The sequence below is a fragment of the Chryseobacterium sp. HNCC26DJ241 genome (assembly GCF_057180505.1).
The window spans coordinates 1-57,671 of record NZ_JBXUGL010000013.1 but is presented as its reverse complement, the minus strand read 5'-3'; the positions used below and the strand labels follow the sequence as shown (position 1 = coordinate 57,671).

General features: G+C 32.1%; 47 protein-coding genes and 1 tRNA gene (1 of these 48 running past the window's edge). 12 read left to right on the top strand and 36 right to left on the bottom strand.

What is annotated here, in order from left to right; genetic code table 11:
• The 6 genes from AC2A1C_RS08235 to AC2A1C_RS08210 form a co-directional block, all read right to left on the bottom strand.
• Positions 1-1,432, bottom strand: partial view of a hypothetical protein gene (locus tag AC2A1C_RS08235; RefSeq protein ID WP_484025155.1) — the 5' portion only. 1,358 nt of this gene lie to the left of the window's left edge; only the first 1,432 of its 2,790 coding nucleotides appear in the window; it begins with the start codon at positions 1,430-1,432; the stop codon falls past the left edge of the window.
• Positions 1,433-1,589: 157 nt separating this feature from the next.
• Complete coding sequence (locus AC2A1C_RS08230; protein ID WP_484025153.1) at positions 1,590-4,019, bottom strand: alpha-ketoacid dehydrogenase subunit alpha/beta; 2,430 nt, start codon at positions 4,017-4,019, stop codon at positions 1,590-1,592.
• 436 nt (positions 4,020-4,455) lie between these two features.
• Positions 4,456-5,331, bottom strand: coding sequence for a YitT family protein (locus tag AC2A1C_RS08225; protein ID WP_484025151.1), 876 nt, complete (start codon positions 5,329-5,331; stop codon positions 4,456-4,458).
• 8 nt (positions 5,332-5,339) lie between these two features.
• Positions 5,340-5,918 (bottom strand): HD domain-containing protein, encoded by a 579-nt coding sequence (locus AC2A1C_RS08220; RefSeq protein ID WP_484025149.1) that lies wholly within the window; start codon positions 5,916-5,918, stop codon positions 5,340-5,342.
• 17 nt (positions 5,919-5,935) lie between these two features.
• Positions 5,936-7,921 carry an adenylate/guanylate cyclase domain-containing protein gene (locus tag AC2A1C_RS08215; protein ID WP_484025147.1) on the bottom strand — a complete coding sequence of 662 codons (1,986 nt, stop codon included), beginning with the start codon at positions 7,919-7,921 and terminating at the stop codon, positions 5,936-5,938.
• 7 nt (positions 7,922-7,928) lie between these two features.
• Entirely contained in the window at positions 7,929-10,262 is a 2,334-nt protein-coding gene (locus AC2A1C_RS08210; protein WP_484025145.1) for an adenylate/guanylate cyclase domain-containing protein, read from the bottom strand.
• 397 nt (positions 10,263-10,659) lie between these two features.
• Here AC2A1C_RS08210 and AC2A1C_RS08205 point away from each other — a divergent pair, with 397 nt between their 5' ends.
• A complete protein-coding gene (locus AC2A1C_RS08205; protein WP_484025143.1) occupies positions 10,660-10,953 on the top strand; it encodes a winged helix-turn-helix transcriptional regulator in 294 nt (97 codons plus the stop codon).
• Positions 10,954-11,026: 73 nt separating this feature from the next.
• Here the strand turns inward: AC2A1C_RS08205 and AC2A1C_RS08200 are convergent, their stop codons facing one another.
• From AC2A1C_RS08200 to queA, 5 genes are all read right to left on the bottom strand, one after another.
• Positions 11,027-12,004 (bottom strand): polyprenyl synthetase family protein, encoded by a 978-nt coding sequence (locus AC2A1C_RS08200; protein WP_484025141.1) that lies wholly within the window; start codon positions 12,002-12,004, stop codon positions 11,027-11,029.
• A gap of 63 nt (positions 12,005-12,067) precedes the next feature.
• On the bottom strand, positions 12,068-12,940 hold the full coding sequence (locus AC2A1C_RS08195) for a hypothetical protein (protein WP_484025140.1): 873 nt from the start codon (positions 12,938-12,940) through the stop codon (positions 12,068-12,070).
• A 124-nt stretch (positions 12,941-13,064) separates the two neighbouring features.
• On the bottom strand, positions 13,065-13,979 hold the full coding sequence (locus AC2A1C_RS08190) for a sterol desaturase family protein (RefSeq protein WP_484025138.1): 915 nt from the start codon (positions 13,977-13,979) through the stop codon (positions 13,065-13,067).
• Positions 13,980-14,003: 24 nt separating this feature from the next.
• Positions 14,004-15,038 (bottom strand): dual-specificity RNA methyltransferase RlmN, encoded by a 1,035-nt coding sequence (gene rlmN / locus AC2A1C_RS08185; protein ID WP_484025136.1) that lies wholly within the window; start codon positions 15,036-15,038, stop codon positions 14,004-14,006.
• Between the two features lie 80 nt (positions 15,039-15,118).
• Positions 15,119-16,168, bottom strand: coding sequence for a tRNA preQ1(34) S-adenosylmethionine ribosyltransferase-isomerase QueA (gene queA, locus AC2A1C_RS08180; RefSeq protein ID WP_484025134.1), 1,050 nt, complete (start codon positions 16,166-16,168; stop codon positions 15,119-15,121).
• Positions 16,169-16,355: 187 nt separating this feature from the next.
• Here queA and AC2A1C_RS08175 point away from each other — a divergent pair, with 187 nt between their 5' ends.
• Both AC2A1C_RS08175 and AC2A1C_RS08170 read left to right on the top strand, forming a co-directional pair.
• Positions 16,356-17,048 (top strand): AIM24 family protein, encoded by a 693-nt coding sequence (locus tag AC2A1C_RS08175; protein WP_484025132.1) that lies wholly within the window; start codon positions 16,356-16,358, stop codon positions 17,046-17,048.
• A gap of 133 nt (positions 17,049-17,181) precedes the next feature.
• The gene (locus AC2A1C_RS08170; RefSeq protein ID WP_484025130.1) at positions 17,182-17,376 is read left to right on the top strand and encodes a hypothetical protein; all 195 of its coding nucleotides are present in this window, start codon (positions 17,182-17,184) and stop codon (positions 17,374-17,376) included.
• A 72-nt stretch (positions 17,377-17,448) separates the two neighbouring features.
• On the opposite strand, the gene AC2A1C_RS08165 is transcribed toward AC2A1C_RS08170, so the two are convergent.
• The 5 genes from AC2A1C_RS08165 to AC2A1C_RS08145 are packed head-to-tail and all read right to left on the bottom strand — an operon-like array spanning position 17,449 to position 21,267.
• Positions 17,449-17,937: a DNA-deoxyinosine glycosylase gene (locus AC2A1C_RS08165; protein ID WP_484025128.1), complete on the bottom strand. Its 489-nt coding sequence runs from the start codon at positions 17,935-17,937 to the stop codon at positions 17,449-17,451.
• Between the two features lie 7 nt (positions 17,938-17,944).
• Positions 17,945-18,496, bottom strand: a complete 552-nt coding sequence (locus tag AC2A1C_RS08160) for a hypothetical protein (protein ID WP_484025126.1) — start codon at positions 18,494-18,496, stop codon at positions 17,945-17,947.
• A gap of 13 nt (positions 18,497-18,509) precedes the next feature.
• Entirely contained in the window at positions 18,510-20,504 is a 1,995-nt protein-coding gene (locus tag AC2A1C_RS08155; RefSeq protein WP_484025124.1) for a S9 family peptidase, read from the bottom strand.
• A 17-nt stretch (positions 20,505-20,521) separates the two neighbouring features.
• Entirely contained in the window at positions 20,522-20,920 is a 399-nt protein-coding gene (locus AC2A1C_RS08150) for a hypothetical protein (RefSeq protein WP_484025122.1), read from the bottom strand.
• Positions 20,917-21,267, bottom strand: coding sequence for a phage holin family protein (locus AC2A1C_RS08145; protein ID WP_484025120.1), 351 nt, complete (start codon positions 21,265-21,267; stop codon positions 20,917-20,919). The genes AC2A1C_RS08150 and AC2A1C_RS08145 overlap by 4 nt, the downstream gene beginning before the upstream one ends.
• 159 nt (positions 21,268-21,426) lie before the next feature.
• On the opposite strand from AC2A1C_RS08145, the gene AC2A1C_RS08140 reads away from it, so the two are divergent.
• Positions 21,427-21,729, top strand: a complete 303-nt coding sequence (locus AC2A1C_RS08140; RefSeq protein WP_484025119.1) for a Ku protein — start codon at positions 21,427-21,429, stop codon at positions 21,727-21,729.
• Between the two features lie 10 nt (positions 21,730-21,739).
• Here the strand turns inward: AC2A1C_RS08140 and AC2A1C_RS08135 are convergent, their stop codons facing one another.
• The 7 genes from AC2A1C_RS08135 to AC2A1C_RS08105 all read right to left on the bottom strand — a co-directional run bounded on the left by AC2A1C_RS08135 (position 21,740) and on the right by AC2A1C_RS08105 (position 32,260).
• Positions 21,740-22,600 (bottom strand): SDR family oxidoreductase, encoded by an 861-nt coding sequence (locus AC2A1C_RS08135; protein ID WP_484025117.1) that lies wholly within the window; start codon positions 22,598-22,600, stop codon positions 21,740-21,742.
• 36 nt (positions 22,601-22,636) lie between these two features.
• Complete coding sequence (locus tag AC2A1C_RS08130; RefSeq protein ID WP_484025115.1) at positions 22,637-23,047, bottom strand: cytochrome C; 411 nt, start codon at positions 23,045-23,047, stop codon at positions 22,637-22,639.
• A gap of 271 nt (positions 23,048-23,318) precedes the next feature.
• Positions 23,319-24,311 carry a cbb3-type cytochrome c oxidase subunit II gene (locus AC2A1C_RS08125; RefSeq protein ID WP_484025113.1) on the bottom strand — a complete coding sequence of 331 codons (993 nt, stop codon included), beginning with the start codon at positions 24,309-24,311 and terminating at the stop codon, positions 23,319-23,321.
• A gap of 65 nt (positions 24,312-24,376) precedes the next feature.
• Complete coding sequence (locus AC2A1C_RS08120; protein ID WP_484025111.1) at positions 24,377-26,128, bottom strand: cbb3-type cytochrome c oxidase subunit I; 1,752 nt, start codon at positions 26,126-26,128, stop codon at positions 24,377-24,379.
• Positions 26,129-26,401: 273 nt separating this feature from the next.
• Positions 26,402-26,776, bottom strand: a complete 375-nt coding sequence (locus tag AC2A1C_RS08115) for a hypothetical protein (RefSeq protein ID WP_484025109.1) — start codon at positions 26,774-26,776, stop codon at positions 26,402-26,404.
• Between the two features lie 103 nt (positions 26,777-26,879).
• The gene (locus AC2A1C_RS08110) at positions 26,880-27,350 is read right to left on the bottom strand and encodes an Lrp/AsnC family transcriptional regulator (RefSeq protein ID WP_484025107.1); all 471 of its coding nucleotides are present in this window, start codon (positions 27,348-27,350) and stop codon (positions 26,880-26,882) included.
• Positions 27,351-27,487: 137 nt separating this feature from the next.
• Positions 27,488-32,260: a translocation/assembly module TamB domain-containing protein gene (locus tag AC2A1C_RS08105; protein ID WP_484025105.1), complete on the bottom strand. Its 4,773-nt coding sequence runs from the start codon at positions 32,258-32,260 to the stop codon at positions 27,488-27,490.
• A gap of 4 nt (positions 32,261-32,264) precedes the next feature.
• On the opposite strand from AC2A1C_RS08105, the gene tsaD reads away from it, so the two are divergent.
• The 3 genes from tsaD (at position 32,265) to AC2A1C_RS08090 (ending at position 34,531) form a co-directional block, all read left to right on the top strand.
• The gene (tsaD, locus tag AC2A1C_RS08100) at positions 32,265-33,287 is read left to right on the top strand and encodes a tRNA (adenosine(37)-N6)-threonylcarbamoyltransferase complex transferase subunit TsaD (protein WP_484025103.1); all 1,023 of its coding nucleotides are present in this window, start codon (positions 32,265-32,267) and stop codon (positions 33,285-33,287) included.
• 138 nt (positions 33,288-33,425) lie between these two features.
• A complete protein-coding gene (locus tag AC2A1C_RS08095; RefSeq protein WP_484025101.1) occupies positions 33,426-33,788 on the top strand; it encodes a four helix bundle protein in 363 nt (120 codons plus the stop codon).
• 41 nt (positions 33,789-33,829) lie between these two features.
• A complete protein-coding gene (locus AC2A1C_RS08090; RefSeq protein WP_484025099.1) occupies positions 33,830-34,531 on the top strand; it encodes an RsmE family RNA methyltransferase in 702 nt (233 codons plus the stop codon).
• Between the two features lie 39 nt (positions 34,532-34,570).
• Here AC2A1C_RS08090 and AC2A1C_RS08085 read toward each other — a convergent pair whose 3' ends face one another.
• Positions 34,571-36,424 (bottom strand): zinc-dependent metalloprotease, encoded by a 1,854-nt coding sequence (locus AC2A1C_RS08085; RefSeq protein WP_484025097.1) that lies wholly within the window; start codon positions 36,422-36,424, stop codon positions 34,571-34,573.
• 111 nt (positions 36,425-36,535) lie between these two features.
• Complete coding sequence (locus AC2A1C_RS08080) at positions 36,536-37,213, bottom strand: TrmH family RNA methyltransferase (protein ID WP_484025095.1); 678 nt, start codon at positions 37,211-37,213, stop codon at positions 36,536-36,538.
• Between the two features lie 240 nt (positions 37,214-37,453).
• Between AC2A1C_RS08080 and AC2A1C_RS08075 the strand changes: the two genes are divergently transcribed.
• Both AC2A1C_RS08075 and AC2A1C_RS08070 read left to right on the top strand, forming a co-directional pair.
• Complete coding sequence (locus tag AC2A1C_RS08075; RefSeq protein ID WP_484025094.1) at positions 37,454-38,473, top strand: asparaginase; 1,020 nt, start codon at positions 37,454-37,456, stop codon at positions 38,471-38,473.
• Positions 38,474-38,533: 60 nt separating this feature from the next.
• Positions 38,534-38,620 (top strand) — tRNA-Ser (locus AC2A1C_RS08070).
• A gap of 273 nt (positions 38,621-38,893) precedes the next feature.
• Here AC2A1C_RS08070 and AC2A1C_RS08065 read toward each other — a convergent pair.
• From AC2A1C_RS08065 to AC2A1C_RS08045, 5 genes are all read right to left on the bottom strand, one after another.
• Positions 38,894-40,192: a TolC family protein gene (locus tag AC2A1C_RS08065; RefSeq protein WP_484025092.1), complete on the bottom strand. Its 1,299-nt coding sequence runs from the start codon at positions 40,190-40,192 to the stop codon at positions 38,894-38,896.
• A 78-nt stretch (positions 40,193-40,270) separates the two neighbouring features.
• A complete protein-coding gene (locus tag AC2A1C_RS08060; protein ID WP_484025185.1) occupies positions 40,271-42,691 on the bottom strand; it encodes an ABC transporter permease in 2,421 nt (806 codons plus the stop codon).
• Between the two features lie 103 nt (positions 42,692-42,794).
• The gene (locus AC2A1C_RS08055; protein WP_484025091.1) at positions 42,795-45,209 is read right to left on the bottom strand and encodes an ABC transporter permease; all 2,415 of its coding nucleotides are present in this window, start codon (positions 45,207-45,209) and stop codon (positions 42,795-42,797) included.
• A gap of 92 nt (positions 45,210-45,301) precedes the next feature.
• Positions 45,302-46,024, bottom strand: a complete 723-nt coding sequence (locus AC2A1C_RS08050; RefSeq protein WP_484025089.1) for an ABC transporter ATP-binding protein — start codon at positions 46,022-46,024, stop codon at positions 45,302-45,304.
• Positions 46,025-46,081: 57 nt separating this feature from the next.
• The gene (locus AC2A1C_RS08045) at positions 46,082-47,320 is read right to left on the bottom strand and encodes an efflux RND transporter periplasmic adaptor subunit (RefSeq protein ID WP_484025087.1); all 1,239 of its coding nucleotides are present in this window, start codon (positions 47,318-47,320) and stop codon (positions 46,082-46,084) included.
• Between the two features lie 162 nt (positions 47,321-47,482).
• On the opposite strand from AC2A1C_RS08045, the gene AC2A1C_RS08040 reads away from it, so the two are divergent.
• The 3 genes from AC2A1C_RS08040 to AC2A1C_RS08030 are packed head-to-tail and all read left to right on the top strand — an operon-like array spanning position 47,483 to position 51,205.
• Positions 47,483-48,523 (top strand): PDDEXK nuclease domain-containing protein, encoded by a 1,041-nt coding sequence (locus AC2A1C_RS08040; protein WP_484025085.1) that lies wholly within the window; start codon positions 47,483-47,485, stop codon positions 48,521-48,523.
• 16 nt (positions 48,524-48,539) lie between these two features.
• The gene (locus AC2A1C_RS08035; RefSeq protein ID WP_484025083.1) at positions 48,540-49,883 is read left to right on the top strand and encodes a sigma-54-dependent transcriptional regulator; all 1,344 of its coding nucleotides are present in this window, start codon (positions 48,540-48,542) and stop codon (positions 49,881-49,883) included.
• A gap of 2 nt (positions 49,884-49,885) precedes the next feature.
• The gene (locus tag AC2A1C_RS08030; RefSeq protein WP_484025081.1) at positions 49,886-51,205 is read left to right on the top strand and encodes a sensor histidine kinase; all 1,320 of its coding nucleotides are present in this window, start codon (positions 49,886-49,888) and stop codon (positions 51,203-51,205) included.
• 223 nt (positions 51,206-51,428) lie between these two features.
• Here the strand turns inward: AC2A1C_RS08030 and AC2A1C_RS08025 are convergent, their stop codons facing one another.
• The 6 genes from AC2A1C_RS08025 to AC2A1C_RS08000 form a co-directional block, all read right to left on the bottom strand.
• The gene (locus AC2A1C_RS08025) at positions 51,429-51,737 is read right to left on the bottom strand and encodes a hypothetical protein (RefSeq protein WP_484025079.1); all 309 of its coding nucleotides are present in this window, start codon (positions 51,735-51,737) and stop codon (positions 51,429-51,431) included.
• A 56-nt stretch (positions 51,738-51,793) separates the two neighbouring features.
• Positions 51,794-53,077, bottom strand: a complete 1,284-nt coding sequence (locus tag AC2A1C_RS08020) for a WG repeat-containing protein (RefSeq protein WP_484025077.1) — start codon at positions 53,075-53,077, stop codon at positions 51,794-51,796.
• A 107-nt stretch (positions 53,078-53,184) separates the two neighbouring features.
• Positions 53,185-54,387, bottom strand: a complete 1,203-nt coding sequence (locus AC2A1C_RS08015; RefSeq protein WP_484025075.1) for a zinc metalloprotease — start codon at positions 54,385-54,387, stop codon at positions 53,185-53,187.
• Positions 54,387-56,240 carry a prenyltransferase/squalene oxidase repeat-containing protein gene (locus tag AC2A1C_RS08010; protein ID WP_484025073.1) on the bottom strand — a complete coding sequence of 618 codons (1,854 nt, stop codon included), beginning with the start codon at positions 56,238-56,240 and terminating at the stop codon, positions 54,387-54,389. Before AC2A1C_RS08010 ends, AC2A1C_RS08015 begins: the two co-directional genes overlap by 1 nt.
• A complete protein-coding gene (locus tag AC2A1C_RS08005; RefSeq protein WP_484025071.1) occupies positions 56,230-57,390 on the bottom strand; it encodes a hypothetical protein in 1,161 nt (386 codons plus the stop codon). The genes AC2A1C_RS08010 and AC2A1C_RS08005 overlap by 11 nt, the downstream gene beginning before the upstream one ends.
• A gap of 17 nt (positions 57,391-57,407) precedes the next feature.
• Positions 57,408-57,671 (bottom strand): hypothetical protein (locus tag AC2A1C_RS08000; protein WP_484025069.1); only part of this gene is annotated, 264 nt, incomplete at its 5' end.

Sequence of the window (57,671 nt, the reverse complement as noted above, 5' to 3'; positions counted from 1 at the left end):
TACTGTTCCGACTTTCCCGAATTATATATTTTGCAAAGAAATAATTCTTGAATTCATAATTTCCTAATTCATAGTTTAATGTTGCATCTGCTGATTTATTTTCTACATTTTGATTCCGAGAAGTATCAATTCCTGATGAAAAAAAAGCTGTAGTCGGTAGATAAAAATCATGATTATAGGTCGTATTTTTTTCATAATTTCCAGAAAAAGAAAGTTTTAAATCTTGCCAAAATCTTTTTTCCAAATTCAATGAAAAAATATTCTGTCGAGATCTTGCATTGAATTTTTGACCGTCGTCTAAAAGAAAGTAAGGATTATCATTAAAAGCATTAAAACTTCGCTGGTTTCCATTGCTTAATGTTTTATTCTGAATATTATTAAAAGAAATAGGAGTAAGTAACGAACTTTGATAGATCCTATTGAAATACGCTATTCTATTGGTATTGGTAGCATTCGCATCATAAAAATTATAATTGGCACTTATTTTAAAATCTCTGAAATTAAAAATAAGAGTAGAACTTAATTGATTATTTCTGGAAAATTCATTTCCAAAAAAAAGAGGCTCTTTGGTATGTCCAAATTTCAGGCGAATCTCACTGACGTTATTACCATCAAGTCTTAAAGCTGAATTTAAGCTCAAGAAATTAGAAAATTTAATAAGAGGTTTTATGATCGTATTATCATAAGATTTAGCAGAAGTTACAGCGTTTTCAATTGAGACAAGATTTCCGTTGACATCATATTCATTAGATATTCCGTTGAAACCAAGTGTAGAAATTTCAGGACCAAAACTAAAAATCTCTCCGGTATTAGGACCTTTCCAAATGAGATTACCATTTTCCGAACGACCCTGAACAAAAAGATTTTGAAGTTTTGGAATGCCATTTTGCATTTTTACTTCCGACATCGTTGTAAAATTTCCGTTAATACTTAAAATTTTATTTTTAAGAGCTTTAATCAATACAAGGCTATCATTTTTAATTTCAATTTTCTTAACTCCATAACTATAATAGGAATAGTTGGAATTTTTCGTAGTTATTTTAGCCTTTTCATGGAAATCAAAGGGATTTTTTAAAGAATCAATATGTTTTATTTTTTCAGTATATTCCTTATTTATAATTGGTTGTGCCATATCGTACTCCGTCCTTTTTGTCAGAATATTTTTTAATTCATAAAGTTCATAGTTCATCACTACTCTGATGTTATTTCCTCCATTCCAAACAAGTGTATCATAGGCTTTAGCTTCAATTATTGCATAGCCCTCGCTATCAGTATATTCAATAATTCCGGAAGTTTTATTGGTGACTGCAAGTTGGTTTTGCGGATGCTTTTTATCATTGAAAAAATATCCTTCGTAATACAACTGAGAATCCTGTGCAAAAAAATTTGCATGAAACAATACGAAAAAATAAAGGGTAAAAATATACTTCATATAAATCCGACTCTTATACTAATGATGCTGATACTATAAAAATGGTTGGAAAATCAGAAAAATTAACATTGTGCATTGTAAATTTATAAATAATTTTCAAATAAAAATCGCTGAATTTCCTTTAAATTCAGCGATTAAAAATATCTATAGTACAAATTTATATCCTCGGAAATTTTCCCGGATTGCTTTCATTAAAAATTTCATACACCCTTTCCACAATATCATCCACCGAAGGTTTGCTGAAGTAATCTCCGTCACTTGCATAAGCAGGTCTGTGATTTTTTGCAGAAATTGTCACCGGATCAGAGTCTAAATATCTGAATGCTTTTTGCTTTTCTAAAATTTGCTGAAGAATGAAAGCTGAAGTTCCGCCTTCTACATCTTCGTCTATTACCACTAATCGGTTGGTTTTCTTTACACTTTCGGCTATTTCATTCGATAAATCAAATGGAATCAAAGATTGGATATCAATCACTTCTGCAGAAATTCCTAATTTTTCCAATTCATTTGCAGCTTCGGTTACAACTTTCCAAGTAGAACCATAGGTTACTAATGTGATATCCGTTCCTTGCTTCGTTACTTCAATTTTTCCAACAGGAACGGTGAATTCACCCAAATTATCAGGCTGCTTTTCTTTCAATCTGTATCCGTTCAGACATTCTACAATCACTGCCGGTTCGTCACTTTGAAGCATCGTGTTATAAAATCCTGCTGCTTTTGTAAGATCTCTCGGAACCAAAATGTTAATCCCTTTTGATAAATTTAAAATTCCTGCCATTGGAGAACCGGAATGCCAAATTCCTTCCAATCTGTGTCCACGAGTTCTGATAATTACCGGAGCTTTTTGTCCACCTTTTGTTCTGTACTGAACGGTAGCCAAATCATCACTCATTCCCTGCAAACAATACAAAATATAATCAAGATATTGAATTTCTGCAATTGGTCGCAAACCTCTCATAGCCATACCAATTCCTTGTCCGAGAATGGTAGCCTCCCGAATTCCCGTATCAGCAATACGAACTTCCCCATATTTTTCCTGCATTCCTTCTAATCCCTGATTGACATCGCCGATATTTCCGGCATCTTCTCCGAAAACCAGAGTTTCAGGATATTTTTCAAAAATTTTGTCAAAATTATTCCGAACTACCACCCTTCCGTCTACTTCTTCGGAATATTCGGAATAGATTGGTTTTACTTCTTTTACATTAGTTGCCTTCCATTGGGATTCAGAATACAAATGAGAAGAGTAATGATCTTTTTCTATTTCTGAAATTTCGTTGTACACAGATTTAAGCGCCTGTCTTTCGGAAGAATGATTACCTCTTGTCAAAAGAAGAGCTTTTCTTACCAAATGAAACACATCTCTTTTAGAAACGGAAATAATCGAATTGAAATGACTAATTGCATTCTGAATTTCAGAATTTTGAGATTTGAGGCTTTCTACAAAAGGAAGCACTTTATTTTTCAAATCCGAAATGGTTTTCTGATAGGCTTCCCAAGCTTTCTTTTGTCCTTCTTTTACTGTTCTTTTGGCTTCTGTATCAATAGCTTCCAATTGTTCTTTAGGAGCAAGAATTTCTTCTTTACCCTCCATTTCCACAGTGTAATTTAGAATCCATTCTTTCAATTTTTCCAAACCATCAAAATCTGTCTCAAAACCCAATCTGTCATGTGTTTTATATCTTTCATGCGATCCGGAAGTGGAATGACCTTGCGGTTGTGTAACTTCCACAACGTGTACTACAACAGGAATACTTTCGTGCCTTGCAAAATGTTCAGCCTTTGCATAAGCGTCCAATAAAGCCGGATAATCCCAAGCTTTCACCTGAATAATTTCACAACCTTGATTTTCTCCTTCGTTTCTCTGAAAACCGGAAAGCATTTCAGAAATATCCACCTTTGCTCTTTGATTGTGTGTAGGAACCGAAATTCCGTATCCATCATCCCAAATCGAAATAATCATCGGAACCTGTAAAGCACAAGCAGCATTCAAAGTTTCCCAAAAATGTCCTTCTGCAGTGGAAGCATCGCCAATAGTTCCAAAAGCTACTTCGTTTCCGTTATTTGAAAATTTTTCCGAACCTTCAAATTTTACCGATTTAAAAATTTTGGAAGCATGAGCCAAACCTAACAATCTTGGCATTTGTCCCGCAGTTGGTGAAATATCGGATGAAATATTTTTAATTTTTGTTAAATCTTTCCAGCTTCCGTCTTCATTCAAACTTCTGGTTGCAAAATGCCCATTCATTTGTCTTCCTGCTGAAGCAGGTTCGCGTTCTACACTTGTGTCAGCATATAATTGTGCAAAAAAACTTTCGATAGAAAGTGCACCAACAGCCATTGCAAAGGTCTGATCTCTATAATATCCGGAACGCCAATCTCCATCTCTGAAAACCTTTGACATTGCCAATTGCGGAAGCTCTTTTCCGTCTCCGAAAATTCCGAATTTGGCTTTTCCTGTAAGCACTTCCCTTCTTCCTAAATAGGACATTTCCCGGGAAATACGAGCCAGTTTATAATCTTCAATAATGCTTTTTCTGAAGTCTTCAAAAGAAATTTGCTGGGTTTCGATATAGGTTTCCTGCATTGCAATTCTGATTTTTACAAATATAATAATTTTAGGAACTGTAAATTTTAAAAAATTATAGAAAATTAATTTTAATCAAAAAAAATTAAAAAATTGATAATTAGTATCAATGCTATAATTTTAACTCTAACGAATAAAACTAATGAAGGAAAAACCATCTTATATTTTTAAGTGCATCCCGCAATATGATTGATTCTATCTGATAATTATCACTTCTCTCAGAATCACAGAAACAGCATAAGAAATATATATTGATAATCTTTCGGGAATTGCAAGTATACACTTGATTATAAGCTGTTTTCTTCCATTTTTAGCTACTCAGTTTTATCATGTGAAATCAGAAAAAAAATACGAAAAAATTGCGGATTATCCATTTATCGCTGCATTAATTCCATCTGATTTCGGATTTCGAAAATGTACTACTTAAAAAAATGTATTAATGCTTCACAATTTCCTTTACAATTCCACCTTGTGGTTCACGAACGGTTTGGGTAAAGATAAATGCTTTCGGATCTATGGTTTTTACAATATTTTGCAATCTGCGGACTTCTAAACGAGTCACAATCGTGAAAATAATATCTACATCTGCACTTTGTTCAAAGGTTTCTTTCATAAAACCTCTTTCACCTTTGTAAACGGTAATTCCTCTATTTAAAGTAAGAACCAAAGCCTTCTTAATTTCTTCACTATTTCCCGAAACAATAGTCACTCCGGTGTACGCTTCTATTCCTTCAATCACATATTTTGTGATTTGGCTCGCAATAATGTAGGTAAGAATTGCATATAAAGCAGTTTCTACTTTTAAAAATAATGCCGCAATGATGAAGATAATCATATTCATCCCAAGAATAATTTCAGTAATGCTAAAACTACTTTTCTTAAACGTCATCAATGCTAAAACTTCCATTCCGTCAAAAGTTCCGCCGCCTCTCATACACAAACCAATACCAATTCCCATGAAAAATCCTCCGAACATTGCTACCAATAATTTGTCATGGGTAAGTTCAGGAAAATTGACGAAATGCATGATTAAAGCAATTAAAATAATCGTTACCATACTTCTAATTGCGAAAAATTTCCCTACTTTGAAATAAGCTAAAATAATGAAAGGAATATTCAATAATATTAAAAGCAGTCCTAAATTGATGTGCTTTACTTCGTGAATCAAAAGTGAAACACCGGTAACACCACCATCCAAAAAATGATTAGGAACCAGAAAACTTTTCAGGGCAAAACTTGCCGAAATAACTCCTAAAACCAAATAAATAATATCTGATAATGTAAATAATGAACCTTGTGATTTCGAACTCATAGTATAAATTACTTTAATTTAGATTTTATAATTTCTAAATTTTCTTGTTTTTTTTGATTTCTGCTTTTAATTGCAGTTTGGGTAAAGAAATGATGGTTTTCCAAAAATTTTTCTTGCAAGAGATTCCAATCCCGTTCGGAGTTTACGATTCCAAACATCGTAAGCTCATCGAACAATTTATCGCCAATAGTAAAAAAATCGTCTCTTCCCAAATAATCCAAATCGGCATCTGCTAAAATTTCTTCCAAATGATTTTTAGGCGATTGCGGAATTTTAGTAGCCATTATCATTCCTTTTATTTTGTCGATTTGAGTTTGAGTGTAGCCATAATCCAACAAATATTCTTGGGCAATTTCGCAGGATTTTTCTTCGTGATCTTTGGCTCCATACAAAAATCCGGTATCATGAAATAATGCTGCCGTTTTCAGAAGCATTAGATTCTCTTCATCTACACCTTCGGATTTTGCAATTTTTTCTACAGAATCTATAACATCTTTTACGTGCATCACACTGTGATAAGAAAGATGCTCCGGAAGATTTTCCTGAAGATTCTTTAAGATGATTTTTTTTATTTTATCGTATTCCATATTTTAAAATTAGGAAATTATTGAATGTTAATGATGTCTTTTGCAAAATACATATCCAGCTCGCCTTTTCCTTTCACTTCTATTTTTCCTCTGTATTCGCAGTCAATTTTTTCTTTTACCAATTGATAGGTAGAATCTGAGATGTTTACTTTTCCTTTTTGACTGTTTTGTTCCATTCTGGCAGCAGTATTCACTGTATCTCCCCAAATATCGTAGGCAAATTTTTTCACGCCGACAATCCCTGCAATCAGCGACCCCGAATTTACACCAATTCTGATATCTAAAGTATCCGGATTATATGTTTTTCTGTTTTCAATAAATTTAATGATGTCTAAAGCTGCCAAAACCGTTTGATAAGCGTGATCCGGATTTTGGTGTGGTAAACCGCAAACTGCCATATATGCATCTCCAATGGTTTTTATTTTTTCTAAACCGTGTTTTTCCATAATCATATCGAATGCAGTGAAACAATCATTCAGTTCTTTCAGCATTCTTTCAGCGCCCATTTTTTCAGAATTTTGGGTAAAACTCACAAAATCAGTAAACAAAACCGAAACTTCATCATAATATTTGGCTTCAGAACTCCCATTTTCTTTTAATTCTTCGGCTACTTCTTGAGGTAAAATATTGAGCAAAAGATTTTCGGTTTTTTGTTTTTCAACTTGTAATTCTTGTGTTCGTTCATCTACTTGTTTTTCAAGCAAATCGTTTTGATTTTGAAGAATTTGTTGCTTTTCTTGCTCTTGCTGAAGGTTGATTTCAGACAAACGATTTACTTCATCTAATTGTTTTTGCAAACTAAAATTAGTAGCACCAAATTGCCAAGCCAAATACGCCGAAATGGAAAGCGGAAAACTTATTATAACAATAATGGATAGTAAAGTTTTGTCTAATTTGTATCCTTCTAAACCAAAATTAAAAAGGGAAGATAAAACCAATATGATGATATAGCCTAAAAATGTGAGTAGACCACCACCTACAATATAGGCCTCTTTTTGCTTTCTTATAAAAGCACGAACAATAAGAAAAAACGATTCTATTATTACATAAAATAAAGAGAATGTAATAATTGCAATGGAAATTTTATTATTAAAATAATACAAAGCTAAAGCCGATAAATTGAGAACTGCAAAAATTTTGAATCTTAATTTTCGTCTTGCAAATATTACATTTACAAAACCCGAAAGAGAGATGGTAAATATGGTAAGTGCTAAAAACGTTTTAAAAACATTTTCATTGATAAGTTCAGGATCATCTAATTTTTTTAAATCGATAATAATGTAAGCCAAATAACTTATAGAAGCATTATACAACGAAAAGAAAAGATTGTATATTGCTTTTCTGTAAAATAAAAAAAGTAAAAGATGGATAAATGCCAAAGCCAAGAAAAAGCCAGTGATAAGCATTGCATATTGATAGAATTTTTCTTCCTTCTTTAAAACATCGTTGTAATATTGGTCTGCAGCTATTAATTTTAGAGTAAATAAATTGGTGGAAAAATGTATTATATCAGTAAGTTTAGACAAAGGGAAAGAATGATACCTAATTGCCAAAACGTGAGTTTCCGTATCTCCAAAAGAGATAAGAATAGGTTCATTTTTTTTGATCGCATATTTTGTTACTTTATTATTAGAAAATTCGCCTAATTGATTTATTTTTTTTCCGTCCAAAAATATTTCACAAGCACCTAATTGATCTATATCTACTTGAATAGGTTTATTAAGAAGTGTACTGTCAATTTTTATATAACTTCTCAAATAAAAGACATTAGCTTTAATATGCTTTCCAATTATATCTATTTCAAATTTTTTCCAGTCAGAATCATTATAGTTGGGTAAAACAGAAGCATTATCTTTTGTTTCTTTATAAATCCAAACAACTCCATTATCTTCATTTTTAAGACTGATAATCTGCGGCTTATCTTTAGAATATTGCGCAAACACCAAAACTTGAAAAAGAAAGAATGCAGCAAAAAGAATTTTATTTAAAATTAATTTCATCATTTTTTCATTAATTTTTATTTACAAAATACATATCCAATGCTCCTTTTCCTTTCACTTCTATCTTTCCACGATGTTCGCATTGGAAATTGTTTTTTACCAATTCATACGTAGAACCAGAAATATTGAGCTTTCCTTTTTGACTGTTTTGCTCCATTCTTGATGCTGTATTTACGGTGTCTCCCCAAATATCATAAGCAAATTTCTTCACGCCCACAATTCCCGCAATTACGGCTCCGGAATGAATTCCGATTCTAATATCCAAAGTGTTCGGATTATTGGCTTTTCTTTTTTGAATATAATCAATAATTTCCAAACCTGCATTCACTGCATTTTCGGCATGTTTTTCATTGGAAACCGGAAGTCCACTCACTGCAAGATATGCATCACCAATAGTTTTTATTTTTTCCAAACCATATTTTTCCATGATTTTATCAAATTCGGTAAAACAGATATTGAGTTCATTCAAAACTTCCTGAACGCCAATTTTTTCTGAATTTTGGGTAAAATTTACAAAATCTGTAAACAAAACCGAAACTTCATCATAATGTTTGGCACTGGTTTTTCCTTTTTCTTTCAGCTCGTCAGCAACTTCTTGCGGAAGAATATTGAGTAATAGATCTTCAGACTTTTTCTTTTCTTCAGCTATTTTTTTGTTGTCTTTACGTTTTTGGTTGTAAAAATACCCTGCAAAACCAAGCAATAAAAGTGATAAACCAGCACCAATTGCCCACATATTTTTTTGAGTTTTAGAACTTTCTAATTCTGCTCTGGAAATAGCATCTTTTTTTTCTTGATTAATTTTGGATAGTTTTTTTTCCTGAATATATTCTAGTTCTGCTGCTTTTTTTTGTTGAGCATACGCAACTTCTATTTCTCTGCGTTTTATATCTTCTTCTAAAAGCAATCTTTTCTTTTCGGCTTCGGTTTTGGCGGCAGCTTGTTTTTTCTCGTATTCAAATTTTAAGGCTTTGAGTTCGAGTTCTTTTTGTAGTTGAAGTCTTTTGGTTTCTTCCTGAAGTTTTATTCTCGCTCTTTCGTTGGCAACTTCGGTTTGAGATTCAAGATCAGAAAGATTTCTCATTTTTTCTAAACCGTAGGTTTCTTCATTCTTATCCTTTGCTTTTTTTAGGTAAAATAGAGATTTTTCATAATCTCCTAATTTTTCATAAGACTCCTGAAGAACATTATAGTTTTGAATAAAAACCTCAGAAGGTACAAAAGTTTTTAAATTTGAAAAATAATCTAAAATCTCAGATTGTTCTTTTGTAAGTTTTTGTAATTCTGCCTTTTTTATTTCATTATTTTTAAAATCAACCTCTTCATTTAATACTGTTTTTAAATCTATCAATCCTTTTTGGTGTAAGAAATAATAATACATGTAATCTTTCTCACTACTTAATTTCAAGGCTTTATCAATATAAAATTTTGCTTTTGCATATTCTTTTTGCTTATAACTAAGGTCAGAAAGAAAATAATAACCAAATTTTAAATTCTCATTCAATTTATGTTTTTCAAAATAGTTTTTCGCTTCTTCTAAATAAATACCTGCTTTTTCATATTGTTTGGTTTCTGTGTAAATGTCTCCCAAATACATTTTAGAATTGGCTATTTTCAGTTCATCTTTGCTTTTATTAGCAAGCTGTAAACATTCTTGTAAATAGTACTCGGCTTTTTTAAAATCTTTATTTTGCAAATAAAAGTTTCCGGCTAAAAAATATGCTGCGTCTAAATGTTTAGGAAAATTAGTTTTGGTAAATTCTATATAAGTGTTTAATGATTTATAGCCTTCTACAGGATTCTCTTGAATAAAATTGTTTTGAAATAATCTTTCATAAGCTACCAATACAAATTCTCTATTCTTAATTTTATTTTGATTGTAAAGATTTAATATTTGTTGGCAATAATCATTTGCCGCTTTATTGTTCTTTTTTACGGAATTGATGGTAGCTAAAAAATAATATGCAATAGCTCTTTTTTCATAATTTTCGGTTTTGTTAAGGTATTTTTCTGCTTCTGTTAGATACTTTTCACTATTTACAATATCCATTTTTTGCATCAAAAGGCTTCCAATAAATAAATTAGACCTTCCAATTTGTTCGGTATTATTTAGTTTTTGATAAATTGGTAGTCCCAGTTTTGAGTATACTAAAGCACTATCTATATTTTTATTATCAGAATATGTATTTCCTAATTCATTGTAAATTTTAGCTTTTTCTGCATCATTTTTCGCTAAAGCCAATTTGCTTTTCAGCTCTAAAATTTCTTTGGATTCTTGGGCATTTACTAAAAAAGAACCAAAAAACAGAGCTATTAGTATAATAGAAAATTGTTTACTTTTCAAAATATGGTTTTTCAATGATTGACAAAAATAGCAAAAGTTTCAGCTTTATTGCATTGGATCCACTGAAAATATTGTTTTCAAAAGAATCTTATATTAAAGAAATTGTTTAAATTTTTCTAAGCTGGATATAGCAAAATACTAAAGATAATATTAATCATAATAAGAAAAGCTCTCCCGCTTCACAGCGAAAGAGCCAACAGAAATGATGAAAAAAAATTTATTTAGCTTGAAAAAAAATTGTCAGATTAATATACATTTCATAACTTAGCATAAGTTTATGATGTTTTCATCTAAACTATAGATGCCAAATATTATATTAATTGCTTCTATTTTTTAGTAAATTTAGGTTAAAAAAAAACACAAACAAAGAAGTCAAAAAAAATTGACTACAAAAAAAATGGAAAATTCAGGAATCTGCCCAGCACAATCACTTTTAAAGTTACTTTCAGGAAAATGTAAACCTGAAATATTTCGTTTAGCTATACGTTCAGAATTACGCTTCAGCACACTGTTGCGTGATATTGAAGGATCCAATAAGCAATCATTGTCTATTGCTCTTAAAGAATTGGAAGAAGTAGATCTACTGCAAAAAGTAGTGATCAAAGAAAAACCTTTGCATATTGAATATTATTTGACAGAGAAAGGAAAATCCCTTATTCCGGTTTTTGAGCAATTAGAAGGATTGGTATAATTTCGTTATGAAATAACGATTCGTCTTGTTATGAAAATTTCCCGGCTCTGATTTTGAATTATCCGGAAAGTTTTTAGAATTTTCTTTCAATGACGTAGTCCAACATTAGATAAAGAGAATGTTTGGATGGTGAATCGGGAAATTCATTGAGAATATTTTTTGCTTTCTGCTGAAAATCTTTCATTACGGTAATAGCATAATCTAAACCGCCGGAACTTTTAACAAAATTAATAAGTTCCTTTACACGTTTTGGATCATTATTATAACGCTTTATTGTATTGAAATAATATTTTCTGTCTTTTTCATTTGCCATTTTTAAGGTATGAATCAAAGGCAGAGTCATTTTTTGTTCTTTAATATCAATTCCTACCGGTTTTCCGATAACGTTTGAACTTAAATAATCAAATAAATCGTCTTTAATTTGGAAAGCCATTCCTGTAAAAGTTCCGAAGTCTTGCATTTTTTTAGCAAGAGCTTCATCAGCGTTATTGGATAAAACACCTATTTCACAACAAGCCGCAATTAAGGTAGCGGTTTTTTGACGAATAATTTCATAATAAACATCTTCCGTAATATCCAGTTTTCTGGCTTTCTCTAATTGAAGAAGCTCACCTTCAGACATTTCTCTTATGGTTCTGGAAATCACGGATAGCAAATCGTAATCTTTATGATCGGTAGACAGTAAAACGGATTTCGACAAAAGATAATCTCCCACCAAAACGGCAATTTTGTTTTTCCAAAGTGCATTGATTGAGAAGAAATTTCTGCGTTTAAAACTTTCATCCACCACATCATCATGTACCAAAGTTGCGGTATGAATGAGCTCTATCATGGAAGCTCCTCGATAGGTTTTCTCATTTACTTCACCTATAAGTTTTGCACAAAGAAAAACAAACATAGGACGCATCTGTTTCCCTTTTGTAGTAACAATAAAACGGGTAACCTTATCCAGAAGTGGAACTTTGCTTTGCATGGATTCATAAAACTTTTGTTCAAAAAGTTTCATTTCTTCATTTATGGGACGCTTGATATCTTCTACAATATTTGGCAAAACAAGTATTAATTAAGTTTCGCAAATATAAAGCATTTCCACAACAAAAAAGAAAATTGAAAATCAGAATTTATTCTTTGGTACAAAATAAAAACTTTGCTTTTTGATTCCAAGAGGAGATTTAAAGGCTTCCCCGGAAATATAAATTCCTTCTTCATTCACCGAGATTCCCTCAATTTGTCCCACAGAAAATGCATTTCCGAGAAAATATTTTGCAGGACTTTTTGAAAAGAAAATACCTGGTTCAGATTCGTCAAAAACTTCAAGATATACTTCTGCACCTTTGGTATAACCAATCAGATACAGTTTTTTATCAAAATAAGAAGCATCGGTAATTACAAAATCGGTCTTGAAGGATTCTATTTTTTGAGCAGACTGATTTTCTAAAATTTCAGGATCGATAATATAATGAGTAGTCGATTTTGAAGCCCATTCTTTGGTAAAAACATGAAGTTTTCCGTTTAGAAAAATCATAGCTTCTGCATCAAAATCAGTGTTGAGATTTTTAGGTGCAAAATCGTTCTGTTCCGGATAATAAAAAGAAATGGTTTGTATAGAATCCAATTTTAAGGAATCATTCCGGAAAGGAATTTTGTACATTTTCAAATCCTTTCGTGTTCCGGCATTATTTCCAAAATCTCCAATATAAAAGTTTTTTCCGTCATTTACTAGAGCTTCCCAGTCTATATTCTTTAATCCTGTCTGCAAAATTTTCAGAATTTTTCCGGAGTTCTTGTCAATTTCAAAGATTTCAGAAGTATTACCGCTATCATTAAAGGTGTACAATTTTCCATCAAAAAAATCTAATCCTGATGTTTCCTCTATTTTATCATCCAAATACGCTATCCTGTGTTTTCTAATTCTAAGGAAATCCGTTTGCTGAGCAAAAATAGAAATGGAATTGAAAAAGATAAAAAATAAAATTACGGTTCTCATTAGTTAAAAAATAGCTAATCTATAAACGAAAAATACCATTGAAATTATTCTACAAAATGTAAACGAAGAACTTGTTATTCATTTTATAAGAACCAATTGAAACAGCTTTTAAATAAGATAAAATTTACTTCTTCCTATTTTTCTTTTGCCAATATTCTTTTTGATATTGCTTTACCGTTTTTCCGGTTCCATCATGTCTCCATCCGGGAGAATTGAAAAGATAATTGAATCTATCTAAAATCCTTAATTTTGGCTGCATCATGTCATTCCATATTTTTCGCCATTCGTATAAAACAGTGGTTATATATCCTTCATCCGGCATTTTTGGATAAATTCCAAATTTCACGGGTACTTTATCGTCTTCCGCTTCAAATGTTCCGAAAATTTTATCCCAAAAAATAAATACTGTCCCCATATTTTTATCAAGATACTTGATGTTACAAGCATGATGAACACGGTGATGAGAAGGCGTTACCAAAATATACTCCAAAAATCCCATTCTTTTCACTGTTTGCGTATGTACCCAAGTTCCGTAAACCTGCCCTATTGCATAGCAAACCAAAATATGCCACGGATTGAAACCTAAAAGTGCTAAAGGCGAAAACATAATGTAACGATAGATCGGCTCAAAAACTGAACTTCTGAAACCTGTCGTAATATTGAAATATTCCGAATTGTGATGGGTAATGTGTACCGCCCAAAAAAACCGGGAACGATGACTAAGCAAATGTATGAGATAATAGGCAAGATCCGTGAATACAAAACACGCAATCCAATAATACCATGTCCAAGTATCAAACGTAAACAATTTGTACTGAAACACAAAAAACATCACTGCAAGGTACATCGCTTTGGAAAGCAAATCTATCCCGAAATTGAGCAATGCCAAATAAATATTCATTAAGATATCTTTGCCGTTGTACAGCTTTTCTTTATTAAAATTGCTGTAAATCATCTCTCCCAAAATTACAACAATATGAAAAGGTATAGCTAACTGATAAATATTTGCAAGGCCGTTTTCTCCTAAAAATTCTTTCATTTTTTAGTTTTTTGTCATTCAGATTTATTCCGCACTTTTGTTTGCCAATTGTCCACAAGCTGCATCAATGTCTCCTCCTCTACTTTTTCTTACCATTACCGTAATTCCTGCTTTTTCCAATTCATGGACGTATTTTTCTTCGGCTTTTATACTTCTATGGTCAAATTTACCTTCACCGATCGGATTGTACTGAATTAAGTTTACTTTACTCGGAACTTGTCTGCAATATTTTATCAATGCTTTGATATCTTCATCACCATCATTAATTCCTTTCCAGACACAATATTCAAAAGTAATGACAGAACCCGTTTTCTGATACCAATATTTCAAAGATTCCATAATATCTGTCAATGGAAATTTTTCTGAAAAAGGCATAATTTCATTACGCTTATGTTCAATAGCAGAATGCAGAGAAAGTGCAAGTTTCACTTTTAGATTTTCATCTGCGAGCATATTAATCATTTTCGGAATTCCAGATGTAGAAACAGTGATTCTTCTTGGCGACATTCCCAAACCTTCCGGTTTAGTAATTTTCCGAATGGCTTCCACTACATTTTTATAGTTCATCATTGGTTCACCCATTCCCATAAAAACAATGTTGGAAAGCGGCCTGTCAAAATATAATTTGCTTTGTCTGTCGATAAGCGCAACCTGATCTACAATTTCCGCCACTTCCAGATTCCGCATTCTTTTGAGCTTTGCTGTTGCACAAAATTCACAATTCAAAGAACATCCCACTTGTGAAGAAACACAGGCTGTAGTTCTTGTTTCGGTAGGAATTAATACGGATTCTACCATCAAACCATCATGAAGTTTTACTCCATTTTTGATAGTTCCGTCAGAAGATTTTTGTAAAAGATCGACAGCAATCGGATTAATGATAAAATCTCTGGAAAGATTTTCTCTCAAATTTTTTGAAAGATTCGTCATTTCTTCAAACGAATGAAGATTTTTACTCCAAAGCCAATCGTAAACTTGCTTCGCACGAAAAGGTTTTTCACCAATAGTTTCGAAGTAGTCTTTGAGTTGGTCGAGGTTTAAAGTTCTGATATCTTTCATAATTTTGGTTGATCGTTGATAGTCGATAGTTGTCAGAAAATAAGAAACTATCAACTGACAACTAAAAACCAACAACTAATTTAGAGAATCAACATTGCGTCTCCGTAAGAATAGAATTTATATTTTTCTTTGATTGCTTCTTCATAAGCATGCATCACAAAATCTCTTCCTGCAAATGCTGCAATCATCATAATCAAGGTAGATTTCGGGGTATGAAAATTGGTAATCATTGCATTGGCTACACCAAAATCATGAGGAGGATAAATAAATTTATTGGTCCATCCTTGGAAAGGTCCTATTTTTTTATTTGAAGAAACAGACGTTTCAAGTGCTCTCATTGTGGTGGTTCCTACAGCACAGATTCTGCGTTTTTCTTCAACTGCTGCATTTATAATTGCTGCATTTTTTTCATCAATAATTACCTCTTCGCTTTCCATTTTATGTTTAGAAAGATCTTCCACTTCGATAGGATTGAAAGTTCCCAAACCAACATGAAGTGTGATTTCTGCAAAATCAATTCCTTTGATTTCCATACGCTTCATCAAATGTTTTGAAAAGTGCAAACCAGCAGTAGGAGCAGCAACAGCACCTTCTACTTTTGCATAAATGGTTTGATATCTTTCTGCATCTTCCGGTTCTACTTCCCTTTTAATATATTTTGGAAGTGGAGTTTCTCCAAGCTCCTTCAGTTTTGCACGGAATTCTTCATAGCTTCCGTCGTACAAAAATCGTAATGTTCTTCCTCTGGAAGTAGTATTATCTATTACTTCCGCTACCAAAGATTCGTCTTCAGTAAAGAATAATTTGTTCCCGATTCTTATTTTTCTTGCAGGATCTACCAGAACGTCCCAAACACGGGTTTCTTTGTCCAATTCTCTTAAAAGGAATACTTCTATTTTAGCACCGGTTTTTTCTTTATTTCCATATAAACGTGCAGGAAAAACTTTCGTGTTATTGAAAATAAATAAATCTTTTTCGTCGAAATAATCTATTACATCTTTGAAAAGACGATGTTCAATAGTTTCGGTTTTACGATTAAGTACCATTAAACGTGCCTCATCTCTTTGTTCTGAAGGATGTTCCGCCAAAAGTTCCGTAGGCAGATTGAAATTGAAATCAGATGTTTTCATTTTTTTAAATTACGGTTTAAAAATTAATACAAATTACAACTTGTAATTTTCAGCGTGCAAATATACAACAATGAAAACCCCTTTGTCAAGTTTTTATAGCTTTACTATATTCAGCAAATTTTATTTTCTTTTTTTTAATATTTAACCAAAAAAAATAACTATTTTGGTTACCTAAAAAAAACAAATTATGAGCAAGTATTCTTTAGATGCCTTTGTAAGTGAGACAAAGGAAAATTCCCAAGAAAGAGATTATTTTGAATTGGAAAAACCCCAATTATTGGAAATCAATCTCAACAATCAAACTGTATGGACAAAAGCCGGAAGTATGGTAGGCTATGTTGGAAGCATCAATTTTGAAAGACAAGGCATGCTTTCCGGAGGTTTAGGAAATTTACTAAAAAAAGCAATCAGCGGTGAAGGTTCTAAGCTAATGAAAGCTGAAGGAACCGGAAGGTTGTATGTGGCAGATGCAGGAAAAAAAGTTCGTGTACTTTATTTAAACAATGAGGCTGTTTGTGTGAATGGTAATGATATTTTAGCTCACGAACAAAGTGTGAAAAGTGACATCACTATGCTGAAAAGTATTGCCGGAGTAATGTCAGGAGGTTTGTTTCAGGTAAAACTTTCAGGAACTGGACATATTGCGATTACTACTCATGGCGATCCTTTAACTTTGATGGTAACTCCTGATAATCCTGTTTTTACAGATCCTAATGCAACAGTAGCTTGGTCTGGAAATTTAAGCCCAGAACTGAAAACGAATGTTTCGCTAAAAAGCCTTATTGGAAGAGGTAGCGGAGAAGAATTCCAGATGAAGTTTTCAGGAAACGGATGGGTTTTGATACAGCCTTATGAAGAAATATACGTTGTACAAAAATAATTGATAAATAAAAAGCATTTATAACACGCCAAAATATATAATTCACTATTTTAATAAATTCTTTTTTAAATAAAATGAAAAATACTTCAATTTATTTTTATATTTTGGATTAATAAAACTAAATTTTTACAAAATGGAACAGAAAAAATCATTTTTACAAAAGTTTAAAAACAAATCTATTACAAAAGCTAAAAGTCTTGTTGTAACAGGAGGAGGAGACTCTGCTTCTACTACCAATTCTACTACTTCTACTTCAACAAATTCTTTAGGAGTCGGATATTATTCAGTATTGGTTGAAAAAGGTATATTATGTGAAAAACCAAAATAATTGTATAGTATTTACTAAAAAGAAAGCAAGAACGGTTTCGTTTTTGCTTTTTTTAGTAGGAAAGTATAAAGTTCATTTCACAAATTGTAAAATCTTTCTCCAGTCTTCGAGCTTTCTCTCAAAGAAAACAGTATGAAGTGGACTCGTAGAGGGCAACAAAAATATGGGAAGCTTGAAGTTTTTCCCTAAAATTTTCTGTAGGCTTTTATAGGATTTCCCACCATTACAAAAAATTACTTCAATATTCGGATGCTTTTCTAAAAGTTCTGCAATCTGGTTGGTTTCTTCATTTCTAATCTCCGAGTCCAGACTTCCTTTTCTTTCACAAGAATCTATAACGTCCCAAAGTGCAATTTTACTTTTCTTTAAAACAGAAATTTTTTCCGAATAATCTTCCGTAAATTCTTCATTGAGTAATTCAAATATAATTTTCCAAAATTTGTTTTGCGGATGAGCATAATATTGTTGCTTCTCCAAAGATTTCACTCCCGGAATGGAACCTAAAATCAGTATTTTGGAACTTTCATCAATAATAGGTGGAAAAGAACGGATTCTTTTCATTTCAAATCTAATTTTTGTCCAATTTGTTCCAATATTCTAAAATTTCTTCTTTTACTGCTTCTGGAAGAGTTTTAAAATTTTCAGAATAAGTATCTTTTTCATAATTATCCGTAGCATCGGAAGTGATCTCATAAATCTGATCTCCTTTGGAAAATAAAAGATGTACAGACTTCTGTTTAAAATCATAATCATTGAAAGAGTAAATGAACAATGCATCTACACTTTTGTCTTTATCATAATCTGCAAATGCCTTTCTGGAACCCCACGAACTGATAATTCCGTCGTAGCTGAGTTCCTTCTTAATTTTCAATTTCCATTGGTTTCCTTCTTTAACAAACCTTTGAAAATACATTTTATCCTGTTTTGCTCCTTTTTCAATTTTAGAAAAAATGAAAACATTTTCTTCATGATCAGGAGAATAGGCTTCATCTACCTGAATAATTCTCGTTCCCTGATATGGAAAATTCGAGTAAGAATCAGGGTGTCTTGTCACAGTTCCGACTTGGGAATAAAACAATAGTGATCCAAAAATAGACGGAAATAAAAACAACTTTTTCATCATTATATATTTTTTATAAAGTTTCTTTCAGCCATTCAAAAAATTCACGTTGCCAAACTAAACCGTTTTGCGGATGTAGAACCCAGTGATTTTCATTCGGGAAATATAAAAATTTGGTTTTAAGACCTCTTAATTTTGCAGCCTGAAAAGCCTCCTGTCCTTGTTCATAAGGAACTCTGTAATCAATTCCACCTTGAATTACCATAATCGGTTTGTTCCATTTTTCTACAAAATTACTTGGATTGAATTCTGTATAGGCTTTTGGAGTCGGTTTATCAAAAGGTGAACCTAAATCCCAATTTGCAAACCATAATTCTTCCGTAGTTAAAGCCCAAGATTTCATATCAAAAAGTCCGTCATGTGCAATAAACGTTTTGAATCTGTTTTCATGAATTCCTGCCAACATAAATACACTGTAACCACCATAACTTGCTCCAACTGCTGCCATTCTGCTTCCATCAACATAAGGTTGAGATTTTGCAAAATCTGTAGCAGCCAGATAATCTTTCATTACTTGACCACCCCAATCTTTAGAAATATCTTCGTTCCATTTTGTTCCCCAACCCGGCATTCCACGACGATTTGGTGCAACTACAATATAACCGTTTGCCGCCATCAATCCAAAATTCCATCTTGTGCTGAAAAATTGTGTCAATGCAGATTGCGGACCACCTTGACAATATAAAAGTGTTGGATATTTTTTGTTTGGGTCAAAATTCGGTGGATAGTGAAACCACACTCCCATTTCTTTTCCGTCGGTAGTTTTTACCATTTTCAGTTCGGATTTTCCGGGAGTTAAATTTGCATAAGTATCTTTATTTACTTCTGTTATTTGCTTTAAACTTCCGTTTTTAAGATCGACTGAAAAAAGATCCGCATTGTGATTGATGTCCGTTTTCGTAACCAACAATGAATTTTTATTCAAAGCGAAAATTTCATTTACATCAAAATCGCCTTTTGTGAGCTGTTGAATTTTTGAAGTTTTAGGATCCAAAGAAAACAATTGTTTCGTCCCTTTGAAAGCCGAAGTAAAATAAATGATTTTGGAATCGGCTGTCCAGAAAACATCTCCGGTTACGCTTTCGTCCCAATTTTTGGTAAGATTGGTAACGTTTCCGGAATTCCAATCCAAGATTTTCAGATCATTTTTATCCGCTTCATAACCGTCTCTTTCCATACTTTGCCAAAGAAGAGATTTTCCATCCGGACTGAATTTCGGATTTACATCATATCCTTTGTTGATTTCTGTTAAATTTTTAACCGTTCCCAAAACCAAATCATACGCAAAAATATCGGTATTGGTAGATTTTGCATATTCTGCACCACTTAAAGGTTTGGTTACGTACAATAATTTGGAAGAATCCGGACTCCAGATAAAATCTTCACTTCCACCGGAAGGTCTTTGTGGAGAATCCCACGTTTTTCCTTCCAGTAAATCTTTAGCTTTGTCTACATTTTCAGAAACATTTGCTACAAAAACATGGTTGTATTTTCCTTCATTGAAATAATCCCAATGTCTGTGATTCAAGTCTGTATAAATTTGGGCTGTAGTTTTCGGAACATCAGAATATTTATCCTTTCCCATTAGTTTTTCCACTAAAACCTGCTTACTGAAAGCAATTTTTTTTCCATCAGGAGAAATAACTATATTATCAACTTCACCAATGGTATAGAAATCCGACCATGTTTTACCTCCATCTTTTGAAAGATAAATCTTGTCTCCTTCCTGAGCATAAATTCCGTTTTTATCCCACTGAATAAGAGATTTTTTACCTAAATCAATTTTTGAGGAAATTCCGTTCAGTATATTTAATGTGAAATTTTCGCTTTTGGTTTTTTCGGTCTTTAAATCTACCTGACCAACTTTATAAATTAGAGAAGACTGATCCGGTGAAACTGCCTGAACTCCTAATTTTTTCAGAGTCCACATAATTTCCGGCGTCATTACTTGTTGTGCATTCATTAGAAATGGTGCTGTAATAGCAATTATTGTATGTTTTAGTTTCATTTATTAGAATTATATAATTATTTTTTTCGTTTTTTTTCTGAAGTCACCTTTTTAATTTCTGAAAGATTGGAATAAATCCAGTCTTCTATCTGAATGATAAAATGATTTCTCCTCAAAATCATTCTGCAAAGGTAAATTACACCACCAAAAACAACAGCAAGAATCAATGAAAATATCCCAAAACTTGTGGCAATGCTCCATCTTTGTTCTTCATTCAAAACCAAATGAAATTGCCTCGAAACCCAATCCAAAAAGATCTTAAAATGTAAAAAACTTTCCAGAAAAAGTCCGATTCCCAAAACCAAAAAGAAAACCGCCAAAATACAGGATATTACAAATAAAAAACCTACTACAAAAGTATTGGCCGAAACAGACGGCTGATTGTCCAAGAGAGTTTGTAATTCTTTAATTCTCATTTGTCGTCGTCACTTGTAAAAATACCATTCAATAAAGATGTAATAACGGATAAAGCAATACTGAAAATCAGAGCCCACCAAAATCCGTCAATCTTCATTCCGTCTACAAAATAATCTGCAATAAGAACCGTGATCGCATTGATCACCAAAAGAAACAATCCTAAAGTAAGAATAGTTAAAGGAAATCCAAAAAATTTCAGAATCGGCTTAACAATTAGATTTACAATTCCTAAAACAACCGCAAAAATAAGAGCCGTAATAAAATCTTCAATATGAACACCATTCAAAATTTTTGGTAAAAGATAGGCTACAAAAGCAGTAATCAGAAGCCGGATAATTAAATTCATAGTTGCAATATTTTGGTCAAATGTAGCAAATTTAAAGATATTCAAAATCAAAAGTTCGGTAAGAAATTAATTCCTACCTACTATTCCAAATTATATAAACTCAAAAACAAAATTTATAAAGAAACATGCAAGTTTCTAAGCTAATTTTAAACAAAAAATATGAGAGCTATCTGGAGCGGTGCTATTGGTTTTGGACTTGTCAATATTCCCATAAAATTATATTCTGCAAGCAATTCCGGCACTTTGGACTTAGATATGCTGGATAAAAAAGATCTGAGCAATATTAAATTTAAAAGAGTGAATGAAAATACCGGAAAAGAATTAGCATGGGAAAACATTGTAAAAGGTTACAAAATTGAAGACAAATACATTTTGCTCACGGATGAAGATTTTGAAGCAGCAAGTCCTGAAAAATCTAAGGTATTAATACAATTGAAGGCAATTGAAAATCTTGAAAAGTAAAAACTGATAATCAACCATTTATAATTTCACCTCCATTAGGATGCAAGACCTGACCTGTAATGGAAGATGCATCATCACTTGCAAGAAACAAAAAACAGCTGGCTACTTCATTGGGTTCTCCTGCTCTTCCCATTGGTGTATTACTTCCAAATTCTGAAATTTCTTTTTTCGTGAACGTAGAGGCAATAAGAGGTGTCCAAATTGGTCCCGGTGCAACTGCATTCACACGGATTCCTTTTTTTATCAAATTGGAAGAAAGACTTCTTGTAAATGAAAGTATTGCCCCTTTTGTTGCTGCATAATCCATCAAATGATCGCTTCCTCGATATGCAGTAACGGAAATCGTGTTGATAATGGAGCTATTTTTTTTCAAATACGGAACAGCAAATTTTGTGAGCCAGAAAACGGAATAAAAATTTGTTTCAAAAGTAGTTATCAATTGCTCCGTACTAATATCAAGAATACTTTTGGCTTCCCAGTGCGTTCCTGCATTGTTGATGAGAATATCTATTTTGCCAAAATATTTTATCGTTTGCTCAATAATTTTTTTACAATTCTTTTCTTTACTGATGTCACTTTTTATGAGCATACATTTTACATCAAAATTTTCTACCTCTTTTTTTGTATTTTTTGCATCACTAATCTCGCTAAGATAAGGTATTACAACATCCGCTCCTTCTTGTGCAAAAAGCAGAGCAATGGCTTTTCCTATCCCACTGTCTCCACCTGTAATAATAGCTACTTTATTTTGCAGTTTTCGTTCTTTTTGCTTTTTAGGTAAAGAATCGGGTTTTGGCATTAGTTTATCTTCATTGCCTGGTTTGGTTTGCTTTTGCAATGGACGTATTTGTTTTCGGTCTTGATTATCCATATTTCGCATATTTATGATTCTAAAATTGGAATTGGATTATTGCAGAAGATGCGCACTTGTTATTTCATAATACACTGCCCAACCTGCAAAAAGAATAATAATGATCCAAATCCAAATAGGAATGGTTTGTGGCGTTTCGCTGCCGTTGATAATAAAACTCTTTTGATTACCCTTGTCATAGGCATTAATCATTAATGGTAAAACACCATCTACAACATCCTGATTTTTTAGACCTTCAACACTTATAGAAGGACCATTAGCAACAGTAAAATTTATTTTCCTTATACCTTCTTTTCCTAAAGGAGATTTGCTTACAATTTTCAGGACATGTTCTCCATCGGTAAGTTTTCCAGTATCGAAATCAAAAACAATAGGCGTTTCTAATTCTGCAATGGGATGCTGTTCGTCATCTATAAAAAGAAGCACCTTACTTTTATCTTTAGTCATGACATTTAAAATTTAAAAATGGAATATTTAATATGCTTTTTATCTTTTTCTCCGGGGCTAATTAAAAGTTTAACAGAGACTATTAATGAAATTATCATTATCAACGAAACCACTCCCACAATAAGCCAGTCCCAATTATTTTCAGGTCCTATTCCGTGAGTAATATTACGGGTAATTTTCGGCTGTTGAAGTTTGCAGGCGTCACACGCGAAAACAAGATCTGCTATCAATAACAAGACAAAAATTATACTATTTTTAAAACTGATTTTCATCATTGTTTTATTTTATCCATTATTTTTTTTACTTCTTCAGGAGTTACTTTTTTAGCATTATTCCCCCAACTTGTTCTTTCGTGATTCATAATTGCAGCTACATCTTCAGGAGTAAAATTTGCGTTGGTTCCGACAGGAGGCATGGTTGCAAATTCAGGTCTCGGATCGTAACCTTTCATAATAATAGTGATGTATAATTCTAAATTATCTCCTGTAACCACCGGACTGCCCTTCAATGGAGGAAAAGCTCCTGGTACTCCTTCTCCGCTTGCTTGATGACAAGATGCGCAATTAGCTGTAAAAAGTTCAGCTCCATTTGGTAGATTTGCAGCTCCTGTTGATGATTTTTTTTCTTCTTTTTTATATAAAAATTTCGGAATGATGGTTTTATCTTCATAATCTACTTGTTTCAAAGATTTTAAATAGGCAACTAACACTAATGCTTTTTCTGTTGCCACAATTTTTTTGAATTTATTTTTAAGAAATTTTTCCGGAACTTTTACTTCCACATCGCCTTTTTGCAATTCGTCTTTTTCCTCAAAAAGCCATTTGTAAGAAGGCATTATAGATTGCTCTACTGTAGCTCTAGGATTATACAAATGCAATAAATGCCATTCTTCACTTGGTTGCCTTTCGCCAATATTGGTAAGATCCGGACCTGTTCTTTCAGTTCCCATCAATGTGGCAGTATTTCTCCAAAAATCGGTTCTTCTGTTTGCTGCAAAATCTGCAGCTACGCTTGGTCTTTTCCCAAAAATATTATCCATATCTACATTTCTTACCTGTTGCGTATGACAGGCTACACAACCGTTTTCTATATAAACAAGTTTACCGGCTCTTTCCACATTCGTTAATATTTTTGCCTGTTTTGGTAAAGGTTTATTGATTTTCTGATTTTCAATGGCCGGTAAAATAGCAATATTCACCGTCAGGAAAAGGAAAAGAAAAAAAGCTGCTCCAAAAAGCGTTTTATGATTATTAAAAAATTCCATTTCATGTAGGTATTTATTGTTTTTTCAAAAATTAATAGAGAATCACTTCACCGATTATAATAATTTCATTCTGTGTTAAATTCTGTATTCTGGAGTCGTTTTTTAGCTTTCAAAATTTCTGCGGGAGTTCTTGGAATTATAATTTCTTCTTCCTTACTCACCATTTTATAGAAATTATACGCAAATATCAGATGAGAAATCCACATCATTGTTCCACCGATTGCTCTCCAAAGCCAGAAAGGAACCATTTTTGCCACACCTTCTATAAAGGTTTTTTTATCCATCCACATCAACCCTTTTTCTGTAGCTCCGATCATTAAAGATGTAACATAAAATAACAACCCGATAAGAGCCATCCAAAAATGAATTCCTACCCATATTTTAGGAGGTTCTTTTCCTGTAAGCCTCGGAACGAGAGTATAGATAAATGCCCAAAGCATAAAAGTGATAATTCCATACATGGTAAGATGCGAATGAGCTACGGTAAAATCGGTAAAATGCCACAGTAAATTGGTATATCTAAAGGCTTCAACTATCCCCTGAAAAGAACCTGTAAAATAAAAAATAATAGAAATAAAATAAAAAGGAAGTGTATAACTTGTCTTTAGCTGATACCAAGCTCCGTTAAACGTGAAAAGAAAATTGGTAGTTCCTGCTATTAATGGAATAAGCATTCCTACACTTGAGACAATAGCAGCAGTCTGCATCCACCAAGGAATTGCACTGAAAATAAAATGATGAGTTCCTATTAAAGTATAAAATAAAATTTGCGTCCAAAATGCCAAAATACCCAAACTATAAGAATAAATAGGCTTATTAAGCTGCTGCGGAAGAAAATAGTACATCAAACCCAAATTCATAAACATAAACCACATCCCAACAGCCTGATGCATATAAAACCCCTGAATAATGGTTTCTCCGAGCCCGTTTTGCCAAAAAGGAACATATCCTACAAAAGCAATTAGTAAAATATACATCATTGCAGAAACTATGTACCAATTAGAAATATATATTTCCTTCGAAATTCTTTTAGCAATAGTTCTAAAAAAATTATTAAGAGAAATTGCCACTCCAATTCCGAACAATAGCATTATTGGCCAAATATATTCTCTGTACTCACCTCCTCCATTATTAATTCCCGCCATTATAGAAATTGTGCCAAAAAAAACTGCTGCATTCATTAAAATAAGTGAATAATAGCCGTGCTTTATATTAAAAAGTTCGATATTACTCACTCGAGGAATTACATAATACGAAAGACCAACCATCGCTATTGAAGACCATCCCCAAAAAACAATGTTGGTATGAACCGGTCTTAATCTTCCGAAACTCAGCCAACTTGTATGATCTACATCTGGTGCTACAAATTTTATCCCTAAATATTCTCCAACAGAAGTACCAATTATTAGCCAAAATGTTGCACAACCTATAAAATATAAGATTAATTTGCTAAGCTCGGGAGAAACATATTGCTGTAAAGGAACACTCTTTTTTATGGGAAATACCCGAAGTTCCTCTACATCATTTACATTACCTATTATTCCTTTTTCGTCAGATACAGGAAGATTTCCGGAAAGCTCATTTTCAGGAAGCTGAAAAGCAAGTTCTTTTTCTCTTTTTTCAAAACCTGAAACTTCTTCTTTAGAAAGATTTTTTATTTTTTTATTGAATTTTAATAATTCTTTTCGTGCCAATATTTTATTATACACAGACCATAATCTTAAAATGGCAATTACCAAAGCAGCAATAACGGGAAGTACAATAAGTAGTAAAGTAATCTGAATACCAGATTCGCCAAATAAAGAAAGAATTTCCATAACAAATATATTATGGATGAAAAACAAATAAAAAATCTCACTAAAAATCCACAAAATCCGTAGAAATCTCTACAAATATGTGTAGTATTTCACTCTTTGGAAAAGAAAACAATAAGCATTCCTAAAGTGTAAGGAATCGTGATTGTGTAAATATTGGCGACTTTAATGTAAAATTCTGAAAAATAATATCCAAAATCTGTAGGATTTTAAATTTTTCTTATCAAAAGCATTTTGACAAATTATTGTTTTACAGACTTATATATTAGCAAAAAATCATTTGAAAACTTCCCATCTCGGAATAATAACCAATAACCCAGCAGCAAAATAAACAAACAATAGATTAAGGTCTGATAAAAGTGTAGTGGAAAGATAAAAACTGTGAAGCAAAAAATGAAGCAAAACCAAAAATGGAAAAACAATAGCTCCAACTTTTTTATAGAAATAGATAAGAACCACCGAGAAAAAGATAAGAAAATCAACAGAAAAAATAATCCATAAAAATTCCTTCGGAACTCCTGTATCTTCATGTTGTGATAAATGAGCAAGATCCGTATTTACGCTCAGAAAAAAGACAATCAGCATCAAAATCAAAGCAAAATAAAAAGTCCAAGTCCTTTTCATTCCATTTTCATGGTCGGTTTGTTTCATATAATCACAAATTTGTGTTCAAAATTATTTAAAAACTTGTCAGAAAATAAAAAAACTTTTGAAAATTTTCAAAAGTTTTTTTTTTTATTATTTGTCAAATGCATTAGATGGAAACAGCATTAATCAGGCGGTTTTTATCGCTAAGAAATTCTTCCATAGAGATCATACTTTCTGTTCTCATTACATCCTGAATATCATCAATTTGATAGATTATTCTTTTAGCATCATCTGTATTTTTAGCTTTTACTTTACAGAAAATATTATATTTTCCTGAAATTACGGAAGCCTCTATTACATTTGGAATAGTAGAAAGCTCTTTTAATACTTCTTGTGTTCTGTTAGATTTTGTCAAAAGGATTCCTATAAATGCTGTAAAATGATAATCCAATTTAGCATAATCAATATTAAGAGAAGAACCTAAAATAATTCCTGCATCTTCCATTTTTTTCACTCTTACATGTATAGTTCCTGCAGAAACATCCATTTGTTTAGCAATTTCCGTAAAAGGCATTCTGGTGTTTTCTACAAGGAAGTCCAGAATCTTTTTGTCAATTTCGTCTAGTTGATAGTTCATTTTTCGTTGAAGTTAGATTATAAATTTGTTAAAAATTCCTAAGTATTATTGCAAATTTACAAAAAAATAACAAAATTAAAAAATGATTGGAAAAATTAACAATTTTTAACGGTATCAAAAATTTTAATAAAAATTTACTATTTTACTGTATCATTTATAACAGAATCTTTTTTTATTTCAGAATTTTTAGCTTTTGATTTTTTATTTTTTTCTTTTCTTTTAAAGATTGTATTAAAACTTTTGCTATACACCACCCCCATTCCATAGCTTTGGTTAGCACTTGCACTTCCTGTTTGGGTTCCGGTGGACATACCTATATTAGAGGGTTTAGAATATACTCGGAAAATACGTGTTCCGTCATTTTTTTTAGACCAATCATACTCGATAGTTCCTTCTCCGGAAAGATAATTTTGATTGGTATTTTCAGTTTTGGAGATTGGAATTCCAAGTCCTGTTTTTACGGTTATTCTTGGAGAAAGAGCAAAACTTACACTTGCATTAGCTCTGTCTGATGTATTGGAAGCTTCGTTTCCTTTCAGATAATTCAAATCTATCTGAAATTCATTACTAATGGTATTAAGAACAGAGCCTAACTGCTTGAAAAGCATATTATAACCTGATGTTTCCAGAGTACTTCCTACGTTGATGTTAAAATTAGAATTACTGACATTAAAGCTGTTAAGCACCAAAACAGATCCAAACTGAATCACTTTTTCATCTTCATTGGACATTTTTTCAACCAAAGCATCTCTCACTTGGCTGGAAACATCTTGTGCCTTGATACCGAGTTCTACTTTTGGATTATTCAATTTTTGGGTAATATTTGTAGTCAGCAAAACATTTATAGGTGGTAGACTTCCCATATTCAGATATTGTCCAGCATTTGTTACAGTTCTCAAATAATATGCATTAATACCCAAATCCGGAGTCATGGCATCTCCGTCCCATCGAATATTGCTGCCTCTTGCAATTTGAAATTTTCGTTCAAGTATGGCTTTAGAAATGAAAGTTCCGTTATCTACAATATAATTCCCGCTCATAAAAATATTTCCGGCTCTGCTCATTATAAACCTTAATTTATCTGCATTTCCTCTTACCGTAATATCACCAATATCATCTCCTACCAAAACGTTCACTGTAGTTCCTTTATCTACATTTACAGTAAAATCAAGATTCATATTGGCTCCTGATTTTTTCTTTTCTTCAATACTCACTTTTCCTGCTTCATCTTCTTTCAGGAATCTCAGCATCTTGAATTCTTCCACACTGGAAGTAGAATTACTATTAAATGTGAAAACAGAATTATTCAAAACACGCATATTCGGTGTGGAAATATTGAGCGAAGTAACGGGCCCATCAACAAAAAGATCTCCCTGTCCATAAATTTTCCCCCAAAACAAATCGAAATCTTTTTGCTCCGTATCAAGCAGCATCAAATTATCTGCTCTCATTACAAGGTTCACTCCCATTGAAGCTAAAGTTTCAAATTGTATCGCTCCGGAAATAGAACCTTTAGAGTTGGTTCTTCCGTCTCTTACACCAATATCATTCAGAATAGCAAGTCCTTTTGAAAGCGCAATCGTAGTATCATCAAATGAATAATCTACTCCTGTAAAATTCAGTTTCAAACCAAATCCTTTCAAAGCAACATCACCAGTATAATCAACATCTTTCATTGTTCCGGAAACTTTCAAATCTCCGGTTGCTTTTCCTCTCATATTACTGAAAACTCCATTCACAAAAGTTTGAGCAAAGGCTAAATCAAATTCCTTCATTTCTGTTTTCAGATTCAAAGTTGGAGAGGTCGTATTATTATCAATTGTACCTGTTATATGGAGATTATTATTTCCAAGTAATCCAGCGGAAACTACCTTTGCATCAATATCATATACATTAGGAACAGCACTGCTTTTTGCATTTACTATCAGATTTCCCAGATCCTTATTGTTCATTTTGATACCCTCAATGGTGAAATCTACAAGCGGAATAAGATTATTCTTATCTTTTTTTAGCATTATATTTCCATTTGCTAAACCACTGATGCTATTTGGATTTCCAGAGGTCTGCATTTCAAATATTTTGGAAATCTGAAAGTTTTTTGCATTAGCATCCACTTCAAAATCGTCTGCTGATTTGAATATTGAATTTCTAACTAATAACTCACTATTATCTGAAAATATCCGAAGATTTTTAATCAGAAAATCGCCTGTTTTCTTTCGGTAAGTAATAGAATGATTAAGCTCTGTACTGGTATCCACATTCCAGACAACATTATTGAATTTCACCTGAGTCGGCTCAAATCTGAAAACATAATCTCCTACCGAATCTGTAGTTTGATTTACATTTATGGCATATTCTTTCATTTTGTTCTCCAATTCATCCTGAAGACTTCCATGTTTAAAATTTGTAGTAAGATGAAGCAGTTGCCCCGTTTCATTTCTACCGCTTAAAGTAAGATCTTTAAAAATGTTTTGCTTATATTCTAGCCTATCAATTCTGGTAAAAATTTGTTCATTTAAATTTTCGGTATTAATCCTCACAATGAAATTATCAATCATTGCGCTATCTTTAGTTTTCAGATTTTTAGGATCAATTTTGTAATCAGGATTTGCGGCTGCTAAAGCGCGATCTGCATCCGAAATTTCCTCTTGTTTAGTCATAATATATTTCAATCCGGAAGATTCAATATTCAAAACAAGATTATTAGAATCTCCGTTATAACCGGCATTTATAAAAGCTCCTTTTGGTAATTTAAGATTCGGAAGAAAATAGCTTACCAATCCTTGTTCAACTGTGAAATCAGCATTAAATCTCTGTCCTCGGTATAACTTTCTCGGAGGTGGACTCACCAAGATTTTTCCTATTCCATTTTGTATCATTCCTGCCAAATCACCGATATTATATTTACCTGTAATTTGCCCCTGAACAACACCCGGAATATCTGTAGAAACTATTCGATTCCCATTTTCGAAATATGCTTTCACTTTTCCTTTAGCAACATTATATTTCTGTACTCCATTGGAAAAAAGCACATCATTGAGATTCATATCCAAGTTCATATCATTGATATTGGACATTGCAATTTTCCCATCAAGTTTTCCACTAAAATTCTGATTCCCTTTTTGCCCTGAAAAATAGTTAATATTGAGATACGAAATATCCGAATTGATATCTGCAAAAATTTTGGGTTTGCTGAAGTCAATCAATCCTTTTATGTTACCTTTTGCCTGCTCATCATTGATGGTGATAAGTCCGTTGTATTTTTTATGATCCAAAAGACCATTGAGATAAAGATTATTGATTTCTTTATCCAAAATTATAATTTTTGAAATTTGGGATTTTGTTTCCAAACGCATGGTATTGACATCAAAACTTTGTCCCTTCAGATTGAATTTTCCACTGATTAAGCCAACCTGCTTGTTTTTGGTAATTACGGAAGTATTGAGATCATTCACTTCTGCATATCCGGAATATTTTGGCATTGGTGTACTGTAATCGTTCAGATAAAACTGTTTGATTTTTGCCTGCCCGATTCCTGTAATCAAATTTCCCGATGGAATAAAAATTTGTTGAGGAGTCACTCTTGTTGCACCATTATATTTCAGCCTGCCGAAATTATCTGCAAAATTTTTCATTTTTTTAGAAATGAAAGTCGGCATCATTGCTTTGAGTTCTTTATAGGTAAAGTCGGTAGAAATTTTTTGGGATTCTATCAGAAAATTTCCTTTCAGAATGTTTTCGACCCTCATCATATCTGTTCTGATATTGACTTGTGGATTTTTTACAAGAAAATTTTCCAGATAAAATTTATTTAATGGGCCAGTCATTTTTCCGGAAATATTTACCGGATCAAAATTATCCCAATTAGTCACAAAATAACTGATGTCATATCCACTGATCTGGCTTCCCGTTTTCAAATCCATATTCCAGCTGACCTTATTTGCAAAATCTGTCCATTTTCCGTTATTCAGATTGAATTTCAGGTTTCCCTGTAAAAGCGAATGATTGGTATTGAGCGTAAGATCTTCAAGAAGAAGAAATTTTTTATTGACCGTAAGATTCGCTGAAAAAGTTTCCATATCGTGCTTTTTACCCCATCTTTCAGTAGTAAAACGCAGATTATTGATTTGGGCAAAAACATCAGGACCTTTTACACGAAGCTCCGGAACAATAAGATTCAAATTAGTTGCAGTAAGCCATTTTCCGGCTTCTCCACTACTGTTCTGATTTACAATAGAAACCTTAGAATCGTTTATAAAAATTCTAGATTTTAGTTCGAATGGTTTTCTACCTTTTTTTGGAGGACCATTATCAAACAAATCTACAAAACGTATGAAATTGGAAATACTGTCTCCTTTATAAGTGATTACTTTCAAATCCATTTTGTTCAGTGACATGGATTGAAACTTCAAATTTCTGGAATTATTAATAATGGAAAACCAATCAGAATCTGCATATAATTTTTCGGCTTTCAGAAATGGATAATTTTTATAATCCTTTACAGAAACTTTGTAAATAGTAACATCTCCGAAATAATTAACATCAAGGCTGTCGAAATAAATTTTGGTGTGAAGATCATTATTCAGTTTGACCATCACTTTCTGTGCCGCCCAGTTTTTAGTAATCGGAAGATTGACAATAATGATAAAAGCAATAATGAGAGTTAAAAAAAACCAAAAAAGAACTTGCAAAAGTTTTGCCCACCACTTCACGCTTACTACATCTTTTGCAGCCTGTTCTGCAAATTCTTTGGAAGTTTCTACAGGATGCTTAATAACATCACTGGCAAGTTCTGCTGCTTCTTTTACTGTTTCCTGAACATTTTCTACACCTTTATGCACAGACTCTTCGATATTCTGCGATATAGATTTTTTATTTTTGTTCTCGTTATTATTCTCTAAATTTGCCATACGTATGAACGAGCCAATAATTCTAGGTATTGAGTCATCTTGTGATGATACTTCTGCTGCTATTATTAAAGGAAATACAATTCTTTCCAATATTGCTGCCAATCAGGAAATTCACAACGAATATGGTGGTGTGGTTCCCGAACTTGCTTCCCGTGCACATCAACTGAATATCATTCCCGTGATTGAAAAATCAATCTCCAAAGCAAATATACTACAAAATGATATTTCTGCGATAGGTTTTACACGCGGACCCGGACTTTTAGGTTCTCTTTTGGTCGGAACTTCATTTGCAAAATCTTTAGCAATGAGTCTCCATATTCCAATTATTGAGGTCAATCACCTTCAAGCCCACATTTTGGCTCATTTTATCGAGGATGCAAATCCTATGCCGCCCAAATTTCCATTTTTATGCCTCACCGTAAGTGGTGGACACACGATGATTGTTCTGGTAAAACATTATTTCGATATGGAAATTATCGGAAAAACGACTGATGATGCAGCCGGCGAAGCTTTCGATAAAATCGGAAAACTATTTGATTTGGATTATCCAGCTGGTCCAATTGTAGATCGATTAGCAAAAGAAGGAAACGAGAATGCTTTTAAATTTAATAAACCTCGATTAGAAAATTACGATTATTCTTTTAGCGGAATTAAAACTTCTGTTCTGTATTTCATTCAAAAAGAATTGAAAAAAAATCCTGAATTCATTAAGGAAAATTTGAATGATCTTTGTGCTTCCGTTCAGAAAACCATTGTAGATACGTTGATGGAAAAATTGGAAAAAGCATCGAAAGAATTGGGAATAAATGAAGTAGCCATTGCTGGTGGAGTTTCCGCCAATTCCGGGTTGCGAAATGCAATGAAACAAAACGAAGAAAAATTGGGATGGAACATCTACATTCCAAAATTTGAATACACTACCGACAATGCAGCCATGATCGCAATGGTAGCCAAACTAAAATATGAACGAGGCGAATTTGCCGATCTTTCGGTTTCTGCTTCGGCAAGATATGATATGGAAGTTTAGTAGAAGGGATAAAATGTGAAAACGTGAAAATGTAAAAATGTGAAAATGTAAAAATGTGAAAACGTGAAAATGTGAAAACGTGAAAACGTTAAAACGTTAAAATATAGAAGCATAAAAAATTGATATAGATAAAAATAAATGTATACATTTTATTTTGAAAAATTAGAAGTTTGGAACAATGCAAGAACATTGGTAAAATCTATTTATACTATTACCTCTAATTTTCCTGATGAGGAAAAGTTTGGAATTACTAATCAAATCAGACGTGCCACCACAAGTATAACTGCAAATATTGCGGAGGGCTTTTCCAGAAATTCCAATAAAGAAAAATCAAGATTTATAAATATTTCTTACAGCACAAGTATTGAAGTTATTAATTTTTTAATTTTATCAAATGATTTAGGTTTTCTAAAAGATGAAGATTATCATGAATTAAGAAAAAAAACTGAAATTATAACCAACCAATTGAACTCACTCTACAAAACTTTAAATAAATCATAAGCAAATTTGCTTTTTTACTTTTTAACTTTTTTACCTTTACTATGAAGCTTTTTTTTGGCGAAATTTTTCCGGAAATCAAAATACATGATGAAGAACAACAGCATATTGTAAAAGTTCTTCGTTTGCGTGAAGGTGAAGAAATTTTTCTAACAGACGGAAAAGGAAACTTGGCAAAAGGGAATTTGATATTTGAAGGAAAAAAAGTCACACTGAATGTTTCCGAAATTAAAGAAAATTTACCTGAATTTTCATCAAAACTGCACATTGCCATTGCTCCGACAAAAAATATAGATCGAACTGAATTTTTTGTAGAGAAAGTTGTAGAAATGGGAATTTCCGAAATTACATTTTTGCAAACCGAAAAATCGGAAAGGAAAAACATTAATTATGAACGTTTTGTAAAACAATCAATTGCAGCATCCAAACAAAGTCTGAGATTTCATTTTCCAAAAATAAATGATCTTATCAAACTTTCGGATTTTGTAAAAAATGTGAATCCTGCAAATACGTTTGTTGCTCATTGTCACGAAAATCTGGAAAGACAAGAAATGCACAAAATCGAAAAAAATCAGGAATTACTATTTTTAATCGGACCAGAAGGAGATTTCTCTGAAAAAGAAATTACACTTTTAGTAGAAAAAGGAATAAAAGCGGTTACATTGGGAAATCAACGATTAAGAACTGAAACTGCCGGAATTTTTATCGCTGCATGGAATTATGATAAAATAAATAAAGGATGGTAAACTAAACCATCCTTTATTTATAATTAAAACTAAGGAATTTTATTTGTTTACAATCAATTTTTCTGTTTGAACAGAATTTCCTGAACGAATAGTAACAAAATAAACTCCTGTAGAAAGGCCAGAATTGATGGTTTCTACATCCTTATTGTTTTTAACTTCTGTTGTAAAAACCATTTTTCCACTAGCGTCATTAATACTTATCGTTGCATTCTCTTGATAGTTCAATGAATTTAATTTCACAGAAAAATTTCCGTTATTGGATGGATTCGGGAACAATATAAATAGTTTTTTGTTTTTATCCGTTTCTGCTATATTTAATGTAGTAGTTTTAAAAGTTACAGTGTAATCTTCCGTTTGCCCATAATTCATATTGGCACAAGCATTGGTGGAACTTGCTGCGATATCTGATACTACTCTCATTCTTAAAGGAACATTAGTAACAGTAGATACAGGTGCTGTAAAATTTCCGTTCCAAACGGTTTCCGCTGAAAAATTGGCTGCAACATTATTGGCACTTACGGCTAATTCACCTGGTGATTCAAAAGAACCATTGTTATTATAATCGATCCATACTCTTATATTTTGAGGATTTCCAATAATATTTACTTGTATAGATTGCTGCTGCAATACATTTAAATCTGTATAAAATGCCTGATTCAAACAATTTTTTGTTGTATAATCTACATAAAACTGATTACCATTTCCATTATTTTGTCCATCACTTCTGTTATTAATACTTCCTATTTTAACTAAAATAGGACCTACCTGATAATCACCTGCTTGAGCAAGAGATGTAGGACTACAATTTGCAGCAATAGGACTGATAGTAGAACTTGGAGCAGTAGCTCCTAATGAAGTGGTAAGATTTCCCCTTAAAGATAAAAACTGAGCCAAAGCACGATCTCTTTGACCGGGTGTAAATTTTCTTGGTGAATTAGTATAATTCATCACGTTGTACTGAACCCCTTCATACAATGTTCCTGTACAAGCATTCGTATCAGAATTTGAAGGTGTAGGAAACACATTCAGAAGACTTTGTACAGGAGGAGTATCACACACTTTATCATTATCTGTGTTACAATCAGTATTACTAGGACATTGTCCTCCATTTGCATTTGCAGGATCAAAGGTATGGATCAAAGACATTGCGTGTCCAAATTCATGCGCCAAAACATTATTATTTGGTAATGTAACAACAAAAGATTTCATAAATGAATCATACGAATAATCGCTATTTGACGGATATCCAGCCCAACCCATTACTCCATACTGATCTCCCCCATCAATTTTATGAATGACATAAATATTAAAATAAGAAGATTCCGGCCAGTGTGGAGCAATTGCTTTTACTTGATCCGTTGTTGCTCCATTAGCACCTGATCTTTTTACTCCATAAGTATCGTATTCTGGTATTGTTCCTCCATTATATCTTATAATTCCAGTAGTAGCTGTACATTGAGGATTTCTTTTTGCAATAACAAGTTTAATTGGGATCACAGTTCCGCCGTCATTTCCGGGACCTTCCGGATAATATCCATTTCCATAAGTAGTTGCAAAAATTTTATTCGTATCGTCTATCCATGCAGTAATCTGTGCGTCGGTTTTGTTATAATCCGTTCCAATAGCAGCTCCAGTAGGAACTATGACATGGACAACAACCGGAATTTCATATACTGTAGAAACCTTTTTTCCTGATGAGAAATCAATTCCCATTTTTTTCAGATAATTCTGTGCGCCTTCTGCTAAAAGTTTGGCTTCAGCATTTAATCTCGCTTTTTTAATTTCCGTATTTTTGGCTTCAAGTTCTTCTTGAACTTTTGAAGTTTCGCACCATTCCTGAGCATTAAGTCCTATGAAAAGGTTCAAAAGTAGTAATAAATAGATTTTTTTCATTTTGTATTTTTTTTTAATTATTGACACCTCTAAGTTAAGAATAAAAACAACACGTTTAGATACCATCAATTAAAAATTTAAATAAAAACGACAGAAAAAATCATAAAAAAACTACATACTCTTGTATTTTACAATGTAATTTTCTAATATTTCTTGACCACTTCTGATGGAATTCACTGCCCATCGGATCTTCATTTTCAGGAGTTTATCATCAGAAAGTTTATAATCCATACCGGATTTTATAAGTTTTTGCTTTAATTCGTACATACAGATTGCAGCGGCAACAGAAACATTAAAACTTTTTGTAAAACCATACATCGGAATGGCTAAAGTTTCATCGGCGAAGTCAAGAATTTCTTCGGAAACGCCTTCCCATTCTGTTCCGAAACAAAGAGCAAGCGGTTCTTTAATTTCAAAATCCGGAAGTAAGGTTGCATTTTTTTCAGGAGAAACTGCCACAATTTTATATCCCCGATTTTTTATCTCTTTAATTGAGTCTAGATTCCATGACATTTTTTCTACTTCCACCCAAGTATCGGCTCCCTTGGTTACTTTCAGGTTTGGTTCGAAAATATTCTGTTTTTCCAAAGCAACAATTTTATGAAAACCACACGCTTCCACACTTCTCACAATTGCTGCCGCATTGCGAAACTGATAGACATCTTCCATCACAGGAAGAATAAAATCTGAACTTTCTTTGGAATAATGTTCGATTTTCGACAGTCTTTCCTGTGTTAGAAATTGTTGCAAATAAAGATATATCTCTTGTAAATTTTCAATAGAACCCATACTGCAAATTTGCATTTTTTTTCTAAAATAATCCGCTTTGCGTGAGGGATATGAAGGGCGCGACTGAAAGGAGCGGTTATTTTTCCGGGGGAGGTTCGGCTTCGCCGAACCTCCCCCGGAAAAATAACCGAAACGAAGTGAAGCCCGGAAAAGCCCGACCCGAGCTGCTGCAAAGATTTGGAGAGGGACACGCCCAAATAATCGTTGTTTTGTATCCAAATAAAATATTAAATTTAAGACATGAAAAGAAAAATTCTTCTGATCTACACCGGCGGAACTATCGGAATGGAAAAAAACTATGAAACCGGGAGTTTGGTTCCGTTTGATTTTCAGCATATTTTCAATAAAATTCCTGAAATGAATCTTCTGGAATGTGAAGTTTCTGTACATCCCTTCAAAAAACCGATGGATTCTTCCGATATGGGACCGAAAGAATGGCAAATTATAGCCAATTATATCGGAAAAAATTATGAAAATTTTGATGGTTTTCTCATTCTTCACGGAACGGATACCATGTCTTATACTGCATCTGCATTAAGTTTCATGTTGAAAGGTTTGAGAAAACCCGTGATTTTGACCGGTTCGCAACTTCCTATTGGCGATTTGCGTACTGATGCTAAAGAAAATCTTTTAACCAGTCTTTATTATGCAAGTTTGTATGAAAATAATGAAGCTGTAGTTCAGGAAGTGGCTATTTATTTTGAATATAAGTTATTGCGTGGTAACCGAACTTTAAAATATTCTGCCGAAAATTTTGATGCGTATCTTAGTCCCAATTATCCAATTTTGGGGCAATCCGGAGTGCATCTGAATGTGGAAAAAGAGTTTTTGTACAGGGCAAAAAAGGAAGAAAAATTTAGAGTAGATACTCATATTTCTAGGGATGTTCTTTTTTGGAGGATTTTCCCGGGAATGTCACTAGAAAGTTTCCACCAATTGCCAAAAATGAAAGTACTGATTCTTCAGGTATTTGGTTCCGGAACTATTTTTAATTCTTCAAAAACGGAGGAAACTTTAAAAAAAATAAGAAAAAATGGAACAGAAATTATTGTTGTAAGCCAATGCATTTCTGGCGGAATTTCGTTTGGAAAATATGAAAACAGCGCAATTTTCTCAAAAATAGGTGCCATAAGCGGAAATGATATGACTGCGGAAAGCGCCATCACAAAAGCCATGCATCTTATTGATAATCCGAATTATAAAGAACCTTTTTCTGAAAATTTTGTAAAAAATAGTTGTGGAGAAGTTTCGGAAATTTGAAATTTTTAAATTCAGATTTTGTTCTTAGCGCTAAATAATGTATTTTTGCACACCAAATTTAGAGAGGTGTCCGAGTGGTTGAAGGAGCTACCCTGGAAAGGTAGTATACGGGTAACTGTATCGAGGGTTCGAATCCCTTCCTCTCTGCTGAAAACAAGTTAGTTACAAAAAAAACATTCAATTTATATTGGGTGTTTTTTTATTTAGCCTTAGGAATTAAGCCCCTTTAGCTTAAAAAAACTTAATAAAAAGCAATTTATTGATTCCTTAATCGAAATCAACTTAACTAACTGAAATTCTTAATGTTAAATTTAAGAATAAACAAAGTTTATTTTAATTTAGAATAGTAAGAAAAAGCTATACAACTTTTATTAAGTAAAATTTAACAGACTCTAAGATATTTTATTGGAAATCCATCCTTTATTCTCCACCTTCAAAAACCTTGAGAAGCTCATTTTGCTGCATTACTTCGTATTTGCTATTGATAAGGTTGTAATTTGCCTGTAACCAATTATTTCTCACTACAAAAAAAGTATAAGCATCCATCAAACCTTCTTTATATTTCTCTTCCGATTTTTGAAAAGATAATTTCTGATTTTCAAAATTAGATTGCAGTAAAGTATATTTTTCCTGAGAATTTAGGAATTGGGTTTTGATGGAATTAATACTTTGAGTAAGATTATTCACCAAAATTTCTTTGTCGAAATTATAATTGATAACATTCAGTTTGGCAATTTCTACATTATTTTTTACTTGTAATTTATTAAAGATCGGAACATTGATACCAAAAGCAACTTGCTGGTTTTTATTTTGTTTGAACTGATCCGAAAAACTTTCGGCAAGATTATTTCCACCCAAAGTTTTATTATAAAAACTAGACCAACTATAAGAAGCATTCAATGTGGGAAGATAGGCTGATTTTGCTATCTCTATATTTTTTTCGGAGGCTTTTATTTCTTTTAAAACGGATTGATAGGCAGGATTTATTTCTAAAAGATTTTTGACAAAATCGGAATCATTGAATCCGGAATCTATCGTTAAATTTTTATCATCCATCACAAAATCAAGAGAATCCTGAGTAATGGCAAGAGAATTTAAAAGATTAATTTTTGATAAATCTCGTTGATTTTTTGCAGAAATCCATTGTTCCTGTAAAGTCCCTAAATTGGCCTTTATGTCATAAATATCACTTTTCGGCCTATTTCCAATTTCCACTTCTTTTTCGGTGCGTTTGATTTGATCTTCGATTCCTGAAATCTGAGTTTCCAAAACATCCAACCAACTTTTGCTGTTCTGATAGGTGAAAAATTTTTGAATTACATCAAGTTTTACCTCATTCTGAGCATGCTTCATTTTATAAGTTGTACTTTCTTTATTAATTTTTGATAAAGAAATATTGAGATAATTTTTCCAGTTCATCAGTTCCCAATTTGCCTGTGCATAAAATTGGTCGTACTGAACATTCAGCGCTTCTCTTTGATTGGTAGAAGGATTGATAGTAGAACCAAAACTATAACTGTGAGTAATTCCTGCTTCAGCAGAAGGAAGCAGCATTCCTTTTGCAGCAGAAATTTGGCGATCAGATTTCTGAATATTAACGGTTGCCTGTTTTATCAAAGGGTGATTTTTAGAAGCATAATCCAAACTTTCCTGAAGATTCCAAGTTTTCTGTTGTGCAGTAACCGATATAGTGATGAAGATAAAAAATAATTTTTTCATAATTGATGGTTAGTTGACAGTTGATGGTCTTATTGATAAAATTTCTATCAACTAAAAACCAACAACTCTCAACCAATTTTATTCGTATTTCAAATATTTTACAAGATTTACTTTTGTTGCTCGATAGGCTTTGATGCTTACAACTCCAAATGTCAGAATCAATAAAATGAGCATGCTTAAAATATAGGGCGCAATTGGCATATCTATTCGGTAGGCGAAATCTTTCAGCCATTCATTCATTGCATAATAACTAATGGGAAAGCTCAATATCACTGCTAAAAAACAGATTAATAAAAATCTTTTCGTGAGATCCCAAATGATGGTTTTCTCATCTGCACCCAAAGTTTTTTTGATGGCTACATCCTTCAGTTTTTGTTCTATCAACAATGATGATAAAGCAAATAATCCTAATAAAGCAATTGTTAAAACAACGATATTCAACGTGGTAAAAAGTGTCTGTTGTTTCTGGAATTTCTCAAAAGTTTTAGCAAATTGTTTATCTATAAATTGATAATCAAAGGGATAACCTGGCTCAGCTTTCGTAAGCCAAAATTCTTTGATTCTTTCAATCGTTCCATTAATATCGTTTCCTGAAAGTTTGATTTGAAGATTTTGCATATTTTTTTTTGTCCAGTTTCTATCATAATTGAAGAAAACAATCGGCATCATCGGTTTATCTACACCATCATAATAGAAATCTTTTACGACACCCAAGATTTTGTATTTCTTTTTGCCGTCCCAACCTGTAAGAAATTCTTTATCAACAGCGTTTTGAGAATTGTATCCTAATTTGTTTGCAAATACTTCGTTCACGACAGCACCATTAATAGTGTCCGAAGTTTTTTTCCAGTCTATGTCTCTTCCAGAAACAAACTTGATTTTGTAGAATCTCAAATAGTTTTCATCAATGGCTCCAAGCATTGTATTTTCTATGGTTTTGGTGGTATCTTTTGCGTTTTTTACCACAGAACTATTTGATGCACCTCTTCCTAAAGAATTTACAGAACCTGTAACATCTACTACTCCAGATATTTTCTTGACTTCGTTACTCAGAAGTTTATATTTTTTGAAATTGTAATTATTCTCCCAATTTGTTTTCTTGAAGTCGATCTGAATGACTTGATCGCCTTTGAAACCAAGATCTTTATTCATCATATAACTTACCTGAGTATGAATAATCAAAGAACAAATAATGAAAAATGAAGAAATAATGAGTTGTAAAGTAAGGATAGAATTTCTTAGCCAAATACCATTTTTACTTCGGGAAAAGTTTCCTTTTAGCGTATTGATAGGTCTGAAATTGGAGAGATAAAGTGCAGGAATCAATCCCGAAATCAAAGAAAAAACGATTAACAATAATCCTGTGTAGATGAATAGGTTTGGATCATTCAGTTTGATTTCTTTGCTGAGAAATTTGTTGTAAGATGGAAGCAGAAGTTCCACCATTGCGAATGCCAAAACATACGCTACAAAACAAATCATAAAAGTTTCTAATAAAAATTGTAAAATGAGTTGAGATTTTGTAACTCCCACCACTTTTCTAACACCCACTTCTTTAGCACGCTGAGAAGCCTGTGCTGTTTTTAGATTGATTAAATTAATTCCCGACAAAAGCAATATCAAAGCAGATAATCCCAATAAAATCATAATAGATTTTTTGTCGCCTTTTTCGATACCTTCACTTTTAGCGTCCAGTTTCATCTTTGCAACAGGCGTAAGATAAACCATTGTTTGTTTTTTCTTATAAATCTCATAGCCCCATTTTTTGGCAGAAATAATTTCCTGTTCCTGCATAAGCTTAGTGAGTTTAGACTCCAAGGTTTTTACATCAACTCCTTGTTTTATTTTGAAAAAACCATAATAACTGTAGCTTGTCCATTGATCTTTAGAATCTTCCAAATAAGGATTTTTAAACAAAAAATCTGGTTTGAAAACGGTATTGCTGTTCGGGATTTTATAAATAGCTGTGACAATGTAACTCTTGTTATCCACTTCACTTTTAACAGATTTTCCTATTGCTCCTAGATAGTCATCCCCAAAAAGCAATTTGGCAGTTTTTTCTGATAATGCTACTTTGCCTTGATCATTCAAAGCATTTTGGAAATTGCCAGCAATTTTCTCAAAAGGGAAAAAGCTAAAGAAAGAATCTACTGTTGCGCCCGCCGAAACATAGGCAGAATTGTTTCCGAAACTAAGCTTTTTCTTTCCCCAATCATTGAACATTGTAACATCTGCAATCTCGGAGAATTTTTCTTTGGAGACAAACAATTCTGGATAACTAGAAACTGCCATAATTCCGAAAGAAGCGTTTCCATTTTCCACGAAATAGATATTCTCTTTATTGGGAATCCATTCTTCGTATGATTTTTCGTCGTTCCAATTGATATACACAAGAAGAAACGCACACAATCCCACACTCAATCCGAAAATATTGATAAGAGTAGAAAGCCAATTTTTTTTATAATTGATGAATGCTATTTTGAGCCAGTTTTTAATCATAGTTGTCAGTTGTTGGTTGTCGGTTGTCAGTTGTTGGTTGTCAGTTGATACTTTGATAGAACTTTCGCCAACAACCATCAACCGACAACCATCAACTAAATTTTTATTCGTATTTCAAATATTTTACAAGATTTACTTTTGTAGCGCGATGTGCTTTTATGCTTACTACAGCAAAAGTCAGAATCAGGAGAATGAAAAAACTTAAAACATAGGGCAAAATTGGCATATCAATTCGGTAAGCGAAATCTTTCAGCCATTCATTCATCAGATAATAACTAACCGGAATGCTTATGAAAACAGCAATTACAGTAATCCATAAAAATTGTTTTGTCAATCCTAAAATCAAATTTCTGTCAGAAGCTCCCAATGTTTTTCTGATGGCAACATCTTTCAGCTTTTGCTCTATCATTAATGATGATAATGCAAATAATCCAAGCAAAGCAACCATTAAAACCATTGCATTCAGAATTGTAAAAAGGGTTTGTTGTTTTTGATATTTTTCGAAGGTTTTTGCAAATTGATTATCGATGAAATAAGAGCTAAAAGGATACCCCGGTTCTGCATTTTTCTGCCAATAATTTTTCAATCTTTTTACCGTTCCATCAATGTCATCAGCTTTCAATTTTAATTGGATATTATTAATCTGGGTTCTTTTCCACTGTGTTTCCAGAAAATGAAAAAATACAATGGGCTCTATTTCGGTATTAAGACTTCGTATATTGTAATCTTTTACTATACCAACAATACGATAAGGCTTATTATCAAATCCCGGTCTGAATTCTTTGTTTAAAGCCTGCTCAGTTGACCAACCAAATTTTCTTGCAAATGTTTCGTTTATCAAAACATTATTGATCGTATCAGAGGCAAATTTTGGATTCAGCCAACGTCCTTTTATGAGTTTAACTCCAATAAATTGCAAATAATCAAAATCCATAGAACCGTGTTGCGCATTGAAACTTTGCCTCATATAATCCATATTCGAGCTGTTGAAATTTCCAGTTCCCGGAACTGCTTCTCCATAAGAAACACTTTCTACACCTTGTATTTTAGACATTTCAGATTTTAATCTTTCGTATTTCGCCCAAGGTTTTCTATGACTGTAATCATTAAAATTAATTTGCAAAATCTGTTTACCATTGAATCCCAAATCTTTATTCATCATATATTTTACTTGATTGTGAACAATCAATCCACCAATAATGAAAAAAGATGAGATGATTAATTGTAAAGTCAAAATTCCGTTTCTGAGCCAAATCCCGTGTTTGCTTCTGGCAAAATTTCCTTTCAGAGTTTCGATCGCTTTAAAGTTGGATAAATAAATTGCCGGAATTAATCCTGAAATTAAGGTTACCAAAACAATCATTATAAATGAATAAAAGAAAACATGCCAATCGTTGAATTTAATTTCTTTGCCAAAAAATTTATTGAAACTTGGCAAAAGCAATTCCGTAAAAGCCAAAGAAAGAAAATAAGACAAAAAGCAAATCATAAATGTTTCCATCAAAAACTGTAAAATAAGATTTGATCTTGTGCTTCCGATGGCTTTTCTCACACCTACTTCTTTTGCTCGTTGTGATGCTTGAGCGGTTTTCAAATTAATGAAATTGATTGCGGACAAAATAACGATGAGAACAGATAAAGTAAACAAAATCAGAATAGTTTTGAAATCCGGACTGCCAAACCAAGTTGCTTTGGCATGCAAATTCATTTTATCAAGAGGTGTGAGCAAAGATGATGTTGGTCCATAAGTATCAATGTATTGCTGCGGTGTCATCCCAGAATTTTTGGAATCTTTTTTTGCCCGTATCATAATGATATCTCGAAACTTATTTTCAAAAATTTTAGGATCAACTCCTTTTTTCAGCATAAAAAATCCTGCGTAATTGAAATTTCCCCATTGTTCTTTATCATTCTTAATTTGTTCTACCGGATTTATAAGAAAATCGGGTTTTATTTGCGAGTTTTCTTTTGGCAACTCATAAACTGCTGTTACTACAAAATCTTTATTATCAAACTTTATACTTTCACCCGCAACATTGGTTTTCCCAAAAAGGTTTTTAGCTGCCTCTGTAGAAATTGCAATATCTGATGCATTTTTTAAAGAATTTTTATTGCTGCCAGACACAATCTTGAATGGGAAGAAATTGAAAAAACTCTCCGAAACAAAAAAACCATTTTGTTGAAAAACAGATTTGTATTTTGTGGTCATTTTATAAGCCGTTCCTGTATTGGTAAGCACTACAAAATCCTGAACTTCCGGAATGAGCTTGGCAGAGTTTTCCGCAAAAGAATACGAAATACTACTTCCATAAAAATTCTCATTTTTGAAATAAGATTGAAAAAAATAAATCTGTTCTTTCTTAGGATTCCATTTTTCGTAAGATTCTTCGTCATTCCAATGCATTAGAATGAGCATAAATCCTGTTAATCCAACCGTTAATCCAAATAAATTAATAATCGTGGAAAGCCAGTTTTTTTTATAATTGATGAAGGCAATTTTTAGCCAGTTTTGTAACATAATTGTTGATTTTGGGTTGATTGTTGTTAGTTGATTGTTGTTAGTTTTGAGAATCCCCATCAACTAACAACCGACAACCATCAACTAAATTTTTATTCGAAACTCTTAGCTTCTGCTTTTTCAAAAATATCTTTTCTTTGGCTGGTATGTTCTTCACTGAAAATTTCGCCGTCTTTCATATTTACAATTCTTGAAGCAAAACCTGCATCGTAAGAAGAGTGTGTTACCATAACAATTGTAGAACCTTCTCTGTGAAGTTCCGCCAAAAGATTCATCACTTCATTTCCGTTAGAAGAATCTAGGTTTCCTGTTGGTTCATCGGCTAAAATTAATTTCGGTTTTGTAACCAAAGCTCTTGCAACAGCTGCTCTTTGTTGCTGCCCTCCTGAAAGTTGTTGCGGATAATGTTTTGCACGATGCGAAATATTAATTTTTTCCATAATTTCTTCCACTCGTTTTTTTCTTTCGGAGGAAGAAACACCATTATAAATCAAGGGAAGCTCAATATTTTCATAAACCGTGAGTTCATCAATCAGATTAAAATTCTGGAAAATAAAACCGATATTTTTCTTTCTGAGAGCGGATTTCTTTTTTTCATTAAGATTTAAAGTTTCAGTATCCGTGAATTTATACGATCCTGAAGATGCATCATCCAACAATCCGAGAATATTGAGAAACGTCGATTTTCCGCAACCTGAAGGTCCCATTATTGCTACGAATTCTCCTTCTTTTATATTCAGACTTACTTCATTAAGCGCATTGGTTTGTACATCTTCTGTTTTATAGATTTTTGAAAGATTTTGAATGTTTATCATTGTAATATGGCTTTGTTAAAATTATTGAATTACGTTTTATAAATATTTTTGATGAATTTACTGAAGATTTAAAATTTCGTATTGCTTAAAGTCCGAATAATCGGAAGTGATGATTTTCTCACCTTTTTTCAAACCAGAAGTTACTTCATAATACAGTGGATTTTCCCTTCCTAAACTTATATTTCTTTTTTCGGCTTTATTGCCTTTTACTACAAATATCCATTTTCCGGAAGTATCTTTGTAAAAATTCCCTTTTGGAATGATAAGACTTTGTGTATCAGCAGATAATTTTAATTTCACACCGAATGTCATCCCGATTTTCAAATTTTCAGGTTTTAAGTCTGTAAAATTCAACTCTACAGAAAATTGTCCTTGAGAAACCTCAGGAAGAATTTTCGTGATAATGACTTCGTATTCTTTTCCGTTATTTTCCAAAGTTCCTTTAATCCCGATTTGCAATTTATTGATGTAATATTCATCTACTTTGGCTACCAATTTATACCCATCCATCAAATCAATTTTCCCGATGCTTTGTCCGGAAGTCAAGTTTTGTCCAAGAGAAATATTGAATGAAGACAATCTTCCTGCAACCGGAGCCATAATCAGGAAATTATTTTTGTTGGAACGAAGAACCTGAAGACTTTTTTCCATTTGATTAATTGAAGTATTGATTGCATTCACCTGAGAATTTCTGGATTTGGTTTCATTTGCCATACTTTCTTCTGTGATTTGTTTTCTTTTTTTCTGATAATTAAGGTTTTGCACACTCATATCGTATTCTGTTTTCTTGCCAATTTCTGCATCATATAATCTTTTTTGAAGATTGTATGTTTGTTGTGCAGTATTGAAATCGTTTTGAGCCTGCAACAATTCTTTATCTTGGTTAAATTCCTGATTTTTCAACTCTAAAAGCGAGCTTCTCATTTGGCTGATTTGCTGCATAATTCCAGTTTCCTGATTAAGATAATTGAATTCCGTATTGGGATTATAAACTCTTGCAATTGGTTGTCCTTTGATGAGCATTTGTCCGTCTTCCGCAAAAATTTCCTTTACAGCTCCTCCTTCCATTACATTAATTAAAGAGGAATTGAGAGATTGTGTTTGTGCTGTAATCATCAACATATCTTCAAATTTACCTTCGGAAACTTCATCAATTTGTATATCATCAGATTTCACATTGAATGTTTTTTTCTGCTGCGCAAAATACCACACAAATGCAGAAATAAAAGCAATTCCCAAAACTGCTGGTAAAATAATTTTTAATTTGGATTTCTTTTTTACTATTTTCGTATCCATATTCAGTTAACTGATTTACAGATAATTACACAATGCTAATGCCAATAATTTATATTTTTGTAAATAACTGAAAATGAATAGTAAAGAAATTTTAAATATTTTTAAAGTGTCCGATTCCGAACACAATTTGTTCAAAAATGGACAAATTAATGATTAAAAACTATGTCTAAAAAAATAAAAAATACCCAATCTCCCGACAAATCAGTCGTATTTTCAGACGAAAAACTGTTAACTGATTTATCAAAACTTATTGAGCAAAGTCGCCAACAGATTGCGATGTATGCTAATAGTACGTTAACCATTTTATTTTGGCAAGTTGGAAAACGTATCAATGATGACATTCTACAAAACCAACGTGCAGAATACGGAAAACAAATTGTTTCGACAGTGTCGGCAAAATTGGAAAATGCTTACGGTAGAAATTTTACTGAAAAAAATGTACGAAGAATGATGCAATTTGCAGAGCTTTTCTCTGATATGCAAATTGTCGTTACACTGTCACGACAATTAACCTGGTCTCATTTTTTAGTTTTAATTCCTTTAAAATCAGCTAAAGCTAAAGAATTTTATGCGCAATTAGCCATCAAAGAAACGCTTGGTGTAAGAGAACTCCGAAAACAAATCGCAAACAAAGCTTTTGAACGAACCGAAATTGCCAATCTGCAATCATCACAGAGCGAACATTTTCCAATCAATACTTTCAAAGACCCATATTTGTTAGATTTTCTCGGCTTACAAAATGATTATCTCGAAAAAGATATTGAAACAGCCATTCTTCACGAATTGGAAAAATTTATCCTAGAATTAGGAAAAGGATTTGCTTTTGTAGAACGCCAAAAAAGAATGATTATCGACGGAGAAGATTTTTATCTTGATCTTTTATTTTACCATCGTACACTCAAAAGATTGGTGGCAATCGAACTGAAATTGGGAAAATTCCAAGCCAAATATAAAGGACAAATGGAATTATATCTGAAATGGCTCAACAAAAACGAAAAACAACAAGGCGAAGAAACTCCAATTGGATTGATATTATGTGCAGAAAGCAGCAAAGAACAGATAGAACTTTTGGAAATGCACAAAGACGGAATAATGGTCGCTGAATATTGGACAGAACTACCACCCAAAAAAGAACTCGAAAGAAAGTTGCATTTAGCCTTAATCGAAGCAAAAGAACGTTTTGAACGTAAAAAATTGCTGTAAAATTTATAATTCAAAAATGCGTAAGAAAGAAGCTCATATTTTAATTGTTGATGATGACGAAGATATTTTGTTTTCGGCGAGAGTCTGGCTGAAGAAATTCTTTACGGAAATCAGTACACTCAATCAGCCGAAAAATATTTTGAAATTTCTTTCAGAACAGCAAGTTGATGTGGTTTTGCTTGATATGAATTTCCGAAAAGGTTTTGAAAACGGACAAGACGGATTATACTGGATGCAGGAAATCAAAACTATTGATCCTGAACTTCCTATTATTCTGATGACAGCTTATGGTGAAGTAGAATTGGCTGTTGAAGCATTGAAAAACGGAGCTTCTGATTTTATTTTAAAACCTTGGAACAACGAAAAATTATATGCATCCGTAAATCTTGCAGTAGATGTTTCAAGGAAAAATAAAAAACTGAGTCAGTGGGAAAATATTCAGCGAAATTCTAATCAGTATCAGCTTGAAAGTCATTCTTCTGCAATGCAGGAAGTTTTGGAACAGATAAAAAGAGTGGCTCCAACAGATGCTAATGTTCTGCTTCTTGGAGAAAACGGAACGGGGAAATATGTTTTGGCAGAATATATTCACGAACTTTCCGACAGGAAAAATCAGCCTTTTGTTCATATAGATTTGGGAAGTCTATCTGAAAATCTTTTTGAAGCGGAATTATTCGGATATAAAAAAGGAGCTTTTACAGATGCTTATCAAGATTATGCAGGAAAAATTGAAAATGCACAAAACGGAACTGTTTTTCTGGACGAAATCGGGAATCTTCCTTTGCATTTGCAAACCAAATTATTAAGCCTGATTCAAAACCGAAAATTATCCCGACTAGGAGAAACCAAAGAGCGGCAATTGGATGTACGATTTATTTTTGCTACTAACGAGAATCTTAAAAAAGCGGTTGCAGAAAACCAGTTTCGGCAGGATTTGTATTATCGGATTAATACTGTGGAATTGTATATTCCGGCTTTAAGAGAGAGAAAAGAAGATATTTCCGTTCTATCTAATTATTTTCTGGATAAATACAAACAGAAATATCACAAAAATGAACTTTATCTTTCGGAAGAACTTCAAAATCAACTGCTTAATTATTCGTGGCCGGGAAATATCCGCGAATTGGATCATTGCATAGAAAGAAGCATCATTCTTTCCAATACTAAAAATCTGAAACTTCTGATGCCACAAAATACAGAAAATGAAGTCTCCGTTACCAATCTGAATATCGAAGAAATGGAAGAAATGCTCATAAAAAAAGCACTAAAAAAACACAAAGGAAATATTTCTTCTGCCGCAGAAGATTTGGGACTTTCCAGAGCAGCTTTATACAGGAGAATGGAAAAATTTGGAATATAGTTATGCATAAGAAAAGTTCTTTTATCTGGCTTTTTTCAATAGTGCTTTCTATTATTAGTGCTGTTTTGACTTATCATTTTTATGTGGAGGGAAAATGGATCAATTGTGTTTTATTCTCAGTTCTTTCTTTAGGATTAATTTTTATCGGGAAGTCGGCTGCTTTATCTTATATCACAAAAACCGAAAAAATTCTGCTATCCATTCAAAAAAAGGATTTTTCATTATTTCCAAAACCTGAAGGTCCAGAAATTTTAAACAATGCTGTACAACTATATTATCAAAGCAAGCAAGAACATCTTTCCTTATCATCCTATAAATTGTTGTATGAAAGCATTTTGAATCAATTGGAAATTGGTTTAATGATTCTTTCCAAGCAAAATGATGAGTGGCAGGTTTTTTATGTAAATCCTATTTTTTTGGAAACTTTACAAATACCAAAATACAACAAATGGGAACTTTATCGGGAAAAAATTCCGGCATTTTATACTATTATTGAAAGAAACGGATATGATAACACCCAAGATTTTTTTGATATTTCCATAAAAAACAATGCAAAACAATCGTATTCTCTACGAACCAACAAAGTAGAAACACCACAACAAAAATTTTGCATCATTTCTTTAGAATCTGTTCAGAAAATTATCGTGCAAAAAGAAAAACTGGCGTGGAATAATCTGATGAAAGTTATTTCCCACGAGCTGCTAAATACTTTAACACCAGTTAATAGTCTTATCCAAAATCTGGAATATATTGCCAATCAAGAAATTGTAGATAAAGACGATCAGCAGGAAATGAAGGAAAGTTTGATGATTATCAATTCGAAATCGAAACAGCTTTTAAATTTTGTGGATGATTATCGACAGGTGGCGGAATTACCGAAACCGGTTTTATCAAATATTTCTTTAAAAAAAATCACAGAATCTGCACTTGAATTTTTAAAACCTGAATTTGAAAAAAACAATATCGAAATCGTAAATCATCTTGACAATCAAATCATTTTAGCCGATGAAAAAATGATCGAGCGATGCATTATCAATTTATATTTAAATGCAATTTATGCTGTGTCAGAAAAAAATCATAAAATCATCCGTACTGAAATACGATCTTTCAATAGCAGAATTATTCTTTCTATAGAAGACAATGGTGTCGGTATTACCGATGAAATTAAGGATAAAATTTTCCTACCATTTTTCACAACAAGAAATGGAGGTTCCGGAATTGGATTGACATTGAGCAAAAGCATTATGGAAGCGCATAAAGGCTACCTTAATTATAAACCTCTGGAAAAAGGAAGCCGTTTTGAAATGTGGTTTGTGGAATGATAGATATTAATTTTTTAAGGCTAATAATTTCTATAATAATTCATTAATATAATTTCAGCTTTTTTCTAAAAATCTGAGTTCGGGCATGCAAAAAATAATATGTTAATAAATGCTTTAGCCGAAACTTAATATAGGTTTTATTTAAGAATCAGACTCTGTTCAAAACATCCAACCATTTCCATTTCTTTTATATTAAAATATCAACATTGCTTTTTCAAACCCTTTATACAAATAAAATTAGTGAAAAATTGACTATTAATGCTGGTATATAAAAAAAATATCCCGGCGGAAAATGATCGTCATCTAAATAGGGATTCCCTATGATTTCATCATAAATTTCGTAATAATAGAAACGTTTTACACCATCATATAAAACTACCAGTTGAGCTACAATAAGAAGCCAGATCCACAATTTATCATTCAGGTAACGATAGAAAAAATAACCAATAGTGTAAATCGCTGTAATAACCAAAATACCAATGAGCAAATTGATTTCATGTACTGCCATTTGTTGTCCTCGATTTGTACCCATCAGATCCATTTGAAATTTCGCTCCAAATGCAACAGATAAAACAAACAAAATGAGAATTAAAATCTTCTTTTTTGCCATATCTTCCAATAATAGTTACCGTTATTATATCTTAAAACGTACATTTTGTTTTTTAATTCAAAAATTACTTCATCCTGATTATACTCTGGCTTGCTTCTTACTTTTATTTTTTCGGAAAAAATAATATTTTTGTTATAGTCTATACAAATTGTTTTATTGTTCGTTTTCATCAGTAAAATCAAATTCAGTTTGTCAAACGATTGAATGGATTTATAAACAGGCTTTGCAATAATATTACCCAAAGTATCTGTTAATCCTTGTTTTTTGTTAATGCTTATTTTATAAAACCGATCAGATAGTTCTTTTATATTGTCATATTTCGGATAGATAATATCGTTACCTAAACTATCAATAACTCCCATTTTTATTGGTATAAAATGTTTATCATTTACATAAATCCCATTTATGCCGTTTACAATTTCGCGTGTGTTACTTTTATTTTTTTCCCAATCTACAGGTTCAGTTAGCTGATTACTCGGAAGAGTTTCAATGATGGATCTATTGGTATTATCAGAAGGCTGGATAAATAGCAACATATAATCTTTAGGAATTACAGAAAGTGTATTTTTCTGAATAAGATTCATGTGGTTATAATTTTTTCTTGCTACGATCAGAGGTATTAAACCAAAATTTAATTTTACAAATTCATATTCACCATGAGTGATAAATTTTTCTAATTTGCGATCATACACCAAAGGCTTTTTTTTCAGCGTATCTTTTGTAAATACCCAATACCGAAGATCATTTCCTGGATAAACAAAATATTTTGCGGGGAATATTATTTTTCCTTTATCATTTATCAAGCCACGTATTTTCCCTTTTTTATCAACCGAAAATGCACCTACTCGATACTGGTGAAAATAGAAGGGAATTGTAGATACCGCTTCAATTTCTTTTCCTGTTTTTATATTATACAATCCCCATTTATTTTTAGTTTTCACCGGAGCCCAACCTGTTGAACGCTCCACCCAGCCTACTTCATCATATCTTATTGGGACTATAATTTTCCCAGTAGTATCAATCAGACCTTGTTTGTGAAATGGAAATAATAATCCCATATAAATATTATCTGCGGCAAATTGATTAGTTTTCTTTTTATTGGTATTGAATATAAATGGAGTAAATTCCTTGATTTTGCTATTATAACTACCGAAAATATAGCCATTTTCAAAACCATTATAAGCCCAAACCAACCATAGTAAAATACCAATAGCTGTGCTTATCAGTAATAGGAATAATCGCTTTTTAAATTTTGAACCCATTTATAACTAACACCAAAAAGTTTTCTTGATATTAGTATAAATATAAAAAAAATACAACAAATGAGGGTTTTATATATAATCTACAGATACAGAAAAAAGTGAGCAATTTAAATCTTATTTTTCTTTTTCCGGAAAACCAATTTTAAAACTCCTGTAAATAGTTTGAAAAGAACAATGTATAATACTAACGTTAAAATTATATGAATCAAATCTCTAAAACCAATTGTAGTATTCCCCTCTACAAGATTTATAAGTTTACTAAATAAAATTCTCGGGAAATTGATGAAATTTTTCCAGTTCCGAAAGATCTGATAATAGAAAACCAAACCAATAACAGCTACATTAAATATTCCGTATAATGCTACCAGATAATTATTTTTTTCTAGTTCAGGTTTTTTGAATTTAAAAACTGAAACAATAATAATTTTTAGACTATTCATTGCATGAAAATTGAGATTAGGTTTATTCATTAAATCTGACAAAATCCAGTAACCGTCAGCTCTCATAAAAGGAATAAAATTGTATAAAGCCGATCCAATAATCAAAAATGATAAGATCTCTAAAGACGAATTATTTGTAAGATAAGCAATAAGCGATAAAAATAAACAAAATATAATTTCGAAATATACACCGGCACTATTTACTATAATTCTCTTCCATCGGTTTAACCTCCATATATCTGTAACATCTGCAAAAAAAACAGGAACAATAAAAAGATAAAACCCAAAACCTATTCCTCCATGCTTTGCCTTAAAAAAATGTGCTGCTGCTGCATGTCCTAATTCATGAAAGATCGTACTAATAAACATTAATAAAATAGAAACAGGGAGAATTCCTCCAAGATTTATCGTTGAATAATTCTGATAATTATTCAGAAAATGATGTATAAAAACTATAATAGAAAGACAAAAAACTGTAATAAATGAATATAATGTAAATAAAAAACCTAACAACGGAACTATTTTGGAAACATACGAATTTTTAAGAAAAATAAAGCCATAACTAATATATTTCGGAAGTTTAGAGTAAGTTTCTTGATATTCATTCGTGCCAAAAACTCCATATTTTTCCATCTTTTTGAATAATGAAAAAATCTGATCTTCTTTCAAAAAAATTTGATGTTTATGATGGTATTCATTCTGAAGATCATATATAGTTCTTGTACCATCGGCCAAAATCAATAAATTATAATATTTATCATTAATTTTTGTATACTTATTTATTTTTGAATTATATATCAAATAGTCTTTCTTGTTAAACTCCAGTAACTCAATTTCCGGTGCAAGAGCAAATAATTGTTCCTTTTCCATTATAGTAAAGCTTTTAATACATATGCAGTGGTAAGAGTTTTACTTCCGTACGGTTCATAAGATTTAGGTTTTATAAAATCTTCGGAATTCCAACTGCCATCAGCTAATTGTTTCACTAAAAGGTATTCTTTAGCTTTTTTTCTATGACTTTCCAATTTCTGCCCACCGATAAGAGTCATACAAAATATTGCAAATGCTGTAGATAAGATGCTGTATTTGTCCTCATCATAACTGCCGTCAATATTTTGATTGTTATAAAGAAAATCTTCTACTTTGTCTTTTGCATCTTTATATTTATCATCGAATTGGCAAATCAAACGAAGATTTATATATGTTCCATAAAATTTTCCGTAATACCAACGACTTTTCCAATATCCTTCTTTCTCAATTTGAGAAAGAATAAAATCTATCGCATTAGAAACAGTATTTTTATATTTCATTGCATCGAAAAGATGCAGTGCATAAGCAAAATTGGCAACAACTTCTACATCAGGACCTTTCCCCCATTTTGTTGAATTAAAAAAATTCTGAATAGTTTGCTTTTCCGAAAGTTTTTTTTGGGGTATAATCCAAGTTTCAATACCTCCATTTGTTGTGATTCTATCGCTTAAAGCAATATCAATAGTATTTATACAATAGGTATCAATTAAATCCTTTCTTCCACTTTTTAAAAAGAGCTGCATGATTTGTCCTAAATCATCAATGTCAGCAGCAATTTCCTGTACAGTTGGAAAATAGGACCAGCCACCTATTGCATCATTATTTTTTTGCTGAATAAAATAGGTGTTTTCATCTTCAAGAAAATTTTCAAGATTAAGATTAAATTTTACACCTATGTCTATTAAGCAGTCATTAACAATAGCTCTCGGAAAAATATCAGACACATGAACATTTTGGTCGTTATCAAATCCTTCAAGATTACTCAAATACATGATATGCTTTAAGTCTCCATAGTTGTGCAGGAAATCATATTTTATATAATCCAAGCCTCTTATAATTTTCTTATCATCTATTTTTTCATAATTGAAAAAAGATCTTTCGGATTTACCTTTTCTTAATTTCAGTCTTGCTTGCAAAACTTGTAAATATCCATAAATGCTATCTTTTGTTCTCACCACTGTTTGCTGAAAATCATTTATAGTATTATACCACATATTGTCACCGTCCAAAGCAGGAGCAAGAGTTTTGGCTTTTTCCAGATATTTAATTGAATCTTCGAGGATTTCTATTCCAACTCCTTTTATATAAAGCAATTTATTTAAGACAGTCGGTTCATTATTATAATCTGAAAATCTGATAATTTTCGACAATTCATGAACAGCCTTATTAAACTGTTTCTTTTGAAAATCAGAGACAAAATCTATAACATCATCATATAACTGAAATGCTACTGAAAAAGATTTGTGTGAAAGGATGAGATGATGGTATGTTTCTACATCTTTTTCTCCTGAAAGAGTATATAAACAATCTATAGCAATCTTTCCAAAAGCTGATTTTTTATCTGCAACCTCATTATAGAATTCTTCTGTTGGCTTTGACCAAAGTTGTTTTTCAAGTACTACAGCTTGAAAATACTCTGTTTTTCGTGAAGCCCAATAATTCCAAAAAATATCGTTTTGAGGATAAATTGAGGATAATCGTTTAATCGCATTCTCCTGAAGATCTATTACTTTAACGATATTATGACTGGCTCCATCATCCAATACAGAATCCAAATGCAGTATCGACTGGTAATAATCATAACCTGCTATCGATAAAGAATCAACAATTTCAGGATTAATATTTTTATAGTAGCTATGAAAGAGTTTGGGATAATATTCGTAAAAATCAGGAGATTTTTGTTTAAGGCTCATTGATAAATTTTTGTTCTTCAGATGTTAATAATGTCTTACTTTCCTTTGATTCTTTAGTTGGTATATTTTCGGTGATATTTTTGGTGAGGTCTATTTTATTTTTTAATCCTTTATCATTCGAAGTATTAAATTTTTGAAAACTGATTTCCTGTATCATGCTTACCGGTATATCTTTCCCTTTATAAATTCCCGATCCGGCTACTGAAATCTTTACATTGGTAGGGAAATATTTGTAATCTCTCTTCGTAAAATCATAAGAAATCGTAAAAGAATCATTGCTAATGCTATATTCTTCTCCCAATTTATTTTTGGCGATCTTCTTTTTACTGACATTATTTTTTCCTGACACTTCCATAAATGTGACAGCATTATCATTTTTATTGAATATAACATATCCTGAAAAATCCATGTCTTTATTATCTTCCACCTTAAATGTAATTTTTTGAATTCCAGCTGTAGTATTTGAAACTTTAGAAGATATCTTATTATTTTTGAATTGATTGAGAATCTCAGCAATTTCGGCATTAAGGAATATTTTTGATACAAAATTTGACGGAATTATTTGCACATCATTGTTAAAAGGATATTCTGCATTAGTCTTTGTCGTTTTAAAATATCTTATATTATTCAGATTCATCTGAAAGAAAGCGTCAATATTTTTTGCTTCAGAAAAATTAAAAAGATTATATTTTGACCATACATTGATATCAGCCACCAAAAAATTGCTGATCTTGTGATCTATGTATGCTTTCTGTTTTATCACACCATAATAAAATGAAGGTTTATTGTAATAAATACTTTGGTAATTTTTTAAAATATTTTGAAAAATGGTCTGAATATTTACATTTTCAAGTGTTACTTCTTCTATATCAATGAATTTTGGCTCTAAATCTAATATCTTATTATTAACATCAGAAATCACCACTTCACGTTCCATGTAAGTGGGTGCTGAAACAGTACATTTAGGCGAATTACTTTCTGCTAATACAAGACCTTCTTCATTGGTATAATAAACGCCTGTATCAGTAACTATTTTAGCATTTTTCAAAGGCACAGAATTGTCCGACCCTATAATTTTAACTTCAAATTGCTGTTGTGCATAAGTAGCTACAGATAGTACAAAAACTAGAGTTAAGTATATTCTTTTCATTATTTATACATTCAGATTTAGAGCTTAATTTTAAGTTTAGGTAGCAAATTCAGAGTTCCTTTTATAAGATAATCTTGAATGTTTACAGGATAATCATACTTTCCAACATTATGCAATAATATATCGATTTCTCTGGGTGTATAGTTGATATTTACTTTATCAGATGATATTTTATAGAATTGTATTTCTAAGTTTTTGTCTTTAAAATTTTTTAAACTCATTGTCTCTCCATCCTTATTCAAATCCAGGCATAATGAATCTGGCGATTTTACATTTTCATA

Coding starts and splice junctions, on each gene's coding strand:
- AC2A1C_RS08045 (WP_484025087.1), bottom strand. CDS start 47,320: ATGGATACGAAAATAGTAAAAAAGAAATCCAAATTAAAAATTATTTTA.
- AC2A1C_RS08115 (WP_484025109.1), bottom strand. CDS start 26,776: ATGAAACAAACCGACCATGAAAATGGAATGAAAAGGACTTGGACTTTT.
- AC2A1C_RS08215 (WP_484025147.1), bottom strand. CDS start 7,921: ATGATGAAATTAATTTTAAATAAAATTCTTTTTGCTGCATTCTTTCTT.
- AC2A1C_RS08230 (WP_484025153.1), bottom strand. CDS start 4,019: ATGCAGGAAACCTATATCGAAACCCAGCAAATTTCTTTTGAAGACTTC.
- AC2A1C_RS08065 (WP_484025092.1), bottom strand. CDS start 40,192: ATGAAAAAATTATTTTTTATCTTCATCACTATATCGGTTACTGCACAA.
- AC2A1C_RS08105 (WP_484025105.1), bottom strand. CDS start 32,260: ATGGCAAATTTAGAGAATAATAACGAGAACAAAAATAAAAAATCTATA.
- AC2A1C_RS08220 (WP_484025149.1), bottom strand. CDS start 5,918: ATGGAATACGATAAAATAAAAAAAATCATCTTAAAGAATCTTCAGGAA.
- AC2A1C_RS08015 (WP_484025075.1), bottom strand. CDS start 54,387: ATGGAAAAGGAACAATTATTTGCTCTTGCACCGGAAATTGAGTTACTG.
- AC2A1C_RS08085 (WP_484025097.1), bottom strand. CDS start 36,424: ATGAAAAAAATCTATTTATTACTACTTTTGAACCTTTTCATAGGACTT.
- tsaD (WP_484025103.1), top strand. CDS start 32,265: ATGAACGAGCCAATAATTCTAGGTATTGAGTCATCTTGTGATGATACT.
- AC2A1C_RS08130 (WP_484025115.1), bottom strand. CDS start 23,047: ATGACTAAAGATAAAAGTAAGGTGCTTCTTTTTATAGATGACGAACAG.
- AC2A1C_RS08205 (WP_484025143.1), top strand. CDS start 10,660: ATGGAAAATTCAGGAATCTGCCCAGCACAATCACTTTTAAAGTTACTT.
- AC2A1C_RS08055 (WP_484025091.1), bottom strand. CDS start 45,209: ATGTTACAAAACTGGCTAAAAATTGCCTTCATCAATTATAAAAAAAAC.
- AC2A1C_RS08030 (WP_484025081.1), top strand. CDS start 49,886: ATGCATAAGAAAAGTTCTTTTATCTGGCTTTTTTCAATAGTGCTTTCT.
- AC2A1C_RS08035 (WP_484025083.1), top strand. CDS start 48,540: ATGCGTAAGAAAGAAGCTCATATTTTAATTGTTGATGATGACGAAGAT.
- AC2A1C_RS08080 (WP_484025095.1), bottom strand. CDS start 37,213: ATGGGTTCTATTGAAAATTTACAAGAGATATATCTTTATTTGCAACAA.
- AC2A1C_RS08075 (WP_484025094.1), top strand. CDS start 37,454: ATGAAAAGAAAAATTCTTCTGATCTACACCGGCGGAACTATCGGAATG.
- AC2A1C_RS08195 (WP_484025140.1), bottom strand. CDS start 12,940: ATGAGAACCGTAATTTTATTTTTTATCTTTTTCAATTCCATTTCTATT.
- AC2A1C_RS08050 (WP_484025089.1), bottom strand. CDS start 46,024: ATGATAAACATTCAAAATCTTTCAAAAATCTATAAAACAGAAGATGTA.
- AC2A1C_RS08095 (WP_484025101.1), top strand. CDS start 33,426: ATGTATACATTTTATTTTGAAAAATTAGAAGTTTGGAACAATGCAAGA.
- AC2A1C_RS08175 (WP_484025132.1), top strand. CDS start 16,356: ATGAGCAAGTATTCTTTAGATGCCTTTGTAAGTGAGACAAAGGAAAAT.
- AC2A1C_RS08170 (WP_484025130.1), top strand. CDS start 17,182: ATGGAACAGAAAAAATCATTTTTACAAAAGTTTAAAAACAAATCTATT.
- AC2A1C_RS08160 (WP_484025126.1), bottom strand. CDS start 18,496: ATGAAAAAGTTGTTTTTATTTCCGTCTATTTTTGGATCACTATTGTTT.
- AC2A1C_RS08190 (WP_484025138.1), bottom strand. CDS start 13,979: ATGAAAGAATTTTTAGGAGAAAACGGCCTTGCAAATATTTATCAGTTA.
- AC2A1C_RS08125 (WP_484025113.1), bottom strand. CDS start 24,311: ATGGAATTTTTTAATAATCATAAAACGCTTTTTGGAGCAGCTTTTTTT.
- AC2A1C_RS08135 (WP_484025117.1), bottom strand. CDS start 22,600: ATGGATAATCAAGACCGAAAACAAATACGTCCATTGCAAAAGCAAACC.
- AC2A1C_RS08150 (WP_484025122.1), bottom strand. CDS start 20,920: ATGAGAATTAAAGAATTACAAACTCTCTTGGACAATCAGCCGTCTGTT.
- queA (WP_484025134.1), bottom strand. CDS start 16,168: ATGAAAACATCTGATTTCAATTTCAATCTGCCTACGGAACTTTTGGCG.
- AC2A1C_RS08090 (WP_484025099.1), top strand. CDS start 33,830: ATGAAGCTTTTTTTTGGCGAAATTTTTCCGGAAATCAAAATACATGAT.
- rlmN (WP_484025136.1), bottom strand. CDS start 15,038: ATGAAAGATATCAGAACTTTAAACCTCGACCAACTCAAAGACTACTTC.
- AC2A1C_RS08120 (WP_484025111.1), bottom strand. CDS start 26,128: ATGGAAATTCTTTCTTTATTTGGCGAATCTGGTATTCAGATTACTTTA.
- AC2A1C_RS08165 (WP_484025128.1), bottom strand. CDS start 17,937: ATGAAAAGAATCCGTTCTTTTCCACCTATTATTGATGAAAGTTCCAAA.
- AC2A1C_RS08145 (WP_484025120.1), bottom strand. CDS start 21,267: ATGAATTTAATTATCCGGCTTCTGATTACTGCTTTTGTAGCCTATCTT.
- AC2A1C_RS08025 (WP_484025079.1), bottom strand. CDS start 51,737: ATGGGTACAAATCGAGGACAACAAATGGCAGTACATGAAATCAATTTG.
- AC2A1C_RS08020 (WP_484025077.1), bottom strand. CDS start 53,077: ATGGGTTCAAAATTTAAAAAGCGATTATTCCTATTACTGATAAGCACA.
- AC2A1C_RS08005 (WP_484025071.1), bottom strand. CDS start 57,390: ATGAAAAGAATATACTTAACTCTAGTTTTTGTACTATCTGTAGCTACT.
- AC2A1C_RS08140 (WP_484025119.1), top strand. CDS start 21,427: ATGAGAGCTATCTGGAGCGGTGCTATTGGTTTTGGACTTGTCAATATT.
- AC2A1C_RS08110 (WP_484025107.1), bottom strand. CDS start 27,350: ATGAACTATCAACTAGACGAAATTGACAAAAAGATTCTGGACTTCCTT.
- AC2A1C_RS08040 (WP_484025085.1), top strand. CDS start 47,483: ATGTCTAAAAAAATAAAAAATACCCAATCTCCCGACAAATCAGTCGTA.
- AC2A1C_RS08060 (WP_484025185.1), bottom strand. CDS start 42,691: ATGATTAAAAACTGGCTCAAAATAGCATTCATCAATTATAAAAAAAAT.
- AC2A1C_RS08225 (WP_484025151.1), bottom strand. CDS start 5,331: ATGAGTTCGAAATCACAAGGTTCATTATTTACATTATCAGATATTATT.
- AC2A1C_RS08155 (WP_484025124.1), bottom strand. CDS start 20,504: ATGAAACTAAAACATACAATAATTGCTATTACAGCACCATTTCTAATG.
- AC2A1C_RS08010 (WP_484025073.1), bottom strand. CDS start 56,240: ATGAGCCTTAAACAAAAATCTCCTGATTTTTACGAATATTATCCCAAA.